We start from the raw sequence: 57,671 nt of genomic DNA on the forward strand, positions 1-57,671 counted from the left end.
GTCCCGCTACTTCCGCGCCGGACAGCTGGTGCCGATCAACGGCTCACGACACGAGGTTCTCCAGGAGCGGGACGTTTACCGCAATGCTGCGCTTGCGGCCTTCCACGCCTTCATCCCGGGCAGTGATGCCGAGGCGGAGGGCGATGTGGAAGCCTTCGGCACCTGAGCCGGGCTCTTCCGCCTATGCGGTCTTTGCAAACCGTGTGCGCTCCGCCGTATCACGCTCGTCGCCGACCTTGAACTGGCCGATCAGTTCGAAGAGCACTTCGGCTTCCGCCGCAAGCTTCCGGCTCGCCGCTGCCGTCTGCTCGACCATCACGGCGTTGCGCTGTGTGTCCTGATCCATAGAAATCACCGCGGCATTGATCTGGCCAAGGCTGGACGACTGCTCCTTCGCGGCTTCGACGATGCCCGAGACATTGTCGTGGACCTGCAGCACCTGCCCGGCGATCGCCTCCAGCGCCGAACCGGTCTTGGCGACCAGCGCCACGCCCTGGCGAACCGAGCTCTCCGACGTGCTGATCAGCGTCTTGATCTCCCGTGCGGCCGTCGCCGAACGCTGCGCCAGCTCCCGGACCTCGTGTGCCACGACGGCAAAGCCCTTGCCTGCCTCGCCCGCCCTTGCTGCTTCCACGCCCGCGTTCAGCGCCAGCAAATTGGTCTGGAAGGCGATATCGTCGATCACGCTGACGATGCCGGCGATCTCGCCGGACGATTTCTCGATCTTGGCCATGGCCTCGATGGTTTCGCCGACGACATACGAGGAGTCGCGGGCACTCTGCGTCGTGTCTTCGACAAGCTTGCCGGCATCACCGGCCTGGCGTGCGGAAGCCGCCACCGTGGCCGAAATCTCCGTGACGGCAGATGCGGTCTCCTCGACGGACGCCGCCTGCGTTTCGGTACGCCTTGCCAGATCGTCGGACGCCGCGCGGATTTCCCGGCTGCTTGACGCAATCATCGTCGCATTGCGGGCAATGGCGCTGATGGCGGTACGAAGCCGGGCAACAGAAGCGTTGTAATCGGTCCGCAATTTGTCGAGCGCGGCGATAAACGGTCGCTCGATCGTCTGCTCGAGGTCGCCTTCCGCCATCGCCTGCAAGCCCTGCCCGAGCTCGTTGACCGCGCGCACCCGCTCCGTCACGTCGCTCGCGAACTTGACGACCTTGAAGACCTTGCCGTTCATGTCGAAAATCGGGTTGTATGAGGCCTGGATAAAGACCTTCTTCCCGCCCTTGCCGATCCGCATGAACTCATCGGCGGCAAACCGGCCCTCGCTCAGGTTCTTCCAGAAATCCTTGTAGGCTGTCCCGGCCGCGTAGGCGGGATCGCAAAACATCGAATGGTGCCTGCCTCGGATCTCCTCGAGGCGGTAACCAAGCGTCTGCAGAAAATTCTCGTTGGCGGTCAGGATGTGCCCATCCGGCGTAAACTCGATCGTTGCCTGCGCGCGGGACAGCGCGTCGAGCTTGCCCGCATCCTCCGCACTCTTCAGCTTTGCCGCCGTGATGTCGGTTGCGAACTTCACGACCTTGAACGGCGCACCCGAGGCGTTGAACACGGGATTGTAGGACGCCTCGATCCACACTTCCCGGCCGCCCTTGCGGACACGCTTGTATTGCCGGCGGTCGAAGTGGCCCTTTGCGAGCCGCGCCCAGAACTCCCGGTATTCCTGGCTGTCTGCTTCGGCGGCATCGACGAACATGCGGTGATGCTGGCCGACGATCTCGGCCAGCCTGTACCCCATCGCCGCACAGAAGTTCTCGTTGGCGGTCAGGATCCTGCCGGTCAGATCGAATTCGATCACCGCCTGGGATTTATGGATCGCATCAAGAATGGCCCGGGCGTTGGCGCCCGCGGTTCGGGGAAAAAGCTGCATCTCAAATCGCCTTGAATATAAAGAAAGCGACAGGCGACGGTCGCCATGCCGCTAAATTTCAGGGGCATGTTTTGCAGTGAATCGTTTCAGTCTTGTTAATAATCGCCGAAATGGCGCCCCGAATCTTTCACAAGTCCCGATATCGCAAGAGATTCGCTGTCATAACGAAAGAAAGTGGCTGCTTCAGCGCCGCAGAATCGCGACCGCCTGCTCGTAAACAGCGCGACTGCCGGCCGCGATAATCGAGCCACCGTTCTCCGGTCGTCCGCCGTCCCAGGTCGTGATGATGCCGCCGGCATTCTCGATCACCGGGATGATGCCGCCGACATCGTAAGGCTTCAGATTGTTCTCGATGACGAGATCGACATGCCCGGCCGCAAGCAGCGCATAGGCGTAGCAATCGGTGCCATAGCGGAAAAGCCGTACCTGGCTTTCGATCTCGCGGTACTTCTCCATCTCTTCACCGACAAAGAGATGGGGTGAGGTGGTGAACAGGATGGCGTTTGAGAGCGCACCGCAATCACGCACCGCGAGCCGCCGCTCGCCTTCCGGCCCGGCATAGACCGATCCGCTCTGGTCGGCAAAATAGCGCTCGCCCGTGAATGGCTGCTCGATCATCCCCATGACCGCCCGGCCGTTGCGCTGGAGGCCGATCAGCGTTCCCCAGACGGGCACGCCGGAAATGAAGGCGCGCGTCCCGTCGATCGGATCGATGACCCACACATACTCGCGATCGAGCCCGACATTGCCGTGCTCTTCGCCAAGGATGCCATGATCCGGGAAATGCTCCTCGATCAGAGCGCGAATGGCGATCTCGGCTGCCCTGTCCCCCTCCGTCACCGGATCAAAGCCGCTGGACAGCTTGTTGGTCACGTCGAGGCCGGAGCGAAAGCGCGGCAGCGTCTCGGCCTTGGCGGCTTCCGCCAGGCGGTTGAAGAACGAGCGATCAGGGAGCATGGCAAAATCCGTTCGGATGGCGGGAATTGGCGTTTTTCATAGCGGAAATGCCGCTGGATGCAAACGAGGGGAGCAATTTTTAGCCGACTGCACAATATTTGTGCGATGCAATATAATGATTGACAATTGTGCATTGCAGCAGTAATGTCTTCATACAGTCTTCTGACTGTAAATACCCTCCTTGGGTGTTTCCTCCCTAGACTTGGACCGCCGCAAGGCGGTCTTTTTTTGAGGGCTTCGGAAGCTGCTACTCGGCCGCAAACGCGGTGGTGAGAGAGAATTTCGCGACATAGTCGGCCATCTGCCGCATGAACGATGTGATGGCCGCAGCCACGTTCGCAAAATCGGCGCGCTTCTCGAGCGTTACCTCGTCCACGTAGATCGACCGATTGACCTCGATCTGCAGCGCATGCAGGCCCCGCGCCGGGCGCCCGTAATGCTCGGTGATGAAGCCGCCCGCATAGGGCTTGTTGCGGATTGCCGTGAAGCCCATCTCCTCGAAGATGCCGACTGCCGTACGCGAAAGCTCGGCCGACGCGCTGGTGCCGTATCGATCGCCGATGATGAAATCCGGACGGGCATGGGAGCCGGCGACCCGGATATTGCCAGGCATGGAATGGCAATCGATCAGCACACCGAACCCGAACTGGACGTGCGTGCGCGCGATCAGCCGGCGCAACGCGGCGTGATAGGGCTTGTAGACACTCTCGATGCGCTCGAGACCTTCCCGCACCGGCAGACGCCGCGCGTAGATTTCCATGTTTTCCGCAACGATGCGCGGAATGGTGCCGAGGCCGCCCGCAACCCGCAGCGAATTGACATTGGCGTAGGGCGGAAGCAGCCCGTCGAACATGCGCGGGTCCAGTTCATATGGCTCGCGGTTCACGTCGAGATAGGCGCGGGGGAAGTTGGCCAGCAGAAGCGGCGCACCAAGCGCGCTCGCCGCCCCGAACAGCTCGTCCACATAATGATCTTCCGAACGGCGGATCGAAATGCCTTCGAGCCGCGACTGGGCGATAAATTCCGGTGGATAAATGCGACCGCTGTGAGGGGAGTTGAAGACGAAGGGAATGCTATGCGACACGGGCTCCCGGATCTCAAAAAGCTCGTATACGGGGATTTCGTGCACCGTTTTCCCTCTTAACCATGCCAGAAGGCCATTTCTTCGCCCATGTTGCCAGTTGCCGCGCGCCAAGTCCATACTATCTCATGGGGATGACGCCTGGAGCAGCCAGTTCACCGGTTGTTTACTGGCTGCACACTAGTGTAAATGACCTAGCCCCACGCATAAATTCCACTGATTAGCGGTCTGGATAATGACTCAGAAGATACTTCTTGCAGAAGACGACAACGATATGCGCCGCTTCCTTGTGAAGGCGCTCGAAAAGGCAGGCTACAAGGTCCTGTCCTACGACAACGGCGCCAGCGCCTATGACCGGCTTCGCGAGGAACCCTTCTCTCTTCTGCTGACCGATATCGTCATGCCTGAAATGGACGGCATCGAGCTCGCGCGGCGCGCGACCGAACTCGATCCTGACCTCAAGGTCATGTTCATCACCGGCTTTGCAGCCGTCGCATTGAACCCTGATTCGAAGGCTCCGAAGGATGCGAAGGTCCTTTCCAAGCCTTTCCACCTCCGCGACCTCGTCGACGAGGTCAACAAAATGCTTGCCGCATAGGCGTTCGCGCGGCGCGTGTCACAAATCTGAAAAAGGCCTATTGACGGCCAAATAGGTTTGTGGTCTATGCGCCGACATCGGATGGGCGTGTAGCTCAGCGGGAGAGCACTACGTTGACATCGTAGGGGTCACAGGTTCAATCCCTGTCACGCCCACCATCCGGTTCCTTCAATAAGTCAATGACTTAACGAAACCATCTCAACTCCCAAAAATCTGTTGAACTCGTCATCGCGGTCTCGCGGTGAGGCTATGATCCGCCTCCCCTGTCCTTCTCGGAGCAGTTGACGGAGAATCCTGCACAAGCCTGCCACAAGCCTGTTTGGCTAACCGGAAGTCCAAGATGGGAGTCCGGGCGTGACGGAAGGCAATCAGGCAGACAATAAGCACCCCTACAGCAATCTGGAGGATCGCTTCCTCTGGAAGAAGGCGGTAGGCGAACGGAGCCCCTTTTCGTTGGAAGGGCTCTACCGCAAGAAATTCCAGGTTTCTCCGGAAGCGCGAATCGCGACGGCGGGCAGCTGCTTTGCCCAGCACATCGCAAGGCACCTGAAAAACAGCGGCTTCAATTTCCGCGATTTCGAGCCGGCCCCGCCGCTATTTCCGCCGGCGCTGAGCCAGAGCTTCAATTACGGCGTCTATTCCGCCCGTTACTGCAACATCTATACAGCGCGGCAGCTGCTGCAGACCTTCGATCGGGCATTCGGGGAGTTCCTGCCTGTGGACAACGCCTGGACGAAAGGCAGCGGCTTTGCCGACCCCTTCCGTCCTGTTCTCGAACCAGAGCCCTTTGCCAGTGTCGAAGAACTCGAGCGCAGCCGACAGTCGCACTTTGCCGCGGTTCAGGACCTCATCGTCAACACCGACGTGCTGATCTTCACGCTCGGGCTGACGGAGGCGTGGGTGTCGAAGGCCGATGGCGCCGTCTTCCCGCTTTGCCCCGGCACCGTGGCAGGCGCCTTTGATGAGAACGCCTACGAGTTCAAGAATTTCACCTACTTCGAAATTTTCGAGGATCTGATCGCCTTTCTCGGAAAGGTCCGGCAGATCAATCCCGACATGCACTTCATCCTGACCGTTTCCCCGGTCCCTTTGACGGCGACGAAGTCGGGAGAGCACGTGCTGGCGGCAACGACCTATTCCAAGTCCGTCCTGCGGGCGGTCGCCGGCCATATCGCCTCGGAAGTCGAATTCGTCGACTATTTCCCCTCCTACGAGATCATCGCGGCCGCGCCGATGCGCGGCATGTTCTATGATCCGAACATGCGCACCGTAAACGCGGCGGGCGTCGACTACGTCATGTCTCATTTCTTCGCCGAACATGCACCGCCAGCCGGCAAGGCCAGCCCAGCGAGTCTCGCTGCACGACCGGACGCTGGCGCGATGGAAGCGGTCTGCGAGGAAATGCTCTTGGCTCAGGGGATCTGACATGCTGGTAATCGTCGGCGACTCCCACATCAGCGCGATGCGCGACGCGTTCCTGCAGCGCCAGGACGCTAACGAATTCCGAAGCAGCCGCGGCGATATCCGCATCGCTCAGCTCGGCTACGGATATCATTTTCTCGAACCGTTCTTCGAAGTGCGCGACGAGGGCGTCGGCTTCACGCAGGACACCGCGAGAGCCGTGTTCACGCGGCTGAACTTCGACGGCGCGCCGGTGATTGAGCCGAACGACAGCCGCAGCTTCGTCTTCGTCTTCGGCCTTTATCCGAGCCTCGGCTTCAATCAGAAATACTGGAAGACGCACACAGCCGCGATCTGGGCAGAAGACCGGCAGTTCGTCTCGCAGGCCGCCTTCGACGCAATCATCGACGACCTGACGCGCCAACCCATGGCATTCTTCGAAGAACTGTTGTCGATGGGCGTGCGCTTCTCCGTCGCCTCCTGCTGCCCGGTGCCGGCGAGCTACAAGACCGGCGCCGACGATCCGTTCGAGGAGCACGAGATCAGCTTCATCTACGATCGCTTTCGCGATCGGGTGTGCGCCAAGCTGGATGCGCTCGGCATTGCCTATCATCTTCCCCCAAGGGAGATTTACGACGAACATGGCGCCATGCGCGACGAATTTGCGCTATCTCCGGGCGACTATCATGCCAACGCCGACTATGGGCGGCTGATGCTGGCGAAAATCCTGCGCGAGATCGATGACACGGTTGCGCCGGCTGGTGATGCGACCAATTTCGAACACAGAAGAATGCGATTGGGCTGACGACCGGGATGCCCGCCCCGCATTCCGCATGAAGGTTCGACCACGAGGTAAAGACATGAAACTGGTAACTTTTGTCGCCGCTTCACTGTGTGCGGCAACCCTTGCTTCGGCCGCTGGCGCCGCCTCCCCGCAGAATTTCCCCGGCGCCCCCGGCGCTCTGACGCTTGCGGGCAAGTGCGCAAAGCTGGTGGTCGGCAAGCTGGATGCGACGAAAGGCTGCCAGGGCGAACTCGCCAGCGTCACGCTCGTCAATGGCCAGGTGACCTTGATCTTCACCTCAGGCGGCAAGATGCTCGGCTTCCAGGGCGATGGTACGCAGATCAAGCCCGGCTCCGCCGGCAATGTGACACTGCCGCTCAACATGATCGTCACCGGCGTCGGCCAGAAGATGACCGGTCAGGTGAAGGTGACCGGCAGCTGCACGCTCGGCAACCCCTATAACGGCAAGCCGATTGCCATCGAATGCTCGGCAAAGAGCACGGATACCGCCTTTACGGGCAGCTTCAAGACGAGCGGCAAGGCACCAAAACAGAAGTAGGCCTTAGGAGCGCTAGGCGCACCAGGCGCCGCTGCCGGGCTTGCGCGCAAGCCCTTCATCGACGAGCTGTCCGCCGATCGATCTGCCGTCGCGCGAGATGACGCGCGGCGCGCCAGCTTTGCTCGGCTGTCCGGCCGGGTTCATCGAAAACGTTCCGGCATTCAACAGGGTCAGCAACCGAAGCTTGGCGGCAAAGCCCACCCGTCTTTCGCCGTCGCAGCGCGCCGTGTCGATACCGGGGCTGACGATGTCTGCGATGACGATCTTCTCGCCCTTGTACCAAAAGGTGCTGCCGTCGGCGACGCAGTTGATGTGCTCTCCCTGTCCGCAATAGCCGAACGCGGCCTTGGCGGCCTGCGTCTGCGCCGGTGAGACGGAAACCGGCACCGCCTTTTCGGGCACGCTCGGCGCCTTTGCGGGAATTGGCACGGCTTCCGGAGGAACGACACGCGAAACGGAGGTGATCGACGCCGTTTCCCTTGGACCGGCGTCGCGTGCCGGCTCGACCGGCGTCACAGGACGGGTGCGCGCGACCGGCTGCGTCGACGTATGGGCGACGAGCATCGGCTTCACGCTCTTCCAGTTGTCATAGGTCGCGATGCCTCCGACGGCGAGCAGACCGATGATGGCCCAGGGCAGCGCGCTGCTGTTGCTGCTCCCCCTGCCTTTTGATCGTGTCGATGATTTGCGGCGGCGTGTCGCTGTCTTGGCCATATATCCGAATCCCGTGAGCATCGGATTATCGCTGGCCAATCCTTTCCGAAAGGTTGGCGAAGCAGCCCGTCAACATGAAGTTTATGCGACCATCCCCGAACGACCACAATCAGTTGATACGCGGGCGGGGAGCGATCATTGTTGCCTGGCTCTGGCAACGAAGGCGCCAAGACTTTATATGGGAGCCGGCGGTCAATCTGCTTTGAAGATACGAGTATGAAGCTCAGAGTTTTTACATTTCTGAAATGGCCCGTGTGGCTGGTATGCGCGGCGGTCGTCCTGACCCTGGCGCATGCTGGCATCGCGCAGCTCTCCGGCAATTTCCACGAAGTCATTCCCGGCGAACTCTATCGTTCGGCCCAGCCGACCGGTGCCGACATCAATGCCTACTCGAAAACTTATGGCATCAAGACTATCCTGAACCTTCGCGACGAGAAGCGGACGGGCTGGTACCGAGAAGAAGCACAGGCTGCGGCCCGCAATGGCATCACGCTGATCGATTTTCCAATCTCCTCGTCGAAGGAACTCCCGCGCGCCGAGGCCAAACGCCTTGCGAAGCTGATGGCGGATGCACCGAAGCCGCTTCTCATCCATTGCGAGCACGGCGCCAATCGCACCGGGCTTGCCTCGGCGATCTATGTCGGTGCTGTGAACAAGGGAAGTGAGGCCTTCGCCGAGTTCCAGCTCAGCCCCTATTTCGGCCACTTCGCCATCCCCGGCGTTGGCCGCTATGAAATGTACCGCTCGTGGGATGACTACGAGGAAACGATCGGCTTCTGAGCTGATCCTCTCTAGCCGCAGGTGGATTGCGCCCGCCGATCACCGGCGCTTTGCCCGGCATCGGCATTCCAAGGCGAGTTCGGTGACGTGGCCATCTCGATCCATTCCAGATCGTCTGGCGCCTGGCTGCCCTGGCGAAGCGCCTGCCATTCAATCTCATGCTTCACATGGATGTCGTGCGGTACGAATGTCTTGTTCATATCGTCTCCTGGCTGGAATTGCGGTTTAGCGACTGGGCTTTGAAACCGTCGCCTCGTCGTCCTTCACGGCTGGCTCCGGTCCGCCCTTCGAAAGGTCCGCGCCGCTGACGTGGGCGGGCACATGCACATCGTGCAGCACGTCAGGTGCCAGCGTCAGATCGACATGATGCGGCGGCATGACCTGCGCCTTCTTCATGCGGTTGGGCCGTGCCCGTTTCATCCGCTCGGACGTGTCAGGGCGTTTGCCTGGAATGTGGGGGGAATTATGCATGATGCGCCTCCTCGGCTGCAGGCTCGCAGCCTTCTCATTGCTCAACCAGTTGCAAACGGCCGAACCGTCGCGATGGTTCCGAAGAAAAGCGCACACCCCGGCACCGGCGACCTTGACTGGCGCGCAAGGATGACTACCTTCGCTCTATCCCGCAGCCTCAGACATCGGCTGAAGGGACAACCTGGTGCCGGGCCCCTCTGGCGAGAGTTTTTACGGCGCTCTCGTGATGTCGGTACCGCCTGCAAATAAGCCGGCGGATTTTCATTCGATGAAAAAGCACACCATGCCTTGCGCGCATGCCCGTTGTGGTATGTCGCGTTCCTTCCGCGTATCCTCTCTGATCAACATCGTTTCTGGCCGCGAGGTGCGGTCATGAACAAGACGTCCCAAAAATCGGCGCTCAGCTATTTCACCTGGGCATTCATCGTTACCGGTGTCGGCCTGATCCTGGGTGCCGCACTCGGCTGGCAGACCACGGGCACCATCGGCGGCATGGCGACCGTCTTCTTCATCTGTACGGTCCTTGCCGTGCTCGAGATCTCGCTCTCCTTCGACAACGCCATCGTCAACGCCAACAAGCTCAAGGAAATGACGCCGGAATGGCAGCACCGGTTCCTCACCTGGGGCATCGTGATCGCCGTCTTCGGCATGCGCATCGTCTTCCCGCTGGCGATCGTCGCCATCGCGGCGCAGATCGGCCCGTGGGAAGCGCTGGTCCTGGCTGCCCGCGAACCGGCCGAATACGCCCGCATCATGAACGACGCGCATCTGCCGATCGCGGCCTTCGGCGGCACCTTCCTGATGATGGTCGGCCTCAACTACTTCTTCAACCACGAAAAGGACGTGCACTGGATCGCCGGCCTCGAGAAGCTGATGGCCCGCTCCGCCACCATCAAGGGCATCGAAATCGCCTTTGTCCTGGCGCTCGTGCTCGTCTTTTCGTCCTTCCTGGGTGAGGAGGAAGCCAGCACCTTCGTTCATTGCGCGATCTACGGTCTTCTGACCTTCCTCGCGGTCGAAGTGGTGGGCGGTCTGCTCGACGCCTCGCAGCAGACGATGAGCGCTGCCGCCAAGGGTGGCCTCGGCGCCTTCATCTACCTCGAGGTGCTGGATGCCAGCTTCTCCTTCGACGGCGTCATCGGCGCCTTCGCGCTGACGCAGAACCTCTTCGTCATCGCCATCGGACTGGGCATCGGCGCCATGTACGTGCGCTCGATGACGATCATGCTGGTGGAAAAGGGAACGCTTGCCGAATACCGCTATCTCGAGCACGGCGCCTTCTACGCCATCCTGATCCTCTCGGTGATCATGTATGTGCAGACGATGGTCCACATTCCCGAGGTCATCACCGGTCTCGGCGGCGCGACGCTGATCGGCATCTCGCTCTGGTCATCCATCCGACACAACAGGAAGGAACAGGCCGAGGAACATGCTCAGGTGAGTAAGGGCGAGCAGGTCGAGGCCTGATCATCCCATCGGCCGCAGCCCGCGCTGCGGCCCGTCCCGACAAAAATAAAGCCCGCGACCATCCGGTTGCGGGCTCTTTCGTATCTGGCGACTTGAAGCCACCCGATGCATCGAAGCTATTAGTGGTTGATTCTGCCGAACATGCTCGGATCGATGCCGAGTTCGCGCAGATCGCGGGACTTCGGGCGACGACCGGATTCGATGGTCGCGCTCACCGCATTGGCAGCACCGATCATCGCAAAGGCGCGGCCAAGGAAGCCATCACGAATGGACTGACGGAAGGACATTTTCTTCTCTCTTGCTTTATAATTGACCGCTTACATATGCGCTCGCGCCCACCGGATAACAACAGGCGGAAATTCAGCCCTGCCATGCAGAAAGAGGTGGACGGCACGCATAAAGCTCATCGGCAAATGAGACATGGACCAAGGGCACTGCTTGCCGCGACATGCTCGGCGCATGGGTCATGAGCGCCCTAGTCGCCCGGGTGGATCACTCATCGACAATACATACGATATTTCTAATAATACCATTAATTGCATATTCCGCGTAACATAGTATACTTGCAATTGGTTCAATCGTGGTCGCCCAGTGCTGCGCCGACGGACCCGTTGAAACCGACTGCTACGCAATCTGCACGATTATCTCCACAGAGCACTCCGCAAGCCACGGCCCTGTCCAAACAACACTACCGTCGCTTCGCGCGCGTGCTTTTGTTTTTTCCTGACCAAAGGGGAGGAATGAGCATGGCAGACAATGCGAATCCAACAAGACGAGATGTCCTTCTGACCGGCGGGTCTCTGCTCGCCCTGTCCGCGATCACCACCACCGCTGCCACCACGATGGGCCGGAGCGCGATGGCTCAAGCCACCGGCAAGAAGCCCAACATCGTGGTCATCATGGCCGATGATATCGGCATCTGGAACATCGGCGCCTACAACAGGGGCATGATGGCCGGCCGAACGCCACATCTCGACAAGCTCGCGGCGGAGGGAATGCTCTTCACCGATTACTATGCGGAGGCGAGCTGCACCGCAGGACGTGCGAACTTCATCACCGGCGAGCTTCCGGTTCGAACGGGCATGACCACGGTTGGCCAGGCAGGCTCACCCATTGGTCTGCCAGCCGAAGCCCCCACCATTGCAACGGTCCTGAAGTCCATGGGCTATGCCACGGGACAATTCGGCAAGAACCACCTTGGGGACCTCAACGAGTTCCTGCCGACGGTTCACGGCTTCGACGAGTTTTTCGGCTACCTCTACCATCTGGATGCGATGGAAGACCCGGCACATCCCGGCTATCCGCAGGATCAGCTGAACGTCGTGGGACCGCGTAACATGGTCCACTCCTGGGCCACCGATGTCGATGACCCCACGGAACAGCCGCGCTGGGGCAAGATCGGCAAGCAGAAGATCGAGGATGCTGGCACCCTCTTTCCGGAGCGGATGAAGACGGTCGACGAGGAGATCAGGGATCTCTCGTTCAGGTTTGTCGACAAGGCCAAGGCGGATGGCAAGCCGTTCTTCCTCTGGCTCAACCCGACGCGCATGCACATCGTGACCCACCTCTCGGACAAGTACGAGAAGATGCGCAATTCCGAGAACGGCTGGACGATCCACGAGGCGGGCATGGCCCAGCTTGACGATATCGTCGGCGATACCATGCAGAAACTCAAGGACATCGGCGAGGACGAGAACACCATCGTCGTGTTCACCACCGACAACGGCACGGAGAACTTCACCTGGCCGGATGGCGGCCAGACGCCGTTTTTCGGCGGCAAAGGAACGACGTTCGAGGGCGGCTTCCGTGCGCCGGCGATGATCCGCTGGCCCGGACACGTCCCCGCGGGCTCGATCAGCAACGGTCTGATATCGGGTCTGGATTGGTTTCCGACGCTGGTGGCCGCCGCCGGCAACGCGAACATCGTGGTCGAACTGCGCGTTGGCAAAGAGCTGAACGGGCAAAACTACAAGGTTCACCTCGACGGCTACGATCAGACCAGCATGATCACCGGCACAGGACCCTCGAACCGCCACGAGATCTGGTACTTCGCTGAAAGCACGCTCGGCGCAGCCCGCATCGACGACTATAAATATACCTTCAAGGAACAGCCGGACGGTTGGCTGGGTGATACCATCACGCTGGGTGCACCCACCGTGGTGAACCTTCGTCTCGACCCGTTCGAGCGCACGGCTTTCTACAGAGGCGGAAACACCGGATCGCTTGAATATATGGAGTGGTACAAGTTCGAGTTCTGGCGCTTCGTTCTCGTACAGCAAAAGGTGGAAGAGCTTGCAAAGACCGCCATCGACTTTCCGCCGATGCAGCACGGGGCGAGTTTCGGCCTGAGTGCTGTCAAAGCCCAGATTGACGAGGCGATGCGCAAGCAACACGGTCAGTAGGCATATCGTCTTCGGCTTTTCAGCTAAAGCGCAGCGCGGCCGGCGATGTCCCCATCGCCGGCCTTTATTCATGGCAGCATGGGTAGGCGGCTAATCCATTTTCATGACACGATAAAACGGTTCACCGGTGGTAGAATGCAGGGCATTCGAAACGACAGGCTGGATACGGATATGCAACGATTGCTGATTCACGCACGGCGGATTGCGGAGCTTCAGTATAATGAAACCAGGCACCGGTTGACCATCGTCTATCGCAGCGGACGCGCACGCCCGCTGAAGGATGTCGACCAGAGCATGGTCTTGAAGCTTGTTTCACAGCTCGCCCGGAAAAACGTGGCGTTTGTCTCGTCTTTCGCGCAGCTCGCCATTTGCCTGTGACCCTCGCCCCTCCGGGAGAGGCGAACACAGTGAGGCCGGCGGATGTTTCCATCGCCGGCCCCAAGTCGGAAGGCTTTGCAGTCTTTTTCTTAGTCTTCGTTTGCCGCAAGCTGTGACAGCACCTGCCCGCGCCCGCGGATGCGCAGGATGAGCGGGATCAGGAACGCCGCAGCGGCAACAATCAGCAGCCCGGCCGCGATCGGCGACATCACCAGCGTCGTCACGTCACCCTGGCTGATGGCAAGCGCCCGGCGCAGCTGCTGCTCGGCCAGCGGCCCGAGGATCAACCCCACGACAGCAGGCGCGATCGGATAACCGAACAATCGCATGATGTAGCCGAGCACGCCGAAGGCGAGCAGCATGCCGAGCTCGAACACCGACGGATTGGCGCCGATGGTCCCAAGCGTCGCGAAGAGCAGGATGCCGGCATAGAGCCAGGGCTTCGGAATGGTCAGCAGACGCACCCAGAGCCCGATCATCGGCAGGTTCAGGACGAGCAGCATGGCGTTGGCGATCAGCAGGCTGGCGATCAGGCCCCAGACGAGCTGCGGATTGTTGGCGAACAACAGCGGCCCCGGCTGCAAGCCGTATTGCTGGAAGCCCGCCAGCATGATCGCCGCCGTGGCCGTCGTCGGCAGGCCGAGCGTCAGGAGCGGCACCAACGTACCGGCGGCCGATGCATTGTTGGCGGCCTCCGGTCCGGCCACACCTTCGATGGCGCCGTGGCCGAATTCCTCGGGGTTCTTCGCCAGCTTCTTCTCGGTGGCGTAGGAAAGGAAGGTGCCGATCTCGGCGCCGCCGGCTGGCATCGCGCCGATCGGGAAGCCGATCGCCGTGCCGCGCAGCCAGGCCTTCCACGAACGGCCCCAGTCTTCCGCCGTCATCCACAGAGAGCCCTTCACGGCCTCGACCTTCTCCTCGATGCTGTTGCCCTGGGCCGCGATGTAGAGCGTCTCGCCGATCGCGAACATCGCGACCGCAAGCGTCGTCACCTCGACACCATCGAGCAGGTCGGGAATGCCGAAGGACAACCGCGCCTGCCCCGTCTGCTGGTCAATGCCGACCATGGCGAGCGCAAAGCCGATGAACAGCGAGGTGAGACCGCGCAGCGCCGAATCCCCGAAGGCCGACGACACGGTGACGAAGGCAAGCACCATCAGGGCGAAATATTCGCGCGGGCCGAACACCAGCGCCAGCTTGACGATATAGGGAGCGATGAAGGCGAGCCCGAGCGTGGCGATCAGGCCCGCGACGAAAGAGCCGATGGCGGCTGTCGCCAGGGCCGGCCCGCCGCGCCCGGCGCGCGCCATCTTGTTGCCCTCGAGCGCGGTCACGATCGAGGCGCTTTCGCCCGGCGTGTTGAGCAGGATCGAGGTGGTCGAGCCGCCGTACATGCCGCCGTAATAGATGCCGGCGAACATGATCAGCGATCCCGCCGGATCGAGTTGGTAAGTCACGGGCAACAGAAGCGCCACTGTCAGCGCTGGCCCGATACCAGGCAGAACGCCGACGGCGGTGCCCAGCGTCACGCCGATGAAGGCATAGAGCAGGTTCATCGGCTGCATGGCGACCAGGATGCCCTGGAACAGGAATTCGAAGGTATTCATCGCTGGCCTATCCTAGAAAAACAGTCGCTCGAGCGGCCCCGCAGGCAGCGTGAGCTTCAGGAGCTGCGAAAAGATCGCCCAGACGACGAAGCTGAAGACGATGCCGAAGGGGATCGAGTACCACAGCTTGCGCTGCCCGAAGCCGCGCGCGGTGAAGGCGAACAGCAGCCCCGTCGCGATAGAGAAGCCAGCGGTCTTCAGAAGCAGCATCTGCGCCGCAAGACCGGCAACTACCCAGACGACCGGGGCGATTTCCTGGCGCTCGCGCTCGGGAAACTCGCCGCGAAATGCTTCGAACACGGTCCAGATCCCGAGCCCGATCAGCCCGAAGGCCACGACCTTGGGGGCGGTCGCCGGGCCGATGCGGTCATATTGGGCGATGATACGCATATGCGAGGCATCCCACAGCATGACGGCAGCGACAGCGAAAAGACAGATGGCGATGATAAGCGCCGCCCAATCAGGGCGACGCTTTTCTGCCACGGGTTGGTGACCCATGCTCATTGAACAAGCCCGATCTCTTTGAGGATGCTCTCGGTTGACGCGACATCCTTGTCAAGCTGCGCCTTGAACGCGTCGCCGGCGAGGTAGGTATCAGCCCAGCCCTTCGTTTTCAGCAGTTCCTGCCAGCTGGCGGACTTCGAAAGCTTGTCGAAATCGGCGGTCACGGCAGCGGTCTGCTCCGGCGTCAGGCCGGGAGCGGCCGCGACCATGCGCCAATTCTGCACGGCGACGTCGACGCCGGCTTCCTTCAACGTCGGCGCATCCACGCCTTCGATACGAGCATCGCTGGAAACGGCAAGCAAGCGCAGCTGGCCCGACTTCACCTGCGATTCGAACTCGCCGTAGCCCGATACACCCGCCGTCACCTGGCCACCGAGGATGGCCGCCAGCGCTTCGCCGCCGCCAGAGAATGCAACGTAGTTGATCTTCGTGGGATCAACACCCGATGCCTTGGCGATCAGGCCGACCGCGATGTGGTCGGTGCCGCCGGCAGACCCGCCACCCCAGGAAACCGAGCCCGGATCGGCCTTCAGCTTGGCGACGAGATCACCCATCGTCTTGATGTCGGAGGCCGCCGGAACGACGATCGCTTCATATTCACCCGTGAGACGGGCGATCGGCGTGACGTCCTTCAGCGTGACCGGCGACTGGTTGGTCAGGATCGCACCGACCATGACATACCCGCCGACAATCAGCGCATTCGGGTTGCCGTTGTTCTGGCCGGTGAATTGGGCGAGACCGATGGTGCCGCCGGCGCCCGGAACGTTCATCACCTGGACGTTGCCCGAGATGCCTTCCTTCTGCATTACGGTCTGCAGCGAGCGGGCGGTCTGGTCCCAGCCGCCGCCAGGGGCGGCCGGCGCCATGATGGTGTAATCGGCGGCATAGGCCGGCAGCGCGATCGCAGCTGCAAAAATGGTCGCAAGGAAAGTGTGCTTCACGATATGTCCTCCATGAACGCGGCTGAGGAACCGCGCATTGTTCTCGATGGAATCAGGAAGGACACCGCAAGCGGACACCAAGTGTCCGATCTGTGTGGCAAGTCTCCTCCCGAAACTTCACCTGTCCGCCTCCACGGAGCTGAAGTTCAGAGAAACGGACCACAACAAGCTGTCATTTAGCTGACATCGGTCACACCTATGGGGAGACCCGCCGTGTTTCCTCTCAAATCGGGAGCGTCCGGCTACTGGGTGCGAAGCACCTCGTTCCAGTGCGCGATCAAGCGCGCGCGCTTCACCTGGTCGAGATAGACCATCAGACCCGGGCTGACTGGCACCGGCCGCAGCTGCGCTCCCAGCAGTTCCTGCATCGTGTTGGCAGTGTTCTCGCCGGTTACGTCGGGGCTGACGGCGGGGATCTGCAACTCCCGCGCCATGATCGTCTGGCCCTCCTTGGACATGAAGAACGACAGGTATCGCCGCCCAAGCTCCGGGTTCGCAGCCGCCTGCGGCACAAGCCCGATACGCGACATCACCACCGTATAGTCCTTGGGCAAGACAATGCCGACATCGGGGTGGCGCTTTGCCCAGTCGGCGGCGTAGGAGCCGAGGATATTGTAGCCCAGAACGAACCGGCCATCCGCCACGCGCTCAAGGATCGCCGAGCTTGTAGAGTAGAGCTTCACTCCGGCGGCGCCCATTGCCCCGACCACCGACCAGATGTCGCCGAACTGTTCCTGGTCGCGCGCCATGAAGAGGAAACCCACGCCGGAGCGCTCGATATCATAGGTGCCGATCCGGCCATGGACCGCATCGCCCTTGCGCTTCAGGTAGGCGACGAACTCGGCCCGAGAACTGGGCGGCGGCTCGTTGGTGAAGCTCGGCTTGTGGTAGACGAAAACGGCAGGCTCGAACGTCAGCGCATAGGCCGTGTTGCGCCAGTTTGCCCACTTGGGCCAGCGCCCGCTCATGGGCAGATTGCTGGGCTGCGCATAGCCGTCGTTGGAAAGCTTCACCTGCAGATCCATGGCCGAAGAGAACGCGAAATCCGCCGTCCGCTTGCCGGCGTCCGTTTCCCGAACGATGCGGTCGTAGATCTCGCCGGTCAGCATATCCTCGTATTTGACGGCGACATCGGGGTTGGCTTCCTGGAAGCCGTGGATCATCGGCTGCGCCAGCGGTTCGTCGAGAGACGAATAGACCACCAGCGTCGGGGCATCGGCATCTCCCGAGCGCGCCGGATAAAACGTTTCATCGGCAGCGGCAAAGCTCGGCCACAGCGCCAGCAGTAAAAGAAATGCTCTCCTCATGGCACGACAATGCATCAGCCTTTGCCGGCGCGCAAGAAACGGACACCACCTCCGGAGGACGATTTGACGGCACCGCGATATTCGATTTCACACGGTGACATCGCTACCCCGCCCCTATAATCTTGATGGAAAAAGGGAACATCCGTGCGCATCCTGCTCGTTGAGGACAACATCGCATTGGCCGACGGGCTGTCGGCCATCCTTCGTGGCACAGGCCATGCGGTCGACGTCGTCCACGACGGCGCCTCGGCCAATGCCGCGACAAGTGCGGAGAATTTCGAGCTGGTCGTTCTCGATCTGAACCTTCCCGAGATGGACGGGCTCGATGTCCTGCGCGCCATGCGCTCCCGACAGAACCAGGCGGCAGTGCTGATCCTGACGGCGCGCGGCGCGCCCGAAGAGCGTGTCAAAGGTCTCGACCTCGGCGCCGACGACTATCTGATCAAGCCTTTCGACATTTCGGAGTTCGAAGCGCGGGTGCGCGTTTTGCTGCGGCGCCAAGCCGGCCTTCATTCGGCAACGGTGAGTTTCGGCGGCGTGTCGCTCGACCTGAATTCGCGCGCATTCTTCGCAGGCTCCACCCCTCTCGATATTCCGGCGCGCGAACTCGGCCTGCTGGAAATCCTCTTCATGCGCGCCGGCAAGGTCGTTGCCAAGGAGGCGATCATCCAGTCGTTGACGGCCTTTGACGACGACATTTCGGCCAATGCCATCGAGCAATATGTCAGCCGCCTGCGAAAGCGCCTGTCGCCCCACGGCCTGACGGTAAAGACCGCGCGCGGCATCGGCTACTATCTCGACAAGCTGCCAGAGGCCTCATGACGGCAGTCTATTCGCTCCGGCGCAGGCTACTCTTCTGGCTGCTGATATCGACCGCCGTGCTCGGTGTCGTGGCCCTTGCCGACACCTACCGGGAGGCCGTCGAGACATCCAACATCGTCTCGGACCGCGTGCTGGCCGGGTCTGCCTTGGCGATCGCCGAGCGTGTCGTCGTCGCGGAAGACGGAACGCTGGAAGTCGATATCCCCTATGTCGCGCTGGAAATGCTGACGTCGGCTGCGCAGGATCGCGTCTTCTACCGCGTAGACGGTCCGCCTGGACGGTTTATCACCGGCTATCAGTCGCTGCCGGTGCTCGAGGGGATGCACGGAGATACTGCGGCTTTCGCCGACGACACGTTTCGCAGCGAGCCGATCCGCGTCGCAACGCTCCGCCGCTCGGCATCAACGGGCATCCGCTCCGTTCCGTTCACCGTGACGGTTGCCGAGACGACGATCGCCAGACGTCAGCTTGCGCGCGCGATCTTGCTGCGCTCGGCGCTGCGGCTTGCCTTCATGATTGTGGGTGCGGCGACCATCGTGTGGATCTCGGTCACCGTGGCGCTTCGCCCGCTCTACAAGCTGCGCGACGCGATCGGCGAACGCAGCCCCGACGATCTGCATCCCATCGATCAATCGGTTCCAAGCGAGGTGCAGCCGCTGGTCGATACGGTCAACGGCTTCATGGTGCGCCTGCAATCGGCGCTCGACGCGCTCAGGAACTTCACCGGCAATGCAAGTCACCAACTGCGCACGCCGCTCGCCATCATCCGTACCCAGCTAGCGCTCTCGGCACGCGCCACCAGCCTGTCCGATGCCCAGGATGCAGCCGTGAAAGGCGACCAGGCAGTCGCCCACGCCGAACGAATTCTGGCGCAGTTGCTACTGATGGCAAAGATCGATGCCGCGAGCGCGAAGGAGGCGTTGACCGCCTCGTCCATCGATCTCACGGCGGTCGCCCAGGAGATTACCGGCGACCTCATTCCGGCTGCAGCCGCCGCCGGCATCGATCTCGGCTTTGACGGCGGCAAACAGGAGATGATTCGCGCCGAACCGCTCCTGATCGGCGAACTCCTGCGCAATCTCGTAGGGAATGCCATCGCCTATGCCGGCAGTGGAGCCGAGGTGACGGTTCGCATCCATTCCGCAGACGAGATGGTCCGTCTCGAAGTCGAGGACAACGGCCCCGGAATTGCGCCGGAAAAGCTCGCGGCCGTGCGGCAGCGTTTCTCGCGAGGCAACGACTCCGCCACGCCCGGCGCCGGTCTGGGTCTGCCGATCGTCGAGGAAATCGCCGCGCTCTTCAATGCGACTCTCGCGCTGGAGCCTGCTTTCGACGGTAAAGGCGTCAAGGCGACAGTCGCTTTCTTCAGGGCCTAAAGGCTTACTCGCATTAACCTTTCCGCCTTGCATTCTTTCGCTGCATTGCACACACTGCTTTTGGGAACAGCAAATGCCGTACAACGATACGGCAGCGGACAAGGCAGTACATGTCGATCAAAGCCAGCATCTATCACCTGACGCATTACAAATACGACAAGCCGGTCCGCCTCGGGCCCCAGATCATCCGCCTCAAGCCCGCGTCGCATTCCAAGACGCGGGTGATCAGCCATTCGCTGAAGGTCTCGCCGGCAAACCACTTCGTGAACCTGCAGCAGGATCCCTACGGCAATTATCTGGCCCGCTACGTCTTCCCCGACCCGGTGACCGAGTTCAAGATCGAGGTCGATCTCGTCGCCGACATGACGGTCTATAACCCCTTCGATTTCTTCATCGAGGAGAGCGCCGAAATGTGGCCCTTCTCCTATCCCGAGGAGGTCAGGGACGACCTGAAGATCTACATGCAGCCGCAGCCGGTGGAGCCGGCGCTGGCTGCCTATCTCTCGGGCATCGACCGCACGCCGATGCGCACCACCGATTTCATCGTCGGCCTCAATGCCCGGCTGAAGAATGACGTCGAATATGTCATCCGCATGGAGCCCGGCGTGCAGTCGCCGGAGGAGACGCTGAAGCTGGCGCTCGGCTCCTGCCGCGACAGTAGCTGGCTCCTAGTCGAGATCCTCCGCAATCTCGGCTTTGCCGCCCGCTTCGTCTCCGGCTATCTTATCCAGCTCACGCCGGATCTGAAGGCGCTCGACGGCCCCTCCGGCACCGAGGTCGATTTCACCGATCTCCACGCCTGGGCGGAAGTCTACATCCCCGGCGCCGGCTGGATCGGCCTCGACCCGACCTCGGGCCTCTTGACCGGCGAAAGCCACATCCCGCTTGCCGCCACGCCGCATTATGGCAACGCCGCCCCGATCTCCGGCGCGCTCTACGGCCACGCCAACACCGAATTCGCCTTCGACATGAAGGTCACGCGCGTCGCCGAACATCCGCGCATCACCAAGCCTTTCTCCGACGACAGCTGGGACGAGCTCAACGCGCTGGGCGCCAAGGTCGACAGCATCCTGCAGGCAGAAGATGTCCGCCTCACCATGGGTGGCGAGCCGACCTTCGTGTCGATCGACGATTTCGAATCCGCCGAATGGAACACCGAGGCCGTCGGCCCGACCAAGCGCGAGAAGGCCGATATCCTGATCCGCAAGCTGCGCGAGCGCTTTGCCCCCGGCGGCTTCCTGCATTACGGCCAGGGCAAGTGGTATCCCGGCGAGAGCCTGCCGCGCTGGACCTTCTCGCTCTATTGGCGCAAGGACGGCAAGCCGATCTGGCGCAATCCTGATCTCATTGCCGGCGAAGGCAAGGACACCGGTGTCGCGGCCGACGACGCCGCCAACCTGCTCGGCGCCATCGCCCGCGAACTCGCCATCGACACCGACATGGTGCTGCCGGCCTACGAGGACCCGGCCGAATGGATCCTCAAGGAAGGCAGCCTGCCTGACAATGTCGATCCGGCGAATTCCAAGCTCAAGGACCCGGAAGAACGCAACCGCATCGCCCGCGTCTTCGAACGCGGCCTGACGACGCCGACGGGCTATATCCTCCCCGTCCAGGCCTGGAACGCTAAGGCGTCCGGCCAGCGCTGGATGAGCGAGCGGTGGAAGACCCGTCGCGGCAAGATATTCCTCGTCCCCGGCGACAGCCCCGTGGGTTACCGCCTGCCGCTCGGCACCCTGCCCTACGTGCCGCCTGCCCGCTTCCCCTATATCCACCCCGCCGACCCCTCGATCCCCCGCACGCCGCTGCCCGATGTCTTCGTGCCCTCGGGCCGCGCCATGCCGGAAGCCTCGCGCCATAGCGAAGAGGCCGGCCAGAGCCGCGTCGAGCAGACGCTGGGCGAGATCGGCGGCGCCGTGCGCACCGCCATCTCGGTGGAGCCGCGCGACGGCCGCCTTTGCGTCTTCATGCCGCCGGTCGAGCGCATCGAGGACTATCTCGAGCTGATCGCGGCCGCCGAAAACGCCGCCGCCGAACTCGGTCTGCCCGTCCATATCGAGGGCTACTCGCCGCCGCAGGACGAGCGCATCAACGTCATCCGCGTCGCGCCCGACCCCGGCGTCATCGAGGTCAACATCCACCCGGCCTCCAACTGGCAGGACTGCGTGGCGATCACCAGCGTCGTCTACGAAGAGGCCCGCCAGTCGCGCCTCGGCGCCGACAAGTTCATGATCGACGGTCGCCACACCGGCACCGGCGGCGGCAACCATGTGGTGGTCGGCGGCGCCAATCCCGGCGACAGCCCGTTCCTGCGCCGTCCCGACCTGTTGAAGAGCCTGGTGCTGCACTGGCAGCGCCATCCCTCGCTCTCCTACATGTTTTCAGGGATGTTCATCGGCCCGACCAGCCAGGCGCCGCGCATCGACGAGGCCCGCCACGACAGCCTCTACGAGCTGGAAACCGCGCTCGCCCAGATCCCCGCGCCCGGCCGTGGACCGACGCCCCTGCCCTGGATTACCGATCGCCTGTTCCGCAACCTGCTGATCGACGTCACCGGCAACACCCACCGCGCCGAGATCTGCATCGACAAGCTGTTTTCGCCCGATGGCCCGACCGGCCGCCTCGGCCTCGTCGAGTTCCGTGGCTTCGAGATGCCGCCGAACGCGCGCATGTCGCTCGCCCAGCAATTGCTGGTCCGCGCCCTCATCGCCCGCTTCTGGCAGAACCCCGCCGATGGCAGCTTCGTGCGCTGGGGCACCACGCTGCACGACCGCTTCATGCTGCCGCACTTCGTCTGGCAGGATTTCCAGGACGTGCTCGCCGATCTCAAGCAGAACGGCTTCGATCTCAGCCCGGAATGGTTCAAGGCGCAGCTCGAATTCCGCTTCCCCTTCTGCGGCGAGGTCGAATACGAGGGCTCGAAGCTGGAGCTGCGCCAGGCGCTGGAGCCCTGGAACGTCATGGGCGAGGAAGGCGCGATCGGCGGCACCGTGCGCTATGTCGACAGCTCCGTCGAGCGCCTGCAGGTCAGGCTCGAGACCAGCAATTCGTCCCGCTACACCGTCACCTGCAACGGCCGCACCGTGCCGCTGACACCGACGGGCACCGCTGGCGTCTCGGTCGCCGGCGTCCGCTTCAAGGCATGGCAGCCGGCGTCGGGATTGCACCCGCTGCTGCCGGTCAACACGCCGCTCACCTTCGACATTTATGATACATGGTCGAAGCGTTCGATCGGCGGCTGCATCTATCATGTTGCCCATCCGGGCGGGCGTAACTATGACACCTTCCCGGTCAATGGTAACGAAGCCGAAGCTAGGCGTCTGGCGCGATTCGAGCCATGGGGGCATACATCGGGCGGCTATATCCCGCAGGTGGAAACACGATCGCCGGAGTTTCCGCTGACGCTGGACCTGAGACGACCGGCAGGAATTTGAACTAGGGCTTCATGGGCAAGAAACCGGCAAGAGAGCTGCGGCACGAGATCAAGGACCAGATCGGCAACGATGCTGTCCTTGGCTATCGCCCGCTGCCTGGCGTTGCCGACGAGATGGTGGACAACAACGGCGCCATCCGCCCCGTGTGGCAGCGCTTCATGTCGCACCTGAGCGGCATGCCGGAGCGGGATCTAACCGAGCGTTTCGCCCGCGCCGACCGCTATCTGCGCGACGCCGGTGTCTTCTACCGCGCCTATGGCAGCACCGGCAGCGCCGAGCGCGCCTGGCCGCTCTCGCATATTCCGGTACTGATCGACGAGCGCGAGTGGCAGACCCTGTCCGCCGGCCTCGTTCAGCGTGCCGACCTGCTCGAGGCGATCGTCGCCGATCTCTACGGCCCCAACCAGCTGATCGAACAGGGCATCCTGCCTCCGGCGCTGGTTGCCGCCAATCCGGAATTTCTGCGTCCCGTCGCCGGTGTGACGCCGGCGGGCGGCCACTATCTGCATTTCTGCGCCTTCGAGATCGGCCGTGGGCCGGATGGCAACTGGTGGGTTCTGGCGGATCGCACACAGGCGCCGTCGGGTGCCGGCTTCGCGCTGGAAAACCGCGTGGCGACGACCCGCGCCTTCTCCGACATCTACGCCGAGACCCCAGTCCACAGGCTAGCCTCCTTCTTCGGCGCCTTCCGCGATGCGCTGCAGGGCATGAAGCACAGCGGCGATGACCGCATCGCCGTGCTCACGCCAGGTCCTGCCAACGAGACCTATTACGAACACGCCTATATCGCCCGCTATCTCGGCTTCATGCTGCTCGAAGGCGAAGACCTGACGGTGGTGAACGGCAAGGTCATGGTGCGCACGGTATCCGGCCTGAAGCCCATCACGGTGCTCTGGCGCCGCCTCGATTCCGCCTATGCCGACCCGCTGGAACTCAACCAGAATTCGCATATCGGCACGCCCGGCCTCGTCGAAGCACTGCGCGCCGAAAGCGTCACCATCGTCAACGCGCTCGGCAGCGGTATCATCGAGACGCGCGCCCTGTTGGCCTTCATGCCGACGATCTGTCGCAAGCTGTTCGGCGAAGACCTGAAAATGCCATCGATCGCGACGTGGTGGTGCGGTCAGAAAAGCGAGCGCGAACACGTCGCCGTCAGCATTGAAAAGATGGTGATCGGCCCGGCCTATTCACGCGCCCCTTTCTTCGACGACAACGGCGAATCCGTCCTCGGTTCGGCGCTGCGCGCCACCGCCAAGGATTCGATCAGCGAATGGCTGAACTCCGACGGCCAGAAACTGGTCGGCCAGGAGGCGGTCACACTGTCGACCACGCCGGCCTGGATCGGCGGCAAGCTGACCCCGCGCCCGATGTCGCTGCGCGTTTTCGCGGCAAGAACGGCCAACGGCTGGCAGATCATGCCGGGCGGCTTTGCCCGCATCGGCGGCAGCGACGATGTTGCCGCGATTGCCATGCAATCGGGTGGCGCCGCCGCCGACGTCTGGATCGTCAGCGACAAGCCGGTCGAGCGCCACACGCTGCTTCCCGCCGAGAGCACCTTTACCCGCAACATGCCGGGCAGCCTGCCGAGCCGCGCGGCCGACAACCTGTTCTGGCTCGGACGCTACATCGAGCGCGCCGAAGGGGCGCTGCGTATCCTGCGCGCCTGGCACGCCCGCTTCGCCGAAGCTGCCGATCCGAACCAGCCGCTTCTGGCCGACGTCTCGGCCTACCTCGCTGCAGTCGATATCGATACCGAAGACGCCGTGCCGGAAACGCTGCTGCGCAACATCGACAGCGCCGTCTACTCCGCCAGCAACATCCGTGACCGCTTCTCGCCGGATGGCTGGCTGGCGCTGACGGATCTGGCCAAGACCGCGCGCCGCTTCCACAGCACCGTGTCGCCCGGCGACGACGCCAGCCATGCGATGACGATCCTGCTGCGCAAGCTTGCGGGCTTCGCCGGCCTCGTACACGAAAACATGTACCGCTTCACCGGCTGGCGCTTCCTGTCGCTGGGCCGCCATATCGAACGCGGCCTGCACATGACCCGCCTGCTCGGCCACATGTCAGGCGCAGACGCCCCGGATGGCGCTCTCGACATGCTGCTTGAGATCGGCGACAGCGTCATGACCCATCGCCGCCGCTACAACGTCAACACCGCGCCGCTGACGGTGACCGATCTGCTGGCGCTCGACCCACTCAACCCGCGCTCGATCCTCTTCCAGATGAACGAGATCCACCACGAGGTCGAGCAGTTGCCGAATGCCTTCGTGAACGGCCAGATGTCACCATTCTACCGCGAAGCGACGCGCCTGCACTCCGGCCTCGCCGTGATGACGCCGGAAGCGATGAACGGCGATGTCTATCGCCGGCTCGAGCACGAGCTGGAGCAGCTTTCCGATCTTCTCGCGCGAACCTACCTCGGATAAATCCCGTGTTATACGATCTCTCGCTGCACATGGGTTACATCTACGACACGCCGGCATCGGGCGCGCGTCACATCATGCGGCTGATGCCGCTGTCGTTGCCCGACCGCCAGCGGCTGATCGCCGGTTCCATCAAGGTTTCGCCGACGCCGGACGAGCAATCGCATTTCGTCGATTTCTTCGAACATCCGGCGACCGCTTTCATGGTGCGTGCGCCGCATGAGAAGCTGGACATCCGCATGCAGGCCCGCGTGCAGGTCGAGAGCCACTCGATCGCCGCCGATTTCTCGCCCGAACTCTCGCGTCTGGCCGACGAAGTTGCCGGCGTATGGTCGCTGAAAGCCGGCTCGCCGCACCATTTTCTCGGCAACAGTCCCCGGCTGATCGAGACGCCGGCGATCTCCGAATATGCCAGGAGCGCGCTCGGCCCATCTCTTACTGTCTTGCAGATCGCCACCGCCCTCTGCGCGCTGATCCACACTGAGTTCACCTATGATTCCGACGCGACGACCGTCGACACGACCCCACTTGAGGCATTCCGGCTGAAGCGCGGCGTCTGCCAGGACTTCGCCCACGTGATGATTCTGGCGCTGCGCAGCCTCGGCATTCCCGCGGGCTACGTCTCCGGCTTCCTGCGCACCATCCCTCCACCCGGCAAGGAACGGCTCGAAGGCGCCGATGCGATGCATGCCTGGGTGCGGGTCTGGTGCGGCAAGACGCTCGGCTGGGTGGAACTCGATCCGACCAACAACATCCCTGCCGGAACCGACCACATCGTCGTCGGCTACGGCCGCGACTACGCCGACGTGGCCCCTGTTATCGGCGTGCTGAAGAGCTACGGCGGCCAGCGCGCCGTCCAGGCGGTGGATGTGATCCCGCTTCCCTGACAAGGACGCTGTGCTTGCGAAAAAATAGGCGGGAGAACCCGACCGCGGCAACGAACACCGCGGCTGCATCGGCGAAAAGCGAGCCGTTAGCACCGGATCCGCGCAGGAAAGCGACAATTCATTAGAATTCTAGTGAAAGCGTAACAGGGTTCTCAATAAATGCGGCGCATAAATTTGATCATCGTTTTGGGCAAACCCTCAGGTGAACATGATGCGCACCTTGCATTCTCTAAAGGACGAAATTTCTCGACTGCTGAAGGACCGCGGCGGCAACTTCGCGATGATGACGGCAATCATCATGCCGGTGGCCATCGGCGCCGCAAGCGTTGCGGTCGACATCTCCAACACGGCGATGTCGAAGCGGCAGTTGCAGGATGCAGCGGATTCGGCCGCGCTTGCAACGGCATCGGCTCTCGCCGACGGGAAGATCACCACGACGGGCGCCGCAGCCTTTGCCAAGGACTTCGTGGGCGGCCAGATGGCAAACTATCTCGGCGATACGACCGCACTCAAGGACGCAACGACCACAACGGCGACCCAGACCACATCGGGCAGCGCGACGAGCTACAGCGTCTCGGTGTCAACGAACTACAGCATGTCGTTGAGCGGCCTGGCACAGGTCGCCGGTTTCAAGACGGCCACCATCAGCGCATCGAGCCAGACGGCAAGCGGGTATTCCGAAACGCAGGGCTCTGTCTCCATGTTCCTGGCGCTCGACAAATCCGGATCGATGGCGGATCCGACCTCGACGGTCAACGCCGAGCAGCCGACCAAAACCTCCCAATATACCTACACCGAAACATATACCTATGATTGCGGCACCCAAAAGAAACCGAAAACCTGTACGGGAACACGGCAGGCCACTGGCACGAAAACGGAAACAAACTACTACACCAAGATCGAAGCACTAAAGCTGGCGGTGGGCAGCCTCACGACCCAGCTGAACACCGCAGATCCCACGCATATCTATGCCCGCACCGGCGCCGTTTCCTATGATATCAAGGAGTACACGGCGAGCAAGCTTGCCTGGGGCACCAGCGCGGTAACAACCTATGTCAACGCACTTTCTGCGGCAAACGGCACGAACTCCAGCGGCGCGATGAACACGGCCTATACGTCGTTGATCGCCAAAAACAGCGCCGGAAACGACAACGAAAACGCCCTGCACCAGGCCAAGACAGGGCAGACGCCCAAGAAGTACATCGTCTTCATGACAGACGGTGACAACAACGATGACTCCTCCGGCGGTCGCTCCTACGACACCTTGACCAAGGCGACATGCGACAAGGCCAAGGCCGACAGCATCGAGATCTACACCGTCGCCTTCATGGCGCCGGCAACCGGGCAGGCACTGTTGAAGTATTGCGCAACCGACGCGTCACACTATTTCGCAGCCGAAAGCATGGCCGATCTGCTCAGCGCCTTCAAAAAGATCGGCGCGAAGGCAGCCAACCAGACGACGCGCCTGATCAACTAACCGGCGCCATCGAGAACAACAAAAAAGCCGCTCCGGAACAAACCGGAGCGGCTTTTCGTTGTTTTGCAAATCCCGCGCATCAAAATCGGAAAACCGATTGAAATCAAGTCCTTTCAGCGAAGTCTCGCCGGGCTTGGCCATTTTTTTCGTTTGCACAATTCCTTTGTTGCAACTGCGTAGTAACGGTGCATAAACTGCGTCTTTAGTGCGTAAGACTAATCGATTGAAGTCGACTTAAGTTACTGAAACCCAATAACAATTGGCGAGGACTGACGATGAACACCGTTGCGAAGCCGAGTATTCCCTCCCCCGCGCCCCGCAGTTCCAAGCCCGAAATCCTCGCAGAAGAAATCATCGAACGCTTGACCTATCGCATCGGCAAGGATGCCAAGGTCGCAAAGCCGCATGACTGGCTGACGGCCACCATTCTCGTGATCCGCGACCGGATCATCGACAAGTGGATGGAGTCGACCCGCAAGGTTTACGCCACCGGCGACAAGCGCGTTTATTATCTATCCCTCGAATTCCTTATCGGCCGCCTGATGCGCGACGCCGTGTCGAACCTCGGCCTGATGGAAGAGGTGCGCGACGCGTTGGCCTCGCTCGGCGTCGACGTGGCGGTCATCGCCGGCCTGGAGCCCGATGCGGCACTCGGCAACGGTGGCCTTGGACGCCTCGCCGCCTGCTTCATGGAATCGATGGCAACCGTCGACGTTCCGGCCTATGGCTACGGCATTCGCTATGTCCACGGCCTCTTCCGCCAGCAGCTGGCCGATGGCTGGCAGGTGGAGCTGCCGGAAAGCTGGCTCGCCCACGGCAACCCGTGGGAATTTGAGCGCCGGGAAAGCGCCTATGAGATCGGCTTTGGCGGCAGCGTCGATGTCGTGACCGGAGCCGATGGCGAGCCGCGTTATGTGTGGAAGCCCGCCGAGCGCGTCATCGCTGCTGCCTTCGACACGCCTGTCGTCGGTTGGCGCGGCAAGCGCGTCAACACGCTGCGCCTCTGGTCTGCGCAGCCGATCGACCCGATCCTGCTCGATGCCTTCAATGCCGGCGACCATATCGGCGCACTGCGCGAGAGCAACAAGGCCGAAAGCCTGACACGCGTTCTATATCCTGCCGATGCAACGCCCGCCGGCCAGGAGCTGCGCCTCCGCCAGGAGTTCTTCTTCTCATCGGCGTCGCTGCAGGACATCCTGCGCCGCCACCTTCAGCAATATGACGATTTCACCTCGCTGCCGGACAAGGTGGCGATTCAGCTCAACGACACCCATCCGGCCGTTTCCATCGCCGAACTGATGCGCCTGCTCTGCGACGTGCACGGGCTGGAGTTCGACCAGGCCTGGGACATCACCCGCGGCACCATCGCCTACACCAACCACACGCTTCTGCCCGAAGCGCTGGAAAGCTGGCCGGTGCCGCTGTTCGAGCGTCTCCTGCCGCGCCACATGCAGATCATCTACGCGATCAACGCCAAGGTTCTGCTCGAGGCCCGCAAGACCAAGAACTTCTCCGACACCGAAATCCGCTCGATCTCGCTGATCGAGGAAGGCGGCAGCCGCCGCGTGCGCATGGGCAACCTCGCCTTTGTCGGCTCGCATTCGATCAACGGCGTCTCGGCGCTCCACACCGACCTGATGAAGGTCACCGTCTTCGCCGACCTGCACAAGCTCTATCCCGACCGCATCAACAACAAGACCAACGGCATCACCCCGCGCCGCTGGCTGCAGCAGTGCAATCCGGGCCTGACCGGCCTGATCCGCGAGGCGATCGGCGACGATTTCCTCGACGACGCCGAAAAGCTGCGTGCGCTCGACAAATTCGCAACCGACAGCGCCTTCCAGGAGAAGTTCGCCGCCGTCAAGCGGAACAACAAGGTGGCGCTCGCCAATCTGGTTGCATCGCGCATGGGCGTGAAGATCGATCCGTCGGCGATGTTCGACATCCAGATCAAGCGCATCCACGAATATAAGCGCCAGCTCCTGAACGTCATCGAGGCGGTCGCGCTCTACGACCAGATCCGCTCGCGTCCCGAGCTCGACTGGGTACCGCGCGTGAAGCTGTTCGCCGGCAAGGCGGCGCCGAGCTATCACAACGCCAAGCTGATCATCAAGCTGATCAACGACGTTGCCCGCACCATCAACAACGACCCGGCCGTGCGCGGCCTGCTCAAGGTGGTCTTCGTGCCGAACTACAACGTCACGCTCGCCGAGGTCATGGTACCGGCCGCCGATCTTTCCGAACAGATCTCGACCGCCGGCATGGAAGCGTCGGGCACCGGCAACATGAAGTTCGGGCTCAACGGCGCGCTCACCATCGGCACGCTCGATGGCGCCAATGTCGAAATGCGCGACAATGTCGGCGAGGACAACATCAAGATTTTCGGCCTGCGCGCCGACGAGGTCGCCAATCTGCGCACCGACGGCCACAATCCGCGCGCCATCATCGAGGCCTCGCACGAGCTGTCGCAGGCGCTCTCGGCCATCGGCTCCGGCGTCTTCTCTCCGGATGACCGCAACCGCTATTCCGAGCTGATCGACGGCATCTATGCCCATGACTGGTTCATGGTCGCCGCCGATTTCGACGCCTATGCCCAGGCCCAGCGCGAGGTCGACCAGATCTGGACGGATACGCCGGCCTGGTACGAAAAGACCATCCGCAACACTGCACGCATGGGCTGGTTCTCGTCCGATCGCACGATCCGGCAGTATGCCAAGGAAATCTGGAGAGCCGGATGAAAACGCCGAAAGCCACTCCTGAAGGCAAGCTTCCCCGGGACATTTCGGCAGACGAGATAGCGGCAATCCTCGCCGGTTCGCATTCAAATCCCTTTGCGGTCCTGGGCGTCCACAAGTCCGGTGACGGCTATGTCGCGCGATGCTTCATTCCCGGCGCGGAAGAAGTGACGGCAATGACGCTGGATGGCAGCGTCATCGGCGAACTTGCCCGGAAACATGAGGACGGCTTCTTCGAAGGCCCCGTGACTTTGTCGAAGCAGCAGGCGTTGCGCTATCGTGCGCAGCGTGGCGATGCCGAGTGGGCGGTCACCGACCCCTATAGCTTCGGCCCCGTTCTCGGACCGATGGATGATTATTTCGCCCGCGAAGGCTCCGACCTGCGCCTCTTCGACAAGATGGGCGCGCATTGGATCAAGCACGAGGGTGCACAGGGCATCCATTTCGCTGTCTGGGCGCCGAACGCACAGCGCGTCTCCGTCGTCGGCGATTTCAACAACTGGGATGGCCGCCGCCATGTCATGCGCTTCCGCTCTGGCGCCGGCATCTGGGAGATATTCGCGCCCGACGTCCCCACCGGCGTCGCCTACAAGTTCGAGATCCGCGGCCAGAACGGCGTGCTTCTGCCGCTGAAGGCTGATCCCTTTGCCAGGCGCAGTGAACTGCGTCCGAAGACGGCCTCCGTCACCACCTCCGAACTGCTGCAGGACTGGGAAGACGAAGCCCACCTCAAGCACTGGAGCGAGACCGACAAGCGCCGCCAGCCGATCTCGATCTACGAGGTGCATGCCGGCTCCTGGCAGCGCCGTAACGACGGTTCGTTCCTATCCTGGGATGAGCTCGCCTCGCGGCTGATCCCCTACTGCGTCGACATGGGCTTTACCCATATCGAATTCCTGCCGATCACCGAGCATCCCTATGATCCGTCCTGGGGCTACCAGACGACGGGCCTCTATGCACCCACCGCCCGCTTCGGCGAGCCGGAGGGTTTTGCCCGTTTCGTCAACGGCGCCCACAAGGTCGGCATCGGCATCATCCTCGATTGGGTGCCGGCGCATTTCCCGACGGACGAACACGGCCTCGGCTGGTTCGACGGCACCGCGCTTTACGAGCACGAGGACCCACGCAAGGGCTTCCACCCCGACTGGAACACGGCGATCTACAATTTCGGCCGCACCGAAGTCGTGTCCTACCTCGTCAACAACGCGCTCTACTGGGCCGAAAAGTTCCATCTCGACGGCCTGCGCGTCGATGCCGTAGCTTCGATGCTCTACCTCGACTACTCCCGCAAACACGGCGAGTGGATCCCGAACGAGTACGGCGGCAACGAGAATCTCGAGGCCGTCCGCTTCCTGCAGCAGATGAACACCCGCATCTATTCCGAACACCCGGGTGTGATGACGATCGCGGAGGAATCGACCTCCTGGCCGAAGGTCTCGCAGCCGGTCCATGAAGGCGGGCTTGGCTTCGGCTTCAAGTGGAACATGGGCTTCATGCACGACACGCTGAGCTACATGAGCCGCGAGCCGATCCATCGCAAGCATCACCACAACGAGCTGACCTTCGGACTGCTCTATGCCTATTCGGAAAACTTCGTGCTGCCTCTGTCCCACGACGAAGTCGTGCACGGCAAGGGATCGCTGATCGCCAAGATGCCCGGCGACGACTGGCAGAAATTCGCCAACCTGCGCGCCTACTACGCCTTCATGTGGGGCTATCCGGGCAAGAAGCTGCTCTTCATGGGGCAGGAATTCGCGCAGTGGAGCGAATGGAGCGAAGCAGGCTCGCTCGACTGGAACCTGCTGCAGTACAGGATGCATGAGGGCATGCGCCGCCTCGTACGCGACCTCAACTTCACCTACCGCAGCAAGCCGGCCCTGCACGCCCGCGACTGCGAAGGCGATGGCTTCGAATGGCTGATCGCCGACGACCATGAAAATTCGGTCTTTGCGTGGCTGCGCAAGGCGCCGGGGGAGAAGCCGGTCGCGGTGATCACAAACCTGACGCCCGTCTATCGCGAAAACTACGCCGTGAAGCTGCCCACCGAGGGCCGCTGGCGCGAGATCCTGAACACGGATGCCGATATCTATGGCGGCAGCGGCAAGGGCAACGGCGGGCGCGTACAGGCGGTCAACGCCGGCGGAAGCATCGCCGCATCGATTACCTTGCCGCCGCTGGCGACAATCATGCTTGAACCTGAGACTTGAAGACTGGTGGGAGGATAAAAATGGTAGAAAAACGCATTCAGCCACTTGCCCGCGATGCAATGGCCTATGTTCTCGCCGGCGGCCGGGGAAGCCGCCTGAAGGAACTCACCGACCGCCGTGCCAAGCCCGCGGTCTATTTCGGAGGCAAGTCGCGCATCATCGATTTCGCGCTCTCCAACGCGCTCAATTCAGGCATCCGCCGCATCGGCGTCGCCACCCAGTACAAGGCTCACTCGCTGATCCGCCACATGCAGCGCGGCTGGAACTTCTTCCGCCCCGAGCGAAACGAGAGCTTTGACATTCTGCCGGCCTCGCAGCGCGTCTCGGAAACGCAGTGGTACGAAGGCACCGCCGACGCGGTCTATCAGAACATCGATATCATCGAGCCTTACGGCCCGGAATACATGGTCATCCTCGCCGGCGACCACATCTACAAGATGGACTACGAGTACATGCTGCAGCAGCATGTCGATTCCGGCGCTGACGTGACCATCGGCTGCCTGGAAGTGCCGCGCATGGAGGCCGTCGGCTTCGGCGTCATGCACGTCGACCAGAACGACCGGATCATCGACTTCATCGAAAAGCCCGCCAACCCGCCCGGCATGCCCGACAAGCCGGACTTTGCGCTGGCCTCAATGGGCATCTACGTCTTCCACACCAAGTTCCTGATCGAGGCATTGCGTCGCGATGCGGCCGACCCGAACTCGAGCAAGGATTTCGGCAAGGACATCATCCCCTATATCGTCAAGAACGGTAAGGCGATCGCCCATCGCTTCGCCAATTCCTGCGTCCGCTCCGACTTCGAGCATGAACCCTACTGGCGTGACGTCGGAACGATCGATGCCTACTGGCAGGCAAACATCGACCTCACGGCAATCGTCCCGGAGCTCGACATCTACGACAAGTCCTGGCCGATCTGGACCTATGCTGAGATTTCACCGCCGGCGAAGTTCGTCCATGACGACGAAAATCGCCGTGGCTCGGCAACCTCTTCCGTCGTCGCCGGCGACTGCATCATTTCAGGCGCGACGCTGAACAACAGCCTTCTGTTCACCGGCGTGCGCGCCAACTCCTACTCCAAGCTGGAAGGCGCCGTCGTGCTGCCGAGCGTCAAGATCGGCCGGCACGCGCAGCTCCGCAACGTGGTGATCGACCACGGCGTCATCATCCCCGAAGGGCTGATCGTCGGCGAGGATCCGGAGCTCGATGCGAAGCGTTTCCGCCGAAGCGAAGGCGGCATTTGCCTCATCACGCAGCCAATGATCGACAAGCTGGATATGTGACAGATGAAAGTTCTTTCGGTTTCGTCCGAAGTCTTCCCACTGGTCAAGACAGGAGGGCTGGCCGACGTGGCCGGCGCCCTACCGATTGCGCTGAAGCCGTTTGGCGTCGAGATGAAGACCCTCATGCCCGGCTACCCCGCCGTTATGAAGGCCATTCGCGACCCGGTCGTCAGATTGCAGTTCGATGACCTCCTGGGTGAGCCCGCGACGGTGCTGGAAATCCGGCACGAGGGTCTGGATATCCTCGTGCTCGATGCCCCCGCCTACTACGACAGATCCGGTGGCCCCTATCTCGATCCGACCGGACGGGATTATACCGACAATTGGCGGCGCTTCGCGGCCCTGTCGCTGGCCGGCGCCGAAATCGCCGCCGGCCTGATGCCCGGATGGCGCCCCGACATCGTGCATGCGCACGACTGGCAGGCCGCCATGACTCCCGTCTACATGCGCTACTACCCGACGCCGGAGCTGCCGAGCGTCATGACCATCCACAACATTGCCTTCCAGGGCCAGTTCGGCGCCGAAATCTTCTCCGGGCTGCGTTTGCCGCCGCAGGCCTTCTCGGTCGATGCGATCGAGTATTATGGGCATATCGGCTTCCTCAAGGGTGGCCTCAAGACCGCCCACGCCATCACCACCGTCAGCCCTTCCTATGCAGGCGAGATCCTGACCCCGGAGTTCGGCATGGGGCTTGAGGGCGTCATCGCAAGCCGCATCGATGCGCTGCACGGCATCGTCAACGGCATCGACGCCGACGTGTGGAACCCGGCAACCGATCCTGTCGTCCACACCCACTACACCGGGGCAACGCTCAAGAACCGCGCCGCCAATCGTCTGGCGATTTCCGAGTTCTTCGGCCTGCACGACGACAACGCCCCGATCTTCTGCATCATCAGCCGCCTGACCTGGCAGAAGGGGATGGATCTGATCGCGGCCACCGCCGACGAGATCGTCGCGATGGGCGGCAAGCTCGCGATCCTCGGCTCCGGCGACCCGGCGCTCGAAGGTTCGCTGCTCGCCGCCGCCGCCCGCCATCCCGGCCGAATCGGCGTCTCCATCGGCTACAACGAACCGATGTCGCACCTGATGCAGGCCGGCAGCGATGCGATCATCATCCCCTCCCGCTTCGAGCCTTGCGGCCTGACGCAGCTTTACGGGCTGCGCTATGGTTGCGTTCCCATCGTGGCACATACGGGCGGCCTCGCAGACACCGTCATCGATGCCAATCACGCTGCTCTTGCGGCCAAAGTGGCAACCGGGATACAATTTGCTCCAGTGACTGCAGCAAGTCTGTTGCAGGCTATCCGGCGCGCGCTACATCTCTACACCGATCAAAAAGTCTGGACCCAATTGCAAAAGCAGGGCATGAAATCGGATGTTTCGTGGGAGAAGAGCGCCGAGCGCTATGCTGCCCTCTATTCAAGCCTCGCCCCGAAAGGCAAGTGACAGAAAATGAATAAATCCGTACCCACCACGCCTTACCAGGATCAGAAGCCCGGAACCTCGGGCCTTCGCAAGAAAGTTCCCGTATTCCAGCAGCCGAATTACGCCGAGAACTTCATCCAGTCGATCTTCGATTCGCTGGAAGGCTACCAGGGCAAGTGCCTCGTCATCGGCGGCGACGGGCGCTACTACAACAAGGAAGTCATCCAGAAGGCGATCAAGATGGCCGCGGCCAATGGCTTCGGCAAGGTGATCGTCGGCAAGGGCGGCATCCTGTCGACGCCGGCGGCGTCCCACGTCATCCGCAAGTACAAGGCCTTCGGCGGCATCATTCTCTCGGCCAGCCATAATCCCGGCGGCCCGACCGAAGACTTCGGCATCAAGTACAACATCAGCAATGGCGGCCCTGCACCGGAAAAGATCACCGACGCGATCTATGCGCGCACCAAGGTGATCGACAGCTACAAGATCGCCGACTTCCCCGACGTCAACCTTGACCGCATCGGCAAGGACGAACTGCCGGGCGGCATGATGCTTGCGGTTCTCGACTCGGTCGAAGACTATACGGCTCTGATGGAAGAGTTGTTCGACTTCACGGCGATCCGCAATCTTGTTAGTCTCGGTTTCCGCATCGCGTTCGATGCCATGAGCGCCGTCACCGGCCCCTACGCCAAGGAAATCTTTGAAAACCGCCTCGGCGCCCCGTCCGGCTCGGTCCGCAACTTCATGCCGTTGCCCGATTTCGGCGGCCACCATCCGGATCCGAACCCCGTTCACTGCAAGGAACTCTACGACGAGATGATGGGCGACGACGCGCCCGATTTCGGCGCAGCGTCAGACGGCGACGGCGACCGTAACCTCATCATCGGTCGCGGGATCTTCGTCACGCCATCCGACAGCCTGGCAATCATCGCCGCCAACGCACACCTGGCGCCGGGCTACTCCGGCGGTCTGACCGGCATCGCCCGCTCCATGCCGACCTCGGGTGCCGCCGATCGCGTCGCCGAGAAGCGCAACATCGGCATGTACGAGACGCCCACCGGCTGGAAGTTCTTCGGCAACCTGCTCGACGCCAACATGGCAACGATCTGTGGCGAGGAAAGCGCCGGCACCGGCTCCAACCACGTGCGCGAAAAGGACGGCCTCTGGGCGGTTCTGATGTGGCTGAACATCCTGGCGGTGCGCGGCGAGAGCGTTCAGGACATCGTCACCCAGCATTGGCAGACCTACGGCCGCAACTACTATTCGCGTCACGACTACGAAGGCGTGGACACGGACGCCGCAAACGGCCTGATCGCCAACCTGCGCGACCAGCTGGCGAGCCTGCCCGGCAAGACCTTCGGACCGCTGAAGGTCGAGAAGGCGGACGATTTCGCCTACCACGATCCGGTCGACAAGTCGGTCAGCGAGCATCAGGGCATCCGCGTCATGTTCGAAGGCGGCTCCCGTGTTGTCTTCCGCCTGTCCGGTACCGGCACCTCGGGTGCGACGCTGCGCGTCTACATCGAGCGCTACGAACCGGATTCGACCCTTCACAACATCGAGACACAGGAAGCGCTTGCCGATCTGATCGTCGCGGCCGAGGCCATCGCCGATATTCGCAGCCGCACGGGGCGCGATGCCCCTTCCGTCATAACCTGACCGGAGCACCATGGCGGCAAAACAATCGGGGCAAGGCGGAGCGGTGATCTTCGAGACCGGCGTCGATTTTGCCGTCTGGTCACACCACGCAGGACAGATCGAGCTTTGCCTCTTCGATGACGACGACAAGGAATTCACGCGCCTGCCGATGGCGCGTGATGACGATCATGTCCACCGCCTCTTCGTCGACGGCCTGAAACAGGGCGCTCGCTACGGCTACCGCGCCGAGGGGATCTACGCCCCCGACAACGGCCTCTGGTTCGATCCTGCGAAGCTCCTGGTCGACCCCTATGCAAAGGAACTCGACCGGCCATTCCGGTATGATCCCCTACTCGGTGTCTTCGGTGAGGAGACGCGGCATCTCGTGCCGAAGGCGATTGTCACCCGCGATACGCCTGTCACGCCACAGAAACCGCTCTTCAAGCCCGGCGGCTTCATCTACGAAGTCGCGGTCCGCCCCTTCACCATGCTCCATCCTGATGTGCCGGAGGCTCAGCGCGGCACCGTCTCGGCACTGGCGCATCCCGCCGTCGTCAGCCATCTCAAGCGCATAGGCGTCGATGCCATCGAGCTGATGCCGATCACCGCATGGATCGACGAACGGCACCTGCCGCCGCTCGCTCTGCACAACGGCTGGGGTTACAACCCCATCGCGTTCATGGCGCTTGATCCACGCCTCGTGCCGGGCGGCATGGCGGAACTGCGCGACACCGTTGCCAAGCTTCACGCTGAGGGCATCGGCGTGATCCTCGACCTTGTGTTCAACCACACCGGCGAAAGCGACCGGTACGGCAGCACGCTATCGCTGCGCGGTCTCGACAATCTGTGCTTCTATCGCCATGCCCAGCATCGCCCGGGCGAACTGATCAACGACACCGGCACCGGCAACACCGTCGCCTGCGACCATCCCTACATCAGGCAGCTGATCATCGACAGCCTGCGCCATTTCGTGCTCGGCGCCGGCATTGACGGATTCCGCTTTGACCTCGCGCCGGTTCTCGGCCGTACTGCCAACGGTTTTGAGGGCCATGGCGAGACGCTGACCGCCATTCTCGCCGACGATGTTCTTGCCGACCGGGTCATGATTGCCGAACCATGGGACATCGGCCCCGGGGGCTACCAGCTCGGCAACTTCCCGCCGCCTTTCCTCGAGTGGAACGACCGCGTCCGCGATGACCTTCGCTGCTACTGGCGCGGCGACGCCTACAAGACGGGATCGCTGGCCACAGCACTGGCAGGCTCCTCCGATATCTTTTCGCGCAACGGCGGCGCTGCGACGCGCAGTGTCAACTTCCTTGCCGCCCACGACGGCTTCACGCTGAAGGACCTCGTTTCCTATAGCGGCAAGCACAACGAGGCGAACGGCGAGGAAAACCGGGACGGTCACAACGAGAACCACTCGTGGAACAATGGCGTCGAGGGCGACACCCGCTATCCCGATATCATCGCCAGGCGCCGAGACGACGTGAAGGCGCTGCTTTCCACGCTCTTCGTCACCCGCGGCAGCGTCATGTTAACGGCCGGCGATGAAGGTGGCCGCTCGCAGCGCGGCAACAACAATGCCTATTGCCAGGACAACGAGATAACCTGGGTCGACTGGTCGGCGCTCGACGATGAGCTGATCGCCCACACCGCCTTTGTCTCCGCACTCCGCAAGCGTTTCAGCGTGTTTTCGCAGGCGACGTTTCTTTCCGGCGACGGCGATGTCGCCTGGATCGTGCCGTCGGGCCAGCCGATGACCGTTTCCGATTGGGAAACGCCTGATTTCGCGACGCTGGGCATGATCCTTTCGACGACAGACAACAGCAGCCGAAAGACGGTGCGGATCGCCGTCCTCTTCAATCGATCCGAGGTTGCACAAACCTTCTCTCTGCCGGGGCCGCGCCCCGCTGCCTGGCGCCAGCTGACGGCGACAGGAGAGAAGAAAGCAGCAGCGCAAACCACCGTCCCGCCACGTTCAGTTTCATTCTATCTGGAAAATTGAGCCTCACCGTCCAGATATCAAAATCCTTATCGCAATCGTCACAAACCAGTCGTAAGGCTGTTGGTCGCAGCTTTCTCACGGGGAATCAATGGTCAAGGAAATCTCGCTTGCAGACGTAAGGGAACTGGTCGGCACCGAAACCGGCCTCTCGGACTGGATTCTTGTCGACCAGACGATGATCGACGCTTTCGCCCATGCGACGGACGATCACCAGTACATCCACGTCGATCCGGTGCGCGCGGCCGAAAGCCCGTTCGGCGGGACCATCGCCCATGGCTTCCTGACTCTCTCGCTGCTTTCGACGATGAACTACAACTGCCTGCCGAGAATCCGCGAGCAGACGATGGGCATCAACTACGGCTTCGAGAACATCCGCTTTCTCTCGCCGGTGAAGGTTGGTTCCCGCATCCGCGGCCATTTCGTTCTGTCCGAAGCGCGCTTTCGCGGCGCCGGCATGCTGATGACCAGCTATGACGTGACGATCGAGATCGAAAACGAGCGAAAAGCGGCACTCACCGCCAAATGGATCACGATCATCCAGTTCGATCCGAAGGACCGGCCACACAACGCCTGATTACGGCGCCCCGTTGATTTCGACGATGTTGCGATCGGGATCGAGCAGATAGGCTTGCGGAAACCCCGCCGGCCCGTCGCGTCTGAGACGCAGTCGCCAGGGATCCCCCTCCGGCGCATCCTCGCGAAAGCCCTTGGCAATCAGCCCCTGAATACACCCCTCGAAGTCATCCGTGCGGAACGCGAAATGTCCGTCGGTGGTGTCGATGGTCGCGTCACGCCGGAAGGTTCCCGCCGGATTGACGATCATGTGAACCTGCAGCGCCCCGCAGGCAAACCATGCTCCGATAGAACTGAACGCCGGCCTCGCGATCTGCTCGAGGCCGAAAACATCGCGATAAAAGGCGACCGACCGGCCGAGATCCGTAACGACAATGGAAACGTGATGCAGCATCATGGAAGACACCCCGCCCTGTAGAGCTCCAATAAGGAGCGAACGCCGCGGGTGGATGATGCATCAGTCGCGGCGATCCCGCAACGCAAAGACAATCGGGGACGGCACCGACAGCACCGTCCCCGATCACAAACTACAGATCACCAGCGTTTAGTGCGCCGCGTCTTCGGCACCCTCGGCCAGCAGGCCGAACACGAAATCCGCAAACGAACGCCAGCATTCGACACGGAACGTATCGTCTTCCGTGCGGAAGAGCACGATCTCGGCCTTGCCGAACAGCGTGCGCGAGCAGGCGCCGACGGGGAATGCCTCGAGCGACAGGTCCTGCGGGCAGCCGGTGGAGATTGTGGTCTCGGCACCCGGGCCGGAGACGATGATCGCGACGTTGCGGTGTGAGACGTCGGTTGCCGAATGAAGCACTTCCGCCTTCGCGAGAGCGCTCATCAGGTCTGCACCGCTCTCGTCGATGACGAGCCATTCGTCCGGGCCGAGCCAGAGGGCGGCGCGGCCGCCCTTGCGGCCAGAGGTCTTCGGTGCGTTGGGCACGGTCACGCCAAGCGCAGAGGAAAGCGCCTTGAGCGACTCGGCCGGTGCGCGAAGCGCCACGCGTGTGGCATTGGGCGCCGCCGTCAGCCGTACGCTGGCCGAGCCGCCCTGCTTGCCCGTGAGAACGGATGTGCGAACTGCCGTATCAGCCATTGATGCGGCCTCCTTCCTTGTCAAAGAACACCATATCCGTCACCTCGACCGCGATCGTCTTGTCGGGCATCGGCACGTAGAGCGTCTCGCCCATGCGCTTGCGGCCACCGGCGACCAGCGCGAACGCGATCGACTTCCCAAGATTTTCCGACCAATAGGACGAGGTGACGTGGCCGAGCATCGTCATCGGCTTCGGCTCGTTCGGGTTGGCGACGATCTGCGCGCCCTCTTCGAGCACCAGCATCGGATCCTTGGTGACGAGGCCGACCAGCTGCTTGCGGCCTTCCTTGACGAGATCCGGCCGCTTCAGGCCGCGAATGCCGACGAAGTCGGTCTTCTTCTTCGATACCGCCCAGTTGAGGCCGGCATCGTCAGGGGTGACGGTACCATCCGTGTCCTGGCCGACGATGATGTAGCCCTTTTCGGCGCGAAGAACGTGCATCGTCTCGGTGCCGTAGACGCAGGCGCCGAGCGGCTCGGCATTGGCCCAGACGGCTTCGAGAACCGACTGGCCGTAATCGGCCGGCACGTTGATTTCGAAGCCGCTTTCGCCGGTGAACGACACGCGGAAGAGACGGGCCGGAACGCCCATGACCGTGCACTCGGCAACGCTCATATGCGGGAAGGCCTCGTTGGAGATGTCGACACCGTCTACCAGCGGCGCGATGATCTCGCGCGCCTTCGGACCCTGCACGGCGATGACCGCCCACTGCTCGGTCACAGACGTCAGCCACACCTTCAGATGCGGGAATTCGGTCTGCAGATAGTCTTCCATGTGGTTCAACACGCGCGGCGCGCCGCCCGTCGTCGTCGTCACGTGGAAGCGATCGTCAGCCAGGCGCCCGACGACGCCATCGTCATAAACGAAGCCATCGTCGCGGGTCATGATGCCGTAGCGGCACTTGCCAGGCTTCAGCGTGTCCCAGGCGTTGGTATACATCAGGTTCATGAACTCGGCGGCGTCAGGGCCGACGACCTCGATCTTGCCGAGCGTCGAGGCATCGAACACGCCGGCCACATCACGCGCCGTCTTGCATTCGCGCGCGACCGCCTGGTGCATGGTTTCGCCGGCGCGCGGATAAAACCACGCACGCTTCCAGTTTCCGACATCCTCGAACACCGCACCCTGGGCTTCTTCCCACTGGTGCAGCGGCGTCTTGCGCGTCGGGTCGAACAGCTCGCCGCGCGAATGCGCGATCAGCGTGCCGTAGGTGACAGGCGTATAAGGTGCGCGGAAGGTGGTGAGACCGACCTGCGGGATCTCCTTGCCCAGCATCTCGGCGGCAATCGCCAAGCCGTGCATGTTGGATAGCTTGCCCTGGTCGGACGCCATGCCGTTGGTGGTGAAGCGCTTGATGTGCTCGATCGAGTGCATCCCCTCGCGCACGGCAAGGCGGATATCCTTGGCGCAGACGTCGTGCTGGAAATCGATGAAAGCCTTGGCGCTGGTCTCCGGACCCGCCCCTTCGGCCGCACCGATCATCCCGCCGGTCCACTGATGCGCCTGCTCGGCCGAGATGCTGATCTTGCCCGCCGCCGTCTTGCCGGCAGCCTGCGCCATCAGTTCGCCCGCCGCCAGCGATTCCTCGATGGTGCGCTGCAGATCGTCGGTGCCGTTGCAGGCGCCGACGGAGAGGCAATCCTGGGCATAGGTGCCGGGCAGGAAGCGCTGCGTCTCTGGCTCGAACTTCACCTTGCCGCGAGACTGCGAGAACAGGTGCACCGAAGGCGTCCAGCCCGCCGAAACGAGCAGCGCATCGACCGCGATCTTGCGAGGCGAGCCGCCACCGTTGCGGGCAACCGTCATCGACGAAATGCGCAACTTGCCGGATGTGTTGACGACCGACTGGCCAGAGAGAACATCGATGCCGAGCGAACGGGCCTCGGCCAGAACATCAGCACCCGGCGTCTGCCTGCAATCCACGATCGCCGCGATCTCGACGCCCGCGCGCTTCAGGTCGAAGGCCGCCTCATAGGCGGAGTCGTGCGCGGTGTAGACGCCGACCTTCTGGCCGACGGCAACGCCGTACTGGTTTAGATACATGCGCGCGGCCGATGCCAGCATGATGCCCGGACGGTCGTTGTTCGGGAACACCATGTGGCGCTCGATGGCGCCATTGGCGAGGATGACGCGCTTGGCGCGCAACTGCCACAGACGCTCGCGCGGCAGGTGGCGGCTGGGGTTGGCGACATGGTCGGTCACGCGCTCGGCAAGGCCGACGAAATTGTGGTTGTAATAGCCGAACGCGGTGGTGCGGGTCAGAACCTGCACATTCTCCATCGCCTTCAGAGCCGCAACCGTCTTCTGCGCCCACTCGTAGCCGGAAAGGCCGTCGATCGTCACACCGCTATCGTAGCGCAGCGCGCCGCCGACATCGGCCTGCTCGTCGCAGAGGATGACCTTGGCGCCGGTCTGCGCCGCAGCCAATGCCGCCGAAAGACCGGCCACGCCGGCACCGACGACAAGCACGTCGCAATGCGCGTAACGGCCGGCATAGTGATCCGGATCGGCTTCCTTCGGCGCGACACCGAGGCCCGCAGCGCGGCGGATGATCGGCTCGTAGAGGCTCTTCCAGGCGGCCTTCGGCCACATGAAGGTCTTGTAGTAGAAGCCGGCCGCGAAGAAGGGCGAGAGCAGGTTGTTGATGCCGCCGATATCGAAGGAAAGCGACGGAAAGCGGTTCTGCGATTCGACGATCATGCCGTCGAACACTTCCTGCACCGTGGCGCGCACGTTCGGCTGCTTGCGGGCGGCGTCACGCGACACGTCGATCAGCGCGTTCGGCTCCTCGGCGCCGGCCGACAGAATGCCGCGCGGGCGGTGATACTTGAACGAGCGACCCACCAGATGGATGTTGTTGGCAATCAGCGCCGAGGCGACGGTGTCGCCCTCGAGCGCGGTATAGGTCTTGCCGTCGAAGGTGAAGCGCGCGGTCTTGGCGGGCGTCAGGCGGCCTTTGCCGGCGATACGGTTCGTCGCGCTCATTTCGCTTCTCCTTCGAGCTGCTCATAGGTCTCGACGGGAGCATGGGGCACAGCCGCAGCACCGATATCGGGCTTCGGCTCGCCGGCCTTGTACGTCATGATGAACTTGTCGCTGATCGTGTCGCGCGCCGCGTTGAAGAAGCGACCGCATCCGTGCTGGTGGCGCCAGCGCTCGAAGATCAGCCCCTTGGGGTTGTCGCGCAGGAAGAAGAACTCCTCGAACTGTTCGTCGGAGATGTCGGCGATATTGGTCGGGCGGGCGATATGCGCATCGCCGGCACCGCGAAATTCGAGCTCGGAGCGCTCTTCCTGACAGTATGGGCAATAGATAAGAAGCATGATGTCCTCGTGTCAGTGCGCGACGGCTGCGGCGGCGGCTTCGTCGATCAGACGGCCGGTGCGGAAGCGGTCCAGCGTCAGGCCGGCATTGAACTTGTGCGCCTCGTCGCGGGCAATGAGGTGCGCGAAGAGATTGGCCGAGCCCGGCGTCGCCTTGAAGCCGCCGGTGCCCCAGCCGCAGTTGACGTAGAGCCCCGGAACCGGCGTCTTCGACTGGATGGCCGAACGATCCGGCGTGTTGTCGACGATACCGCCCCACTGGCGCATCATCTTGACGCGGCGGAACATCGGGAAGAGTTCGCAGATGGCATCGAGCGTATGCGTGATGATCTGCAGGCCGCCGGTCTGGCTGTAGGAATTGTATTGGTCGGTGCCAGCGCCGATGACGAGCTCGCCCTTGTCGGACTGCGAGATATAGGCATGCACCGTGTTGGACATGACCACGCAGGGGAAGATCGGCTTCAAGGGTTCCGATACCAGCGCCTGCAGCGGGCTCGATTGCAGCGGCACGCGCACATCGGCCATCTTCATGACCGTGGTCGTGTGGCCGGCTGCCGAAACTCCGACCTTCTTGGCGCCGATGAAACCGCGTGACGTCTCGACGCCGGTGACGCGACCGTCGGGGCCGCGGCGGATGCCGGTCACTTCGCAATTCTGGATGATGTGGACGCCACGATCGGACGCCGCACGCGCATAGCCCCAGGCAACCGCATCGTGACGCGCCGTGCCACCGCGACGCTGGAGGGCCGCACCGTTGATCGGATAGCGGGCGCTGGCGGAGATATCGAGCGGCGGACAATAGGCCTTGGCCTGCTCCGGCGTCAGCCATTCATTGTCGATGCCGTAGAGACGGTTGGCATGGATATGGCGCTTGAAGGACTGCTGATCGTGCACATTGTGCGACAGCATCATGACGCCGCGCGGAGAGTACATGACATTGTAGTTGAGATCCTGCGAGAGGTTCTCCCAGAGCTTCATCGAATGCTCGTAGATGTGCATGCTCTCTTCGTAGAGATAGTTAGAGCGGATGATGGTGGTGTTACGACCGGTATTGCCGCCGCCGAGCCAGCCCTTTTCGAGCACCGCGACATTGGTGATGCCGTGCTCCTTGGCAAGATAGTAGGCGGCACCCAGACCATGCCCGCCGCCACCGATGATGATGACGTCGTATTCGGCGCGCGGTTCGGGCGAGGTCCATTGCTTGTCCCAGCCCTTGTGGCCTCTCAGGGCCTCTCGTGCCACGGCAAAAACCGAGTATCTACGCATCCGCCTTCATCTCCTTGGGGGAAAGATCCCTTCTCGTCGGCCATACAAATCGCAAATCCAAATGCGGCACAACGTTTCTTTTGCGACGCCCGCAGGCTTTTGTTTTGACACTCGGCAAGAATGAAGAAGCTTGGCTGTTCTGTTTGGAGCCAGCCAAGCGTGCACAGCCAGACCAAGCGGTCCTGTGATGGCATACAACCCTGCCATCCTTATTATTTTAGAGTATTTGCACTTACAATTTTTGAGCGCATAATTCTTCCGCTGCATGGGCGCCTTTGCGCGTTAAGGGTCTCGCGCCTGCAGTAACGGGAGCATTCATAATTCAAATTTCGACACACGTGGCAAAAGCCCGTGTGCGACCTGACATCAAAGGAAACAGGCCGACACGGCACGCTGCCCGCTGTCTGGTCTCAGGGAGGATTAGCCATGCAAGCGCATTTCATCACCCTTACCGTTAGTCTGCTTTTATCAGGGGCTTGCCTTGGCGGCCCTGTCGTCGCCGCCGAGGACGCCCTGACGAAGGAGGAAGCGGCGTCGATCGGCGTCGACGCCTATATCTATCTCTACCCGCTGGTCACCATGGACGTCACCCGTGCGCAGGCAACCAACGTCGAAGCCGGTAAGACAATGGGCCGGGGCCCGGCCAACATGTTCATCAACGTGCCCGAATTCCCGACTGCGGACTTCAGGGATGTCGTTCGGCCCAACTTCGATACCCTCTACTCGGTTGCCTGGCTTGACATGACAAAGGAACCGATGATCGTCTCAGCTCCTGATACGAATGGCCGCTTCTATCTGCTGCCCATGCTGGATATGTGGAGCGACGTTTTCGCTTCGCCGGGTTGGCGCACGACGGGGACCGCGAAGGCCGACTTCGCCGTCGTTCCCCCAGGCTGGACGGGCAAGAACCTTCCCACCGGAACACAAAGGATCGATGCGCCGACGCCGCATGTCTGGATCGTCGGCCGCACGAAAACGGACGGACCGCCCGACTATGACGCCGTTCACAAGATCCAGGCCGGATATACGATTACCCCCCTCTCGCAGTGGGGCAAGAAGGCCGAGCCGGCCAAGCTCACGATCAATCCTGCCATCGATATGAAAACCCCACCGAAGAAGACCGTGGACGAGATGACTGCAGAAGATTTCTTTGCCTATGCCGCGGAAGTGCTGAAGGTCAATCCGCCGCATATCACCGATCAGCCGATCATCAGCCAGATGAAGCGAATCGGGCTCGAACCGGGCAAGAGCTTCGACAAGAGCAAGGTAACGCCTGATATTGCCGCCGCTCTGAAGGATGTCCCAGCCGAAGCCCAGAAGCTGATGGAATGGAAAGTCCCGTCGCTTGCTCGCGTGGCCAATAATTGGTCGATGAACACCGATACGATGGGCGTCTATGGCAATTACTACCTGAAACGGGCAATCGTCGCGCAACTCGGGCTCGGCGCCAACCTGCCGGAAGACGCAATCTACCCACTCAACCTCGGCGATGAGAAAGGAAACCCGCTGAACGGCGCCAACAGTTACAAACTTCACTTCGACAAGGCGAACCTGCCGCCGGTAAAGGCATTCTGGTCTGTCACGCTCTACGATCCGGAGGGATTTCAGGTGGGCAACAGCCTGAACCGTTTTGCCGTCAGTAGCTGGATGCCCTTCGTCTACAATACGGACGGGTCGCTTGATCTCTATTTCCAGAACAAGAGCCCGGGTGCGGACAAGGAAGCCAACTGGCTGCCTGCGCCCGCAGGGCCGTTCAACCTGACCATGCGCCTGTATGGGCCGGAGAGCCAAGCCTTGACCGGAAAATGGAACCCACCGGTCATTGAATTGATCCAAGCGCTCCAACAGGTCACGGCCCAGTAGCACTTTCAACCCTGCTTCGAGCGATCCCCGCGGAGATGCTCATTAGGCTGAGGGTCGGTTTGATTCTTCAACAGAAAAGCCACGCGCACTGCGCGCGAGGCTAACAGCAGGATCAAGCCGACTTCCGCGGAGCTTTTCGTTTCTTAGCAGGGACGACCGCCGCTGGTGCTTCGGTTTCATGTTGCAGGCGTAGCGCCTTGAGCGCTTCCGTCTTCTTTTCGCGAGCCGCAGCTTCTGCCGTAATGATCGCCTTAGCTGTCGTGTCGGTGGCAGCCGCCTTATCGCGCGACGAGAGCTTGGTCGAATTGAAGAATTCGTCTTTTGAAGTCATCTGACCCTCTCTATTTAGCCGGAGCGCGCCAGATCGCAGTTTAGCGCGCGGGACGGACAGCCTTCTTCGGGGCCGGGAGAAGTCCTTCGCGCTGTAGCTTCTTGCGCGCAAGCTTGCGTTGGCGGCGAACTGCTTCGGCCTTTTCGCGCACACGCTTCTCGGATGGCTTTTCATAGGCGCTACGCGCCTTGAACTCGCGGAACAGACCTTCGCGCTGCATCTTCTTTTTCAGGACGCGAAGGGCCTGGTCGACATTGTTGTCTCGAACGAGAACCTGCAAATTCTTTCCTCTCATGCGGCAAACTCGTGTGCCGGTTGGTCAGTGTGAAAACTACTTCCGCACCCTGATGCTTGACGTTTTCAACCAGGATCCGCCCTGGATCTCCGCAACGGCGTCGACGCTCGGCGTCGGGGATGCCGAGTGGCTCACGTCGATATCGCTCTCGAGAACCCGCCGATCGAAGCTTTCGCCTTCAAAGCGAACACGATATTGCGGGCGACTGCCGTCAGACGGGAGTACCGCTGCGATCCTGCAGGTCCTGCTTGCCTGATCGGCGCGGACAAAGCCGCCCTTCAGAACGATATTATCGCCGACAGCGTATCTTGGCATTCGTGCCATCTGGTTCCACCGAAGTGTCTGGATCGTCAAAAGCGTAAAGGTCGGGTTTAATCCCGACCTTCGCTGTCAGGCTCTCAGCTGCCAGTACATCCGTGGTCAGCCGGGCCGAATGTGAATCAGGCTGCGCGCAGGTTGTCGGCCGAATTCTTGCCGGACTTCTTGTCGCGAACGAGTTCATAGGTGATTTTCTGGCCATCGGACAGGTTGCCGAGACCAGCGCGCTCGACAGCGGAAATGTGGACGAAAACGTCCGTGCTTCCGTCGTCCGGCTGAATAAAGCCGAAGCCCTTGGCGCTGTTGAACCACTTAACTGTACCTGAATTCATAACGATCTCCTTCCAATGTTCGTTATTGCCATGCGTTCATTCACAAGGCCTTGCTCGATTTTTGAGAGGAAATCTGACGGAGCTTCACGCTCTTCAACAAAGGTCACAACCAGCAGTCGATTATGGGTATATAGAGTAAACCGTAAGATAAGCAAGCGAAGAACCAGTCAACACAGCGCTGACCGCCCCCCGACGCCTCCGGTGCAGCGCCCATTCGCGGACCAGCTATGCTGAATGACCACGTCGAGTGGCGTAAAAAATCATTTCACCGCGGTTGAATCCGGTTTTTGGACGAAGAAGTGCCAAACCATATGGACTTCCCCCCGCCATTCTGCTATCTCGCCTCACCAATCGCAAAGCTCTGGCCGCGCGAAACATATTTTTTTTGCCTCTGGCGCCGTGCTGACGCCGGCATCAACCAAACCAAAGGAACGTGATTCTCGTGCAGGTACTTGTCCGCGATAACAATGTCGATCAGGCTCTCCGCGCTCTCAAGAAGAAGATGCAGCGCGAAGGCATTTTCCGCGAAATGAAGATGCGCGACTACTACGAAAAGCCGTCGCAGAAGCGTGCTCGCGAAAAGGCTGAAGCCGTTCGCCGCGTTCGCAAGCTGGCTCGCAAGCGGGCACAGCGCGAAGGTATCGTAGCGCGCTAATCGGCGTGCTGTCGTTATTTCGACGTTTTCAGATGCATGTTGGCGGGGGCGATCTGTTCGCCGCCGCCTTTTTAATTTGCTGCTGAAGCCTGCCGTCCACCATCCGGACCGGCTGCACTGGGGGAAAACGAGCCCGCATGGCTGATATCATGTTGAATACCCGCTCCTTGCGTTCGCCGAAAATTGCCGTTCTGCCGGTACTGGCGATTGTTACCGCACTTGGTCTTTCCAGCTGCACGACGAACAACACTTCCGATGCCGTCATTCGCATCGACAAGGCGCAGGGCTCGCAGGAAAATATCGCCTCGCTCACGTCAGTCATCAATGCCAATCCGCGGGATCCGGAAGGCTACAACGTTCGCGGTTCCGCCTACGGTCGTGGTGGCGACTTCCGCCAGGCCCTGAACGATTTCAACACGGCACTGCAGCTCAATCCGAAGTTCTACCAGGCCTACGCCAACCGCGCGCTCATCTACCGCAACATGGGCCAGCCGCAGCAGGCAATCCAGGACTACAACTCCGCCCTGCAGATCAATCCCAACTACGATGTGGCTCTGATCGGCCGTGGCAATGTCTACCGCACCGTCGGCCAGGATGACGCCGCCTTCAACGACTTCAACAAGGCGATCCAGCTCGGCACCACCGACGGCCGCGCCTACCACAATCGCGGCCTCGTCTACCAGAAGCGGAATCAGCAGGACAAGGCGATCGACGACTTCTCGAAGGCGATCTCGCTGTCTCCGAATTCGCCCGAACCCTACAACGGTCGCGGCATCTCCTATATCGCGCTGAACGACGACGACAACGCATTCGCCGACTTCAACCACGCGATCGAGCTCAACGGCAACATCGCGGAATCCTGGGCAAACCAGGCGCTTGTCTACGAGCGCAAGGGAGACAAGCAGAAGGCGGCACGCTCATATCGCCACGCCGTCGGTCTTGATCCCAAGTATCAGCCGGCGAAAGACGGTCTTGCCCGCGTAGGCGCGCCGACCGCAGGCTAACGGGTACTCGACGACGATGGCAGCCAAACAGAGTGTAATCGTCGTCGGCTCTGGCATTATCGGTGCCTCGATCGCCTGGCATCTCGCCCGTAACGGCGCCGCCGTCACCGTGGTTGCCGAAGACGAAGGTGGCGTTGCCACGCCCTGTTCCTTTGCCTGGATCAACGCCAGCTGGGGCAACCCGGAATTCTATTTCCGTTTCCGGCAACGGGCCATGGCCGAATGGCGACGGCTAACGACGGAACTGCCGGATCTGCCTCTCGCATGGTGCGGAGGCCTCTGCTGGGATCTCCCGCCGCGCGATCTGGAAGCCTTCGCCACCGAGCATATCGGATGGGGCTACGGCATTGACCGTATCGACGGCAACGCTGTCAGGGCGCGCGAGCCTTACCTTGCCAACCTTCCCGATCTTGCCTTGTCGGTCGCCGAAGAAGGTGCCGTCGAACCAGTTGCAGCCGCCCTCGTGATGCTCTCCGATGCAAAGGCGCGGGGCGCAACATTCGTGAATGCAGCTGTGCACAGCCTCATTCGCACCGGAGAACGCATCTCGGGCGTCGTCACCTCCTCCGGGCTGCTTGAAGCCGACCACATCGTGCTCGCGACCGGTGCCGGCACCGCGCCGTTGACCGCCGCGATCGACCTCCACATTCCGATCGACACACCACCCGGCCTGATCGTTCATAGCCGGCCGCACGCCCGCCGCCTGACCGGCCTGGTGATGGCGCCGGAGCTTCACATGCGCCAGACGGCCGATGGCCGGATCATCGCCGGCAGCGATTTTGGCGGCGCTGATCCGGGACAGGACCAGCAAGCGACGGCGGAAGCCTTGTTCGACAAGCTTCGCGGCAGCCTGCTGGACAGCCCCTCGCTGGCCATGGATTTCTTTACCGTCGGATACCGACCGACGCCGAAAGACGGCTTTCCGATCATCGATACCGCCTGCAAGGGCCTCTATATCGCCGTCATGCATTCCGGCGTTACGCTCGCGCCGCTTGCCGGCCTACTCGCGTCTAACGAGATTCTGACCGGAGAGAGGGACGCAGCGCTTGTACCCTTTGCGCTCTCCAGGTTCAGTTAGATTTCTGCAACACTAAACTCCGAGAAATGCCGGCGACATGTTTTAGTGTGTTGCAAGGATTTGGACCTGTCCCTAACATACAGCTGGTTCGATAGCAGGCTATCGGCAAGCCAGAGGGCGATCGGGGGCGATTGTGGTGAACCAGTACAAGCTCGTCAGGGCCTGCGGTGCCAGCGGTTTTGCGCCCGGCATCGGGAGCATATGCCCATGAAGATGTCGGCGCGATTCTTTCCCAAGGCCTCGATCGGCACCTACCTGATCGCCATGGCATTGGCGACCTCGCTGCCGATTTTTGCCTTGGTCGCGCTACTGCTGGGCCAACTGGAGGACAACCAGCGGTCCATCCAAAAACGCGAGACCGCGCAGGACGCCACGGCCCTCGCCCGCGCCATCGACCGGCAATTGCAGGATATGGCTACCACCCTGAGGTTGCTGTCGACATCGCCCGAACTCGAAAGCAACGACTTCGCCGCGTTTCACAAGCGCACCGCCACGGCTCTCAGGGCAAACACCCTCTATATCATCGCCGTCGATGCCAAGGGGCAGCAGCTGCTGAACACCCGCGTCGAGTATGGGGCGCCGCTCGGCCAGGCCGCAAACATGCCCTCCGTCGAAGCCGTGATCAAATCGGGCCGCATTGAAGCCTCCGACGTGTTTCGCGGCAGGACAAGCGGCGCATGGGTCTACAACGTCACCATGCCGCTGCAGCTCGACCGGGTCGCAGCGCTGATCATCACCCAGAACGCCAATGACCTTGCCAAGCTCCTGTCGACGGATGGCCTTCCCTCGGGCTGGTCCGCGGCCGTTGTCGATCAGGGTGGCCACGTGGTCGCCTCGGTCGGCGCAAACAGCATCGATTACGGCCAGCCGTTCGACCCGCGCGTGCTGCCCGATCTGGTCGATTCGAGCGGCGTCTATGAGAACAGCAGCGTGATGCCGAGAATGCTCCTCGGCTACGCGCAGATCCCCGGCTGGTCCTGGAAGGCGATCATCTGGGGGCCGGTGGCGACCGCGCAGGAATCGATCCTCACGACCTGGCGTTTCCTGATCATCGGCGGCATCGCCCTTGTGACGGTCGCAGTCATCGCCGCTTACGCCGTGGCGCGACAGGTTCGCACCACCATTCGCTCGATTGCAGACATGGCCAACCGCATGGGCGAAGGCCACATCGTCGCGCCGATCGAGACCAGCGTCATCGAAGCAAACCAGGTGGCCGTGGCACTCTCCAACGCCTCCTTCGACCGCAGCCAGACGGAAGATCGCCTGCACTTCGTGATGAACGAGCTCGTGCATCGCACCAAGAATCTGCTGGCGCTGGCGCAGGCGATGATCCGCCAGCTTGCCAGACAGGCAACGACCGTCGAGGAGTTTCAGGCAGCGGTCGCCGATCGTCTCGACGGCTTGTCACGCTCGATCGAGCTCCTGACCAGCGAGCAATGGGCCGGCGCCTCGCTGCGCCGTGTCATCGACAGCCATTTCCAGGCGTTTCCGCAGTCGATCCAGCAGATCGACATCATCGGCAAGGACTTCATGCTAAAGCCCGACGCGGTCCAGAACCTCGGCCTCACCCTGCACGAGCTGGCCACCAACTCCATCAAGTATGGCGCACTTTCCGTGCCGCAGGGCCGCGTGCGTCTCTATTGGCAGAACCTTCAGGAAACGTCTCATAACGAAGAGATGCTGCGCCTCGTCTGGGAAGAGCAGAATGGCCCGCCGGTCGTCACCCCAACGCGATCCGGCTTCGGAACCACGGTGATCAAGACACATGCCGCGGCAGCCTTCGGCGGCACCGTACAGGTCGACTTTCTGGCCAGGGGCCTTCGATGGGAGCTGACCGCGCCGCGGCGGACACTCGAGCGCACGGCGACCCCGGAAGCGCATCCTGATCGGAAAGGCGCATAGCCCCAGCAGGACATGAAAAAGGGCGCAACCGAAATCGCGCCTCAATTCATCGGATGCTTCCGCATCTGGCGACCATTCAGTGGTTGATCGCCTTGTTGATCTCTTCGGTGACCTTCTTGGCGTCGCCGAGCAGCATCATCGTGCCGTCCTTGTAGAACAGCGTGTTGTCGATACCGGCGTAGCCGGAGCCCAGCGAGCGCTTGACGAAGATGCAGGTCTTCGCCTTGTCGACATCGAGGATCGGCATGCCGTAGATCGGCGAGGTCTTGTCGTCGCGTGCCGCGGGGTTGGTCACGTCGTTGGCGCCGATGACGTAGGCGACGTCGGCCTGCGCGAACTCCGAGTTGATGTCCTCGAGTTCGAAAACTTCGTCATAAGGCACGTTCGCTTCGGCAAGCAGCACATTCATGTGGCCGGGCATACGACCCGCAACCGGATGAATGGCATACTTCACATCGACGCCGTTCTTCTTCAGATTGTCGGCAAGTTCGCGCAGCGCATGCTGTGCCTGAGCCACGGCCATGCCGTAGCCCGGCACGATGATCACCTTGGAGGCGTTGGCCATCAGGTAGGCTGCGTCCTCGGCCGAGCCGAGCTTCACGGTTTTGTCGGAATTGTCCGCTCCACCCGACGAGGTTTCGCCACCGAAGCCACCGAGGATGACGGAGATGAACGAGCGGTTCATGCCCTTGCACATGATGTAGGACAGGATCGCACCCGAAGAGCCTACCAGCGCGCCAGTGATGATGAGGGCGAGGTTGCCGAGCGTGAAGCCGATACCGGCAGCCGCCCAGCCCGAGTAGGAGTTGAGCATCGACACGACGACCGGCATGTCGGCGCCGCCGATCGGCACGATCAGGAGGACACCAAGCGCCAGCGACAGGGCCACGATCGCCCAGAAGTCGATGTGGCTTTCGGAAACCGCCAGCCCGGCGATGAAGAAGATGATCAGGGCAAGCAGCGCCGCGTTGATCACATGGCGGAACGGCAGCATGATCGGCTTGCCGGACATGCGCCCGTCGAGCTTCAGGAAGGCGATGATCGAACCGGTGAAGGTCAGGGCCCCGATCGCCACGCCAAGCGCCATTTCAATGCGCGCCTCGGTGTGGATCTCACCGATGTTGCCGATGCCGAAGGAAGCAGGCGTATAGAGCGCCGATGCCGCCACCAGCACGGCGGCAAGGCCGACCAGCGAGTGGAACCCGGCGACCAACTGCGGCATCGAGGTCATCGGGATGACGCGGGCCATATAGGCGCCCGCTCCGCCGCCGATGGCAAGGCCGAGAATGATCAGCACGAGACCGCCGAACGACGGCGTCGCCAGCGTCAGCGTCGTCAGGATGGCGATCCCCATGCCGACCATGCCGTAGACATTGCCCTTGCGGCTTGTCGCCGGGTGGGAAAGACCGCGCAACGCGAGAATGAAGAGGACACCGGAAACGAGATAGAGGAAGGCTGCGATACTGGTCATGCGGTCCTCACTTGTCCTTCTTCTTGTACATCGCCAGCATGCGCTGGGTGACAAGGAAGCCGCCGAAGATGTTCACCGAGACCAGCACCAGGGCGACGAAGCCGAAGCCTGTCGCAAGCCCGCTGGTCGAGATACCGACCGCAAGCAGCGCGCCAACCACGATGACCGAGGAGATTGCATTGGTAACCGCCATCAGCGGCGTATGCAGCGCCGGTGTTACCGACCAGACGACGTAGTAGCCGACGAAGATCGCCAGCACGAAGATCGCGAACTGGAAGACGAAGGGATCGATCACGCCACCGGTGGCGGCACTTGCCACTTCGGGCGCATTCGCGGCGGCCGACGCCACCGCACCGACGGCCTGGTTGAGCTGTTCCAGCGCCCGGTCCATCTGTTCCGTAGCCATCAGTTGTCCCCCTTCTTGGCGCCGCCGAATGCCGGATGCACGACCGCGCCGGCATGGGTCAGGATGGTCGCCTTGATCAATTCATCGTCGAGATTGAGGGCGACCGCCTTGGTTTCCTTGTTGACCATTGTCTCGAGGAAGGTGACCAGGTTTTTGGCATAGAGGGCCGAGGCGCTGGCCGCGATCCGGCCGGCCATGTTGGCAAAGCCAATCACCCGCACGCCATCGACATCGGCAACCTTGCCCGGCTTGACGCCTTCGATATTGCCGCCGCGTTCGACCGCAAGATCGACAGCCACTGCACCCGGCTTCATCGCCTTCAGCATCTCGCGGGAAACGAGCCTTGGCGCCGGGCGACCGGGGATGAGCGCTGTGGTGATGACGATGTCCTGCTTGGCGATATGCTCGGCAACCAATGCCGCCTGCTTCGCCTGATATTCCTTGGACATTTCCTTGGCATAGCCGCCAGCCGTCTCGGCGGCCTTGAACTCGTCGTCCTCGACGGCGATGAACTTGGCGCCCAGCGATGCGACCTGCTCCTTGGCAGCCGGGCGAACGTCCGTAGCCGACACCGCCGCACCGAGACGCCGCGCCGTGGCGATCGCCTGCAGGCCTGCAACGCCGGCGCCCATGACGAAGACCTTCGCCGCAGGAACGGTTCCTGCCGCGGTCATCATCATCGGCATCGCGCGGTCGTAGACAGCCGCCGCTTCGATCACCGCCTGGTAGCCCGCGAGATTGGCCTGCGACGACAGAACGTCCATCGACTGCGCACGGGTGATGCGCGGCATCAGCTCCATGGCGAAGGTCGAAAGGCCTGCCTTGGCCATGCCAGCAATGGCCTCTTCGTTGCCGTAGGGATCCATGATGGCAATGACGATAGCGCCGCTCTTGTAGCCAGCGATCTCCGCCTCGGTCGGGCGTCGCACCTTCAGCACGATATCGGCGGTTGCCGCAGCCCCCGCCAACCCGATCCGTGCGCCGACAGCCTCATATTCGCTGTCGGGTATCCGGGAAAGCTTGCCGGCGCCTGCCTCGACGACGACGTCGAGCCCCAGGGCCGTCATCTTCTTTACGGTTTCAGGAGACGCGGAAACACGCGTCTCATCCCCCGTGGTTTCTTTCGCCACGAAAACAATATTGCCCAACCGCCCCCTCCTCCGGGTCAGCAAGGCCGCAGCAGGTCTCCCTGCTCAGCTCAAGCAATGCATTCACAAAGCTTTGAAAACCGCCCCTCCCCGGCTGCGGCTAGCGCAGCAGAACGAGGCCGGCGATAAAGACGATCAACAGAACGACGAGGCCACCGAGGAAACCCGCACCGGCGAAAAAGCCGGCCGTCATGCCCAAGAGCAGGGCAATCAGAAACAGTGTGCCGTATTTCGTGGCCGCAAGGAACATGTTGTAGGTCTGCTCATGTTCTTTGTAGTCCATCGGCGCGCCAACTTCGGCAGGTCCGGTGTGATGCTCGGCCATGAATATCGTCTCCCTCAAATGCCTGGCCGGTTTAACGTACGGCCAGTCGAACGCCATTATTTCCGAGGCTAGCGCCAGGAAATTCCCATGTCAGGCATTACACAAAGCCTGGGGAAAGCGCAATGCAGGAGAATGCCGCAACGGGTGCGACATTCTGCATTTCCAGCAGGGGCTTAGAGCGGGAGGTCGGTGCCGAACTGGCCGGTCGGAACGAAGCGGGCCGTCGGGATGATCGTCAGCGGCGGCAGTGTATCTTCGGGATTGCGCGAGAACATCATGCGCTGTTCGCTGGCGCTGGAGATGAAGAACGGATAGCGCGTCAGAAGCTTGCGGCCGACCTCGATGACGTTGGTCGCCATCAGCGTCATGTCGATGCCGTAGTTCTTCGCCAGCTGGCCGGGAACGATCGTGTCCGCGTAAAAGACCCGCTTGTAGAAAGCGGCATGCGGCGGGCGGCAGAACTGCAGGACGCGGTCGGCGCGGAAATAGGCAGCAGCCACGATGCTCGGCCGCAGCGTCAGGTAAGGGATCCAGGGCAGATCGGCCGTCAGGTCCGGGTCGGCGGCGAAACGCGCCGGGTCGATCAAAGTCAGCCCTGCATCGAGCAGTTCATCCATCGCCCATGGGAAGGCACCGGCCGATTGGCTGACGCGATGCTCAGGTGTCACATAATGGAGCCGTATGGTGCTGACCAATTCCCCATAATAGTACAGGCCGAAAACGTGCGCGTGGCTGTCGAAATCGGTGG

52 protein-coding genes and 1 tRNA gene (2 of these 53 cut by a window edge) are annotated in these 57,671 nt (G+C 61.9%); 28 read left to right on the forward strand and 25 right to left on the reverse strand.

What is annotated here, in order from left to right:
- On the forward strand, nucleotides 1-166 hold the 3' end of the coding sequence (locus QTL94_RS10085; RefSeq protein WP_289801433.1) for an alpha/beta fold hydrolase. It extends 809 nt beyond the left edge of the window; the window shows 166 of its 975 coding nt (coding positions 810-975); its start codon lies off the left edge, out of view; it ends in the stop codon at nucleotides 164-166.
- A gap of 15 nt (nucleotides 167-181) precedes the next feature.
- Here QTL94_RS10085 and QTL94_RS10090 read toward each other — a convergent pair whose 3' ends face one another.
- The 3 genes from QTL94_RS10090 to QTL94_RS10100 form a co-directional block, all read right to left on the reverse strand.
- Nucleotides 182-1,876: a methyl-accepting chemotaxis protein gene (locus QTL94_RS10090; protein WP_289801434.1), complete on the reverse strand. Its 1,695-nt coding sequence runs from the start codon at nucleotides 1,874-1,876 to the stop codon at nucleotides 182-184.
- A gap of 183 nt (nucleotides 1,877-2,059) precedes the next feature.
- A complete protein-coding gene (gene hisN / locus QTL94_RS10095; protein WP_289801435.1) occupies nucleotides 2,060-2,833 on the reverse strand; it encodes a histidinol-phosphatase in 774 nt (257 codons plus the stop codon).
- Between the two features lie 247 nt (nucleotides 2,834-3,080).
- A complete protein-coding gene (locus tag QTL94_RS10100; protein ID WP_065694780.1) occupies nucleotides 3,081-3,962 on the reverse strand; it encodes an N-formylglutamate amidohydrolase in 882 nt (293 codons plus the stop codon).
- Between the two features lie 187 nt (nucleotides 3,963-4,149).
- Here QTL94_RS10100 and cpdR1 point away from each other — a divergent pair, with 187 nt between their 5' ends.
- From cpdR1 to QTL94_RS10125, 5 genes are all read left to right on the forward strand, one after another.
- Nucleotides 4,150-4,512 carry a response regulator CpdR1 gene (cpdR1, locus tag QTL94_RS10105; protein ID WP_003542883.1) on the forward strand — a complete coding sequence of 121 codons (363 nt, stop codon included), beginning with the start codon at nucleotides 4,150-4,152 and terminating at the stop codon, nucleotides 4,510-4,512.
- Nucleotides 4,513-4,595: 83 nt separating this feature from the next.
- Nucleotides 4,596-4,670 (forward strand) — tRNA-Val (locus QTL94_RS10110).
- A gap of 196 nt (nucleotides 4,671-4,866) precedes the next feature.
- Nucleotides 4,867-5,937, forward strand: coding sequence for a GSCFA domain-containing protein (locus tag QTL94_RS10115; RefSeq protein WP_289801436.1), 1,071 nt, complete (start codon nucleotides 4,867-4,869; stop codon nucleotides 5,935-5,937).
- A 1-nt stretch (nucleotide 5,938) separates the two neighbouring features.
- Nucleotides 5,939-6,718, forward strand: a complete 780-nt coding sequence (locus tag QTL94_RS10120; protein WP_289801437.1) for a hypothetical protein — start codon at nucleotides 5,939-5,941, stop codon at nucleotides 6,716-6,718.
- Nucleotides 6,719-6,773: 55 nt separating this feature from the next.
- Nucleotides 6,774-7,256 (forward strand): hypothetical protein, encoded by a 483-nt coding sequence (locus QTL94_RS10125; protein WP_289801438.1) that lies wholly within the window; start codon nucleotides 6,774-6,776, stop codon nucleotides 7,254-7,256.
- A gap of 12 nt (nucleotides 7,257-7,268) precedes the next feature.
- On the opposite strand, the gene QTL94_RS10130 is transcribed toward QTL94_RS10125, so the two are convergent.
- Nucleotides 7,269-7,970 (reverse strand): hypothetical protein, encoded by a 702-nt coding sequence (locus QTL94_RS10130; RefSeq protein WP_289801439.1) that lies wholly within the window; start codon nucleotides 7,968-7,970, stop codon nucleotides 7,269-7,271.
- Nucleotides 7,971-8,186: 216 nt separating this feature from the next.
- Between QTL94_RS10130 and QTL94_RS10135 the strand changes: the two genes are divergently transcribed.
- A complete protein-coding gene (locus QTL94_RS10135) occupies nucleotides 8,187-8,750 on the forward strand; it encodes a dual specificity protein phosphatase family protein (RefSeq protein WP_289801440.1) in 564 nt (187 codons plus the stop codon).
- 11 nt (nucleotides 8,751-8,761) lie between these two features.
- Here the strand turns inward: QTL94_RS10135 and QTL94_RS10140 are convergent, their stop codons facing one another.
- On the reverse strand, nucleotides 8,762-8,950 hold the full coding sequence (locus QTL94_RS10140) for a hypothetical protein (protein WP_289801441.1): 189 nt from the start codon (nucleotides 8,948-8,950) through the stop codon (nucleotides 8,762-8,764).
- 25 nt (nucleotides 8,951-8,975) lie between these two features.
- The gene (locus QTL94_RS10145) at nucleotides 8,976-9,221 is read right to left on the reverse strand and encodes a hypothetical protein (RefSeq protein WP_065694774.1); all 246 of its coding nucleotides are present in this window, start codon (nucleotides 9,219-9,221) and stop codon (nucleotides 8,976-8,978) included.
- Between the two features lie 372 nt (nucleotides 9,222-9,593).
- On the opposite strand from QTL94_RS10145, the gene QTL94_RS10150 reads away from it, so the two are divergent.
- On the forward strand, nucleotides 9,594-10,688 hold the full coding sequence (locus tag QTL94_RS10150; RefSeq protein ID WP_289801442.1) for a DUF475 domain-containing protein: 1,095 nt from the start codon (nucleotides 9,594-9,596) through the stop codon (nucleotides 10,686-10,688).
- 119 nt (nucleotides 10,689-10,807) lie between these two features.
- Here QTL94_RS10150 and QTL94_RS10155 read toward each other — a convergent pair whose 3' ends face one another.
- Complete coding sequence (locus QTL94_RS10155; RefSeq protein ID WP_198928781.1) at nucleotides 10,808-10,975, reverse strand: hypothetical protein; 168 nt, start codon at nucleotides 10,973-10,975, stop codon at nucleotides 10,808-10,810.
- A gap of 459 nt (nucleotides 10,976-11,434) precedes the next feature.
- On the opposite strand from QTL94_RS10155, the gene QTL94_RS10160 reads away from it, so the two are divergent.
- On the forward strand, nucleotides 11,435-13,090 hold the full coding sequence (locus QTL94_RS10160) for an arylsulfatase (protein WP_502944116.1): 1,656 nt from the start codon (nucleotides 11,435-11,437) through the stop codon (nucleotides 13,088-13,090).
- A 171-nt stretch (nucleotides 13,091-13,261) separates the two neighbouring features.
- The gene (locus QTL94_RS10165; protein ID WP_141684061.1) at nucleotides 13,262-13,468 is read left to right on the forward strand and encodes a hypothetical protein; all 207 of its coding nucleotides are present in this window, start codon (nucleotides 13,262-13,264) and stop codon (nucleotides 13,466-13,468) included.
- An 89-nt stretch (nucleotides 13,469-13,557) separates the two neighbouring features.
- Here QTL94_RS10165 and QTL94_RS10170 read toward each other — a convergent pair whose 3' ends face one another.
- The 4 genes from QTL94_RS10170 to QTL94_RS10185 form a co-directional block, all read right to left on the reverse strand.
- A complete protein-coding gene (locus QTL94_RS10170) occupies nucleotides 13,558-15,075 on the reverse strand; it encodes a tripartite tricarboxylate transporter permease (protein WP_065694770.1) in 1,518 nt (505 codons plus the stop codon).
- Between the two features lie 12 nt (nucleotides 15,076-15,087).
- Complete coding sequence (locus tag QTL94_RS10175; protein ID WP_065694769.1) at nucleotides 15,088-15,579, reverse strand: tripartite tricarboxylate transporter TctB family protein; 492 nt, start codon at nucleotides 15,577-15,579, stop codon at nucleotides 15,088-15,090.
- Nucleotides 15,576-16,520 (reverse strand): Bug family tripartite tricarboxylate transporter substrate binding protein, encoded by a 945-nt coding sequence (locus QTL94_RS10180; protein ID WP_065694805.1) that lies wholly within the window; start codon nucleotides 16,518-16,520, stop codon nucleotides 15,576-15,578. Before QTL94_RS10180 ends, QTL94_RS10175 begins: the two co-directional genes overlap by 4 nt.
- A gap of 242 nt (nucleotides 16,521-16,762) precedes the next feature.
- Nucleotides 16,763-17,827 (reverse strand): ABC transporter substrate-binding protein, encoded by a 1,065-nt coding sequence (locus QTL94_RS10185; RefSeq protein ID WP_289801443.1) that lies wholly within the window; start codon nucleotides 17,825-17,827, stop codon nucleotides 16,763-16,765.
- 144 nt (nucleotides 17,828-17,971) lie between these two features.
- On the opposite strand from QTL94_RS10185, the gene QTL94_RS10190 reads away from it, so the two are divergent.
- The 13 genes from QTL94_RS10190 to QTL94_RS10250 all read left to right on the forward strand — a co-directional run bounded on the left by QTL94_RS10190 (nucleotide 17,972) and on the right by QTL94_RS10250 (nucleotide 40,113).
- A complete protein-coding gene (locus QTL94_RS10190) occupies nucleotides 17,972-18,649 on the forward strand; it encodes a response regulator (RefSeq protein WP_065694767.1) in 678 nt (225 codons plus the stop codon).
- Nucleotides 18,646-20,025 (forward strand): sensor histidine kinase, encoded by a 1,380-nt coding sequence (locus tag QTL94_RS10195; protein WP_289801444.1) that lies wholly within the window; start codon nucleotides 18,646-18,648, stop codon nucleotides 20,023-20,025. The genes QTL94_RS10190 and QTL94_RS10195 overlap by 4 nt, the downstream gene beginning before the upstream one ends.
- Nucleotides 20,026-20,135: 110 nt before the next feature.
- Nucleotides 20,136-23,456, forward strand: a complete 3,321-nt coding sequence (locus QTL94_RS10200; RefSeq protein WP_289801445.1) for a transglutaminase family protein — start codon at nucleotides 20,136-20,138, stop codon at nucleotides 23,454-23,456.
- Between the two features lie 11 nt (nucleotides 23,457-23,467).
- On the forward strand, nucleotides 23,468-25,885 hold the full coding sequence (locus tag QTL94_RS10205) for a circularly permuted type 2 ATP-grasp protein (protein ID WP_289801446.1): 2,418 nt from the start codon (nucleotides 23,468-23,470) through the stop codon (nucleotides 25,883-25,885).
- Complete coding sequence (locus QTL94_RS10210) at nucleotides 25,882-26,769, forward strand: transglutaminase family protein (protein WP_289801561.1); 888 nt, start codon at nucleotides 25,882-25,884, stop codon at nucleotides 26,767-26,769. Before QTL94_RS10205 ends, QTL94_RS10210 begins: the two co-directional genes overlap by 4 nt.
- 211 nt (nucleotides 26,770-26,980) lie before the next feature.
- Nucleotides 26,981-28,246: a vWA domain-containing protein gene (locus QTL94_RS10215; RefSeq protein WP_502944117.1), complete on the forward strand. Its 1,266-nt coding sequence runs from the start codon at nucleotides 26,981-26,983 to the stop codon at nucleotides 28,244-28,246.
- Between the two features lie 275 nt (nucleotides 28,247-28,521).
- Entirely contained in the window at nucleotides 28,522-30,984 is a 2,463-nt protein-coding gene (locus QTL94_RS10220; protein ID WP_065694761.1) for a glycogen/starch/alpha-glucan phosphorylase, read from the forward strand.
- Complete coding sequence (glgB, locus tag QTL94_RS10225; protein ID WP_289801448.1) at nucleotides 30,981-33,188, forward strand: 1,4-alpha-glucan branching protein GlgB; 2,208 nt, start codon at nucleotides 30,981-30,983, stop codon at nucleotides 33,186-33,188. Before QTL94_RS10220 ends, glgB begins: the two co-directional genes overlap by 4 nt.
- A 20-nt stretch (nucleotides 33,189-33,208) precedes the next feature.
- Complete coding sequence (gene glgC / locus QTL94_RS10230) at nucleotides 33,209-34,471, forward strand: glucose-1-phosphate adenylyltransferase (protein WP_113524035.1); 1,263 nt, start codon at nucleotides 33,209-33,211, stop codon at nucleotides 34,469-34,471.
- A 3-nt stretch (nucleotides 34,472-34,474) separates the two neighbouring features.
- Entirely contained in the window at nucleotides 34,475-35,917 is a 1,443-nt protein-coding gene (glgA, locus tag QTL94_RS10235) for a glycogen synthase GlgA (protein WP_289801449.1), read from the forward strand.
- Between the two features lie 6 nt (nucleotides 35,918-35,923).
- Nucleotides 35,924-37,555, forward strand: a complete 1,632-nt coding sequence (locus tag QTL94_RS10240) for an alpha-D-glucose phosphate-specific phosphoglucomutase (protein WP_113524033.1) — start codon at nucleotides 35,924-35,926, stop codon at nucleotides 37,553-37,555.
- Between the two features lie 10 nt (nucleotides 37,556-37,565).
- Nucleotides 37,566-39,539, forward strand: a complete 1,974-nt coding sequence (glgX, locus tag QTL94_RS10245) for a glycogen debranching protein GlgX (protein ID WP_289801450.1) — start codon at nucleotides 37,566-37,568, stop codon at nucleotides 39,537-39,539.
- Nucleotides 39,540-39,627: 88 nt separating this feature from the next.
- On the forward strand, nucleotides 39,628-40,113 hold the full coding sequence (locus QTL94_RS10250; RefSeq protein WP_065694755.1) for a MaoC family dehydratase: 486 nt from the start codon (nucleotides 39,628-39,630) through the stop codon (nucleotides 40,111-40,113).
- Here QTL94_RS10250 and QTL94_RS10255 read toward each other — a convergent pair whose 3' ends face one another.
- The 5 genes from QTL94_RS10255 to QTL94_RS10275 all read right to left on the reverse strand — a co-directional run bounded on the left by QTL94_RS10255 (nucleotide 40,114) and on the right by QTL94_RS10275 (nucleotide 45,795).
- A complete protein-coding gene (locus QTL94_RS10255; protein ID WP_289801451.1) occupies nucleotides 40,114-40,509 on the reverse strand; it encodes a VOC family protein in 396 nt (131 codons plus the stop codon).
- Between the two features lie 147 nt (nucleotides 40,510-40,656).
- Complete coding sequence (locus tag QTL94_RS10260) at nucleotides 40,657-41,205, reverse strand: sarcosine oxidase subunit gamma (protein ID WP_289801452.1); 549 nt, start codon at nucleotides 41,203-41,205, stop codon at nucleotides 40,657-40,659.
- Nucleotides 41,198-44,191, reverse strand: coding sequence for a sarcosine oxidase subunit alpha (locus tag QTL94_RS10265; protein ID WP_289801453.1), 2,994 nt, complete (start codon nucleotides 44,189-44,191; stop codon nucleotides 41,198-41,200). Before QTL94_RS10265 ends, QTL94_RS10260 begins: the two co-directional genes overlap by 8 nt.
- A complete protein-coding gene (locus QTL94_RS10270) occupies nucleotides 44,188-44,529 on the reverse strand; it encodes a sarcosine oxidase subunit delta (protein WP_289801454.1) in 342 nt (113 codons plus the stop codon). The genes QTL94_RS10265 and QTL94_RS10270 overlap by 4 nt, the downstream gene beginning before the upstream one ends.
- Before the next feature lie 12 nt (nucleotides 44,530-44,541).
- Nucleotides 44,542-45,795, reverse strand: a complete 1,254-nt coding sequence (locus tag QTL94_RS10275; protein ID WP_016557052.1) for a sarcosine oxidase subunit beta family protein — start codon at nucleotides 45,793-45,795, stop codon at nucleotides 44,542-44,544.
- A gap of 426 nt (nucleotides 45,796-46,221) precedes the next feature.
- On the opposite strand from QTL94_RS10275, the gene QTL94_RS10280 reads away from it, so the two are divergent.
- Entirely contained in the window at nucleotides 46,222-47,658 is a 1,437-nt protein-coding gene (locus QTL94_RS10280) for a DUF1254 domain-containing protein (RefSeq protein WP_289801455.1), read from the forward strand.
- Between the two features lie 112 nt (nucleotides 47,659-47,770).
- Here the strand turns inward: QTL94_RS10280 and QTL94_RS10285 are convergent, their stop codons facing one another.
- From QTL94_RS10285 to QTL94_RS10300, 4 genes are all read right to left on the reverse strand, one after another.
- Nucleotides 47,771-47,989 (reverse strand): hypothetical protein, encoded by a 219-nt coding sequence (locus tag QTL94_RS10285; protein WP_289801456.1) that lies wholly within the window; start codon nucleotides 47,987-47,989, stop codon nucleotides 47,771-47,773.
- A gap of 40 nt (nucleotides 47,990-48,029) precedes the next feature.
- On the reverse strand, nucleotides 48,030-48,269 hold the full coding sequence (rpsU, locus tag QTL94_RS10290) for a 30S ribosomal protein S21 (RefSeq protein ID WP_007527643.1): 240 nt from the start codon (nucleotides 48,267-48,269) through the stop codon (nucleotides 48,030-48,032).
- 51 nt (nucleotides 48,270-48,320) lie between these two features.
- The gene (locus tag QTL94_RS10295) at nucleotides 48,321-48,599 is read right to left on the reverse strand and encodes a cold-shock protein (RefSeq protein WP_354666055.1); all 279 of its coding nucleotides are present in this window, start codon (nucleotides 48,597-48,599) and stop codon (nucleotides 48,321-48,323) included.
- Between the two features lie 125 nt (nucleotides 48,600-48,724).
- A complete protein-coding gene (locus QTL94_RS10300; RefSeq protein ID WP_289801458.1) occupies nucleotides 48,725-48,934 on the reverse strand; it encodes a cold-shock protein in 210 nt (69 codons plus the stop codon).
- 442 nt (nucleotides 48,935-49,376) lie between these two features.
- On the opposite strand from QTL94_RS10300, the gene rpsU (QTL94_RS10305) reads away from it, so the two are divergent.
- The 4 genes from rpsU (QTL94_RS10305) to QTL94_RS10320 all read left to right on the forward strand — a co-directional run bounded on the left by rpsU (QTL94_RS10305) (nucleotide 49,377) and on the right by QTL94_RS10320 (nucleotide 53,573).
- Nucleotides 49,377-49,589, forward strand: a complete 213-nt coding sequence (gene rpsU, locus QTL94_RS10305) for a 30S ribosomal protein S21 (protein ID WP_037119559.1) — start codon at nucleotides 49,377-49,379, stop codon at nucleotides 49,587-49,589.
- A gap of 137 nt (nucleotides 49,590-49,726) precedes the next feature.
- Nucleotides 49,727-50,593 carry a tetratricopeptide repeat protein gene (locus tag QTL94_RS10310; protein WP_113524026.1) on the forward strand — a complete coding sequence of 289 codons (867 nt, stop codon included), beginning with the start codon at nucleotides 49,727-49,729 and terminating at the stop codon, nucleotides 50,591-50,593.
- A 16-nt stretch (nucleotides 50,594-50,609) separates the two neighbouring features.
- A complete protein-coding gene (locus QTL94_RS10315) occupies nucleotides 50,610-51,671 on the forward strand; it encodes an NAD(P)/FAD-dependent oxidoreductase (RefSeq protein ID WP_289801459.1) in 1,062 nt (353 codons plus the stop codon).
- A gap of 207 nt (nucleotides 51,672-51,878) precedes the next feature.
- Entirely contained in the window at nucleotides 51,879-53,573 is a 1,695-nt protein-coding gene (locus QTL94_RS10320) for a sensor histidine kinase (RefSeq protein WP_289801460.1), read from the forward strand.
- 76 nt (nucleotides 53,574-53,649) lie between these two features.
- Here QTL94_RS10320 and QTL94_RS10325 read toward each other — a convergent pair whose 3' ends face one another.
- The 5 genes from QTL94_RS10325 to QTL94_RS10345 all read right to left on the reverse strand — a co-directional run.
- On the reverse strand, nucleotides 53,650-55,044 hold the full coding sequence (locus QTL94_RS10325) for an NAD(P)(+) transhydrogenase (Re/Si-specific) subunit beta (protein ID WP_289801461.1): 1,395 nt from the start codon (nucleotides 55,042-55,044) through the stop codon (nucleotides 53,650-53,652).
- A 7-nt stretch (nucleotides 55,045-55,051) separates the two neighbouring features.
- Entirely contained in the window at nucleotides 55,052-55,450 is a 399-nt protein-coding gene (locus QTL94_RS10330) for a proton-translocating transhydrogenase family protein (RefSeq protein WP_065694743.1), read from the reverse strand.
- Entirely contained in the window at nucleotides 55,450-56,598 is a 1,149-nt protein-coding gene (locus tag QTL94_RS10335; protein ID WP_289801462.1) for a Re/Si-specific NAD(P)(+) transhydrogenase subunit alpha, read from the reverse strand. Before QTL94_RS10335 ends, QTL94_RS10330 begins: the two co-directional genes overlap by 1 nt.
- A 100-nt stretch (nucleotides 56,599-56,698) precedes the next feature.
- The gene (locus tag QTL94_RS10340; RefSeq protein WP_289801463.1) at nucleotides 56,699-56,923 is read right to left on the reverse strand and encodes an aa3-type cytochrome c oxidase subunit IV; all 225 of its coding nucleotides are present in this window, start codon (nucleotides 56,921-56,923) and stop codon (nucleotides 56,699-56,701) included.
- A gap of 173 nt (nucleotides 56,924-57,096) precedes the next feature.
- Nucleotides 57,097-57,671, reverse strand: partial view of an N-acyl amino acid synthase FeeM domain-containing protein gene (locus tag QTL94_RS10345; RefSeq protein WP_289801464.1) — the 3' portion only. It continues 178 nt past the right edge of the window; 575 of the gene's 753 nt are visible here — the last part of the coding sequence; the start codon falls outside the window, past its right edge — the gene reads right to left on this strand; it ends in the stop codon at nucleotides 57,097-57,099.

The sequence above is a fragment of the Rhizobium sp. S96 genome (assembly GCF_030382195.1).
Taxonomy (GTDB): Bacteria; Pseudomonadota; Alphaproteobacteria; order Rhizobiales; family Rhizobiaceae; genus Rhizobium.

Coding starts and splice junctions, on each gene's coding strand:
- QTL94_RS10090 (WP_289801434.1), bottom strand. CDS start 1,876: ATGCAGCTTTTTCCCCGAACCGCGGGCGCCAACGCCCGGGCCATTCTT.
- hisN (WP_289801435.1), bottom strand. CDS start 2,833: ATGCTCCCTGATCGCTCGTTCTTCAACCGCCTGGCGGAAGCCGCCAAG.
- cpdR1 (WP_003542883.1), top strand. CDS start 4,150: ATGACTCAGAAGATACTTCTTGCAGAAGACGACAACGATATGCGCCGC.
- QTL94_RS10120 (WP_289801437.1), top strand. CDS start 5,939: ATGCTGGTAATCGTCGGCGACTCCCACATCAGCGCGATGCGCGACGCG.
- QTL94_RS10125 (WP_289801438.1), top strand. CDS start 6,774: ATGAAACTGGTAACTTTTGTCGCCGCTTCACTGTGTGCGGCAACCCTT.
- QTL94_RS10130 (WP_289801439.1), bottom strand. CDS start 7,970: ATGGCCAAGACAGCGACACGCCGCCGCAAATCATCGACACGATCAAAA.
- QTL94_RS10135 (WP_289801440.1), top strand. CDS start 8,187: ATGAAGCTCAGAGTTTTTACATTTCTGAAATGGCCCGTGTGGCTGGTA.
- QTL94_RS10140 (WP_289801441.1), bottom strand. CDS start 8,950: ATGAACAAGACATTCGTACCGCACGACATCCATGTGAAGCATGAGATT.
- QTL94_RS10145 (WP_065694774.1), bottom strand. CDS start 9,221: ATGCATAATTCCCCCCACATTCCAGGCAAACGCCCTGACACGTCCGAG.
- QTL94_RS10150 (WP_289801442.1), top strand. CDS start 9,594: ATGAACAAGACGTCCCAAAAATCGGCGCTCAGCTATTTCACCTGGGCA.
- QTL94_RS10155 (WP_198928781.1), bottom strand. CDS start 10,975: ATGTCCTTCCGTCAGTCCATTCGTGATGGCTTCCTTGGCCGCGCCTTT.
- QTL94_RS10160 (WP_502944116.1), top strand. CDS start 11,435: ATGGCAGACAATGCGAATCCAACAAGACGAGATGTCCTTCTGACCGGC.
- QTL94_RS10165 (WP_141684061.1), top strand. CDS start 13,262: ATGCAACGATTGCTGATTCACGCACGGCGGATTGCGGAGCTTCAGTAT.
- QTL94_RS10170 (WP_065694770.1), bottom strand. CDS start 15,075: ATGAATACCTTCGAATTCCTGTTCCAGGGCATCCTGGTCGCCATGCAG.
- QTL94_RS10175 (WP_065694769.1), bottom strand. CDS start 15,579: ATGAGCATGGGTCACCAACCCGTGGCAGAAAAGCGTCGCCCTGATTGG.
- QTL94_RS10185 (WP_289801443.1), bottom strand. CDS start 17,827: ATGAGGAGAGCATTTCTTTTACTGCTGGCGCTGTGGCCGAGCTTTGCC.
- QTL94_RS10195 (WP_289801444.1), top strand. CDS start 18,646: ATGACGGCAGTCTATTCGCTCCGGCGCAGGCTACTCTTCTGGCTGCTG.
- QTL94_RS10200 (WP_289801445.1), top strand. CDS start 20,136: ATGTCGATCAAAGCCAGCATCTATCACCTGACGCATTACAAATACGAC.
- QTL94_RS10205 (WP_289801446.1), top strand. CDS start 23,468: ATGGGCAAGAAACCGGCAAGAGAGCTGCGGCACGAGATCAAGGACCAG.
- QTL94_RS10215 (WP_502944117.1), top strand. CDS start 26,981: ATGCGCACCTTGCATTCTCTAAAGGACGAAATTTCTCGACTGCTGAAG.
- QTL94_RS10220 (WP_065694761.1), top strand. CDS start 28,522: ATGAACACCGTTGCGAAGCCGAGTATTCCCTCCCCCGCGCCCCGCAGT.
- glgB (WP_289801448.1), top strand. CDS start 30,981: ATGAAAACGCCGAAAGCCACTCCTGAAGGCAAGCTTCCCCGGGACATT.
- glgC (WP_113524035.1), top strand. CDS start 33,209: ATGGTAGAAAAACGCATTCAGCCACTTGCCCGCGATGCAATGGCCTAT.
- glgA (WP_289801449.1), top strand. CDS start 34,475: ATGAAAGTTCTTTCGGTTTCGTCCGAAGTCTTCCCACTGGTCAAGACA.
- QTL94_RS10240 (WP_113524033.1), top strand. CDS start 35,924: ATGAATAAATCCGTACCCACCACGCCTTACCAGGATCAGAAGCCCGGA.
- glgX (WP_289801450.1), top strand. CDS start 37,566: ATGGCGGCAAAACAATCGGGGCAAGGCGGAGCGGTGATCTTCGAGACC.
- QTL94_RS10250 (WP_065694755.1), top strand. CDS start 39,628: ATGGTCAAGGAAATCTCGCTTGCAGACGTAAGGGAACTGGTCGGCACC.
- QTL94_RS10255 (WP_289801451.1), bottom strand. CDS start 40,509: ATGATGCTGCATCACGTTTCCATTGTCGTTACGGATCTCGGCCGGTCG.
- QTL94_RS10260 (WP_289801452.1), bottom strand. CDS start 41,205: ATGGCTGATACGGCAGTTCGCACATCCGTTCTCACGGGCAAGCAGGGC.
- QTL94_RS10265 (WP_289801453.1), bottom strand. CDS start 44,191: ATGAGCGCGACGAACCGTATCGCCGGCAAAGGCCGCCTGACGCCCGCC.
- QTL94_RS10270 (WP_289801454.1), bottom strand. CDS start 44,529: ATGCTTCTTATCTATTGCCCATACTGTCAGGAAGAGCGCTCCGAGCTC.
- QTL94_RS10275 (WP_016557052.1), bottom strand. CDS start 45,795: ATGCGTAGATACTCGGTTTTTGCCGTGGCACGAGAGGCCCTGAGAGGC.
- QTL94_RS10280 (WP_289801455.1), top strand. CDS start 46,222: ATGCAAGCGCATTTCATCACCCTTACCGTTAGTCTGCTTTTATCAGGG.
- QTL94_RS10285 (WP_289801456.1), bottom strand. CDS start 47,989: ATGACTTCAAAAGACGAATTCTTCAATTCGACCAAGCTCTCGTCGCGC.
- QTL94_RS10295 (WP_354666055.1), bottom strand. CDS start 48,599: ATGCCAAGATACGCTGTCGGCGATAATATCGTTCTGAAGGGCGGCTTT.
- QTL94_RS10300 (WP_289801458.1), bottom strand. CDS start 48,934: ATGAATTCAGGTACAGTTAAGTGGTTCAACAGCGCCAAGGGCTTCGGC.
- QTL94_RS10310 (WP_113524026.1), top strand. CDS start 49,727: ATGGCTGATATCATGTTGAATACCCGCTCCTTGCGTTCGCCGAAAATT.
- QTL94_RS10315 (WP_289801459.1), top strand. CDS start 50,610: ATGGCAGCCAAACAGAGTGTAATCGTCGTCGGCTCTGGCATTATCGGT.
- QTL94_RS10320 (WP_289801460.1), top strand. CDS start 51,879: ATGAAGATGTCGGCGCGATTCTTTCCCAAGGCCTCGATCGGCACCTAC.
- QTL94_RS10325 (WP_289801461.1), bottom strand. CDS start 55,044: ATGACCAGTATCGCAGCCTTCCTCTATCTCGTTTCCGGTGTCCTCTTC.
- QTL94_RS10330 (WP_065694743.1), bottom strand. CDS start 55,450: ATGGCTACGGAACAGATGGACCGGGCGCTGGAACAGCTCAACCAGGCC.
- QTL94_RS10340 (WP_289801463.1), bottom strand. CDS start 56,923: ATGGCCGAGCATCACACCGGACCTGCCGAAGTTGGCGCGCCGATGGAC.